Here is a 46834-nt window from a genome sequence, read left to right on the forward strand (position 1 = left end):
GCCTCGACGTGCGCCTCGCGGTGGCCCGCCCGGCAGGCGCGGAAGGCGCCGGCGCCCTGCCGCGGAACGCCTCGCCGCACGAGCTGCGCATCGCCCCCGACGCGTACGGCTGGTCGTGCGCGGTGACCGTGGACGTGATGTGAGGCTCCGCTCCGGCGGGGGTACTCCGGTCACATGTCCGGCATCGAGCTCCACAGCAAAGCGTTCGACGACCACGCCTTCATCGCACGCCGCTACGCCCTGGAGGGCGAGAACGTCTCCCCGCCGCTGACCTGGAGCGGCGTCCCGGGCGACGCGGCCGAGCTGGTGCTGCTGTGCGAGGACCCCGACGCACCGTCGGGCACCTTCGTGCACTGGATCGTGGTCGGCATCGACCCGCGCAGCGACGGCGTCGCGGAGGGCGAGTGCCCGCCCGGCGGCACCGAACTCGTCAACGGTTTCGACCGGCGGGGCTGGGGCGGGCCGCACCCGCCGCCCGGCGACGAGGCGCACCGCTACTTCTTCCGGCTGTACGCGCTGGCCGAGCCGTGCGACCTGTCCGGCGCCCCCGGCACCGAGGACGTGCACCGGGCCGTCGACAGACACCGGCTCGCCGACGGCACCGTCGTCGCCCTGTACCGACGTTGACGTCGTCGCCCTGTGCCGACTGCTGACGTCGTCGCCCTGTGCCGACTGCTGACGTCGTCGCCCTTGTACCGGCCGCCGACGCCGACCATGCGGCCGACGTTTTCACGCGGGGCGGGCCGGCGGCTGCGGCCTTCGGTTCGTGGGAACGACGGCCACGGGGCAGACGGCGTGGTGCAGGACCGCGTGGACCACCGACCCCAGGTGCAGACCGAGCCGGCCCTCGGCCGGGTGCCGCGGCACCACCACGAGCCCCGCCTGCCGTGACGCCTCCACCAGCGCGCCCGCCGGGGTGTCGACGGTCAGCTCCGTGTCGACGTGCACCTTCGGGTGGTCGGCGACGGGCCGGGCGACGTGGTTCAGCAGCTGGGCGTGGGCCTGCCGTTCCTCGTCGATGCGGTCGACCTGCGGCACCATCAGCCCGGCCTGGCCGAGCGGCGTCCAGGCGTGCACCAGCCGGACACCGGCCCTGCGCAGCTCCGCCTCGGCGAGGGCGAACCGGACGGCCTCATCGTCCCGGTCGTCCCGGACGCCGACCACGATGCCCTCGTGCAGGGGCTGCTGCCGGCCTCCGCGCACGACGACCACGGGGCGGTCCGCGTGGGCGGCCACCTTCAGGCTCACCGAGCCGAGCAGCAGCCCGGCGAAGCCGCCGCGCCCACGGCTGCCGACCACGATCAGGTCGGCGTCCTCGGCGGCGGTGAGGACGGCCTCGGCCGGGGCGTCCTGCGACAGGAAGGTGTCGATCTGCAGGTCCGGGCGGCTGGAGGCGAGACGGTCCCGGGCGTCGTCCAGCAGTCCGGTGGCGCCGTCGAGGACCTGCTCGGTGACCCCCGCCCCCGTCCTGGCACGGCCGAGTTCCGTGCCGGGCCCGGCGGCGTGCACGAGCCTGAGCACGGCGCGGCGCAGCTCCGCCTCGTGGGCCGCCCACTCGGTGGCGAGCCAGGTGTGCGAGGAGTCGTCGACTCCGACGACCACGGTTCCTCGGCGTGCGTCGGTCATGGCAGGCACTCCGTCCGTCCTCCTTGCGGCCGCGTACCCGGGGGCGCTGTCTTCGACACCGGATCCGCCGTATCCGCCGTATCCGCCGGATCCGCTACGCCGCGGTCGGTGGTCCGGCCGGGTGGTGGAGCTACGGGGCCGTGGCGGCGCGGGGGTCGCCGTCCGACAGCAGTGCGGCCAGTTCCCGCTGGTGCGGGAAGGAGCCGGGGACGTAGCCGCACCACGGCTCCTCGGCGTACGGGTCGCCGGTCACGCCGTACGCCCGCGACCGGGAGCCGCCGCACACCTGCCGGAACTCGCACGCTCCGCACCGGCCGCCCAGCCGGCCGGCGTCGCGCAGCCCGGTGAACAGCTCCGACGTGCGGTAGATGTCGGGCAGCGGGGTCTCGCGCACGTTCCCGGCGCCCAGCGGCAGGAAGCCGCTGGGATGCACGGTGCCGGTGTGCGAGACGAAGACGAAGCCGCGGCCGGCGTTGACGTCCAGCGGCGGGCGCCGGGTGCGCCGGGTGGCGGCGGTCAGCCCCAGGGCGGCGGCGCGTTCGCTCAGCTCCCGGTACAACGGCCCCAGCCGCAGCGCCTCGACGTGGTCCTCGCCGAGCGAGGCGAGGATCCGGCGCTGCAGGGCGACGCGGCGGAAGTGGTGGGCCTCGGTGGTCTTGGCGGGGACGGTCAGGCCCATGTCGTGGACGAAGTTGAGGACGTCCTCCACCTCGTCGGCGGTCAGCGCGCCGAGGGTGCGGCCGCGGCCGGTGGGCACCAGGAAGAAGGCGCTCCACAGCATCGCCCCGTGGTCGGCGACCAGACGGACGATGCCGGGCAGGTCGTGCAGGTTGTGCCGGGCCACCGTGGTGTTGATCTGCACCTTCAGGCCGAGCGCGCGGGCCGCGTCCCAGGCGTCGAGGGTCCAGCGGTAGACGCCGTGCACCCCCCGGAAGGCGTCGTGCACCTCGGCGGTGGAGCCGTCGAGGCTGAGCGAGAGGCCGACGGCGCCCGCCGCGTGCAGGGCGCGCAGCCGCTCCTCGGTGAGCGTGGGGGTACCGGAGGGGGAGACCGCGACGCGGACGCCGACGGCGGCGCCGTGCGCGACGAGTTCCGTCAGGTCCGGTCGCTGGAACGGGTCACCGCCCGTGATCACGAACAGCGGGGCGGGCCGCCCGAAGGCGGCCACCTGTTCCAGCAGGTCCTTCGCGGCGGCGGTGTCCAGCTCCCGCGGATCACGGTCCGGCACCGCCTCGGCCCGGCAGTGCCGACAGGCCAGCGGACAGGCCCGGGTGGACTCCCAGATGACGATGAACGGCCGCTCCCCCGCGTCGTGGCGCTGCCGCCGCAGGGCCTGGCCGGCCGCGCTCACCGCGGCACCGCCGGCCGGAGGCCGGGTCCGGCCGCCCCGAGGTCAGGGCAGACGAGGCGGGCGGCCGGACGGCGACCGGACCGGACCGTGCGCGGTGCCCACCGCGAGCGACGGGGGCGGGGGCGGGGGCGGCCGAGCGGGTGCTCGGAATGATCGTGCACGGGACAACCTCCGGTTCGTTCGGCCCCAGCTTCCGCCCTCGCGGAGCGGTCCCGCGGCGGCCGATGTGCCCTGATGCGAGGGCCGACGGTCCCTGCTCGGCGGACCGGGGTCAGCGGCGTCCCGCGCGGTCGGGCGTGAGGGCCCGCGAGGTGGCGAACACAGCCGCTCCCAGGCCGGTGAGCAGGGCGCCCAGGCCGGTGACCAGGGTGGTGAGATGCCATGCCTGGTAGGCGGACATGAGGGACCCGCGCAGCGTCTCGCCCATGAAGGCGGTCTGCCGCAGCCGCGCGAGCTTCTCGTCGTCGCCCCCGCCCGCGTGCAGTTCCTCGGTGATCTCGGCGTAGGTCCGCCCGCCGGTGGCATGAACGACGTGGTCCTTGATCAGCTCCGCGTAGGCGTGCGCCTCGATCCCGGTCTGCACGGGCCGGCCCGCGAAGCAGGCGAGGGAGGCGGGCAGCCCGTGGTCCGGGAAGGTGATCTTCTGGGCGGCCAGTTCGGCCCGGATCTCCTTGCGGCCGAGGCGGCCGCGCACGAGCATCACGGGGCCCGCGGCGGCGACGGCCAGGCCGACCGCTCCGATCAGGGTGCTGCTCCAGCGGTGTGCACCGTCCATGAGATGGCTTCCTTCTCTCTGTGCCGGGTTCCGCGGACTTCGGCTGCGTTCCGCGGGAGGTCGTCGTGGCTCCGGTCGCGCCGCGGGCGCTCGCCCGCGCGGACTCCCGGGTCGTGCCGCTCGGTCCGGGCAGCGGGCGGCGCCGGGTCGTACGGCGCCGTCGGCGCCGTCGGTGCCGTCGGCGCCGGGGCGCGGCCCCACGGTCACGGCGTCCGGTACACCGGACACGGTGGCGCGGCGCAGGCCGGACGGGTCTTGCTCGTGCGCCGGCCGACGGCCCGGGTGGGTGAGCGGCTCGGCGAGGCAGACGTGGGTGCTCCCGGCGAGCGGCGGCGGGCCGGGGCCGTCACCCTCGCCGACGTGCTCCTCGCATACGACGTGCGGCGCACGGGCGTCGGCCGCGCCGGGCGGGGCGAGCGCGGTGGGCGGGGTGGGCGGGGTGGGCGGGGTGGGCGCGGTGTCGAGCGGCTCTGTGACGCGGCCGTCACCGGCGATCAGGCTCTCGACGAGCGGGCGGCCCTCCGGCGGGCGGCGCGCGGCGGCGGGCAGTGGTGCCGGGCGCCCGGCCGGTCCGCCGGCCGGGACGGCGTGCCGGGCCGCGGTGGTCACCAGGGCCTCCGCCTCCTCCGGCACCGGGGCGAGGGAGAGCGTACGCATGCGGTCGGTGTCTCCTGCGGGTCGCGGTCGTCGGCCGTCCGGTGGCGGATGCCGGTCCACCACGTCCCCGGCGCGGCCGGTGAGACCGGCGGCCGGCCCGCACCGGCCGTGTGCGCCGGGACGTGGCGGACGGCTCGTCCGGCCGAGACGGTGGAGCCGGACGGCGACCGGTCCGGAGACGCGCTGTGCCCGCCGCGGCCCTTGGCACGAGAAGACGGGGCCGGACAGACCGGGCGTCTTCCGGCCGGCCGGGACCCAGCATCGTCGTGCCGTGCAGGCCGGCACCTGGGCCGGACAGCCCCTGCCGGTGCGGCCGGCGGTCCCCGGACGACCGCCCGGGGAGGGGCCCAACGGCTCTGGGTACGGGGGCGTTCGGCCCAGGTGCACAGGCCGGGCGGCCCGCTAGCGTCCGGGCGTCTCGCAGAGAGCCCCGGCCGGGCGGACCGGCCGCGGTACCGGACGGCCCCGCCTGCCCGTCATGGGCGCGCGGCTCCCGGCAGGAATCCCGGCAAGAAAGGAGCGCCCGTGCTCGCCGCCGACACGCCCGCCCCACCCCGGTCCGGCAGGCGTACGGGCCTGCTGATGACCGTCACCGGTCTGGTCGGCTGGTTCGCCTCCTTCCAGCTGACCGTCATCGACTGGCGCGTGCTGAAGGACCCGGCCTACCAGCCGCTGTGCGACGTGAGCCCGGTCGTGGGCTGCGGCAGCGCCATGTCCAGCCCGCAGGGCAATCTGTTCGGCTTCCCCAACATGCTGCTGGGGCTGAGCGCGTTCGCCGTGGTCGCCGTGCTGGGCGTGGCCGTGCTGTCGGGAACGCGCCTGAGCCGCTGGCTGTGGCTGGCGCTGAACGCCGGGGCGCTGACCGCGGTGGTGTTCGTGCACTGGCTGATGCAGGTCTCGCTGTTCGAACTGAACCGGATCTGCCCCTACTGCGCCGCGGTGTGGGCGGTGACCATCGCCCTGTTCTGGTACGTCACCCTGCGCAACCTCCGCGACGGCGTGATCCCCGTGCCGCCCCGCGCCCGCGGCGCGCTGCGCCTGGTCCTGGAAACGCACTGGATGCTGCTGGGCGCCTGGTACGGCCTGATCGCAACACTGTTCCTGACCCGCTTCTGGTCCTACTGGAGCAGCCTCCTGTGACCGCCCCCGACCCAGGCCGCCAGACGCCAAGCCGGAAGGCCGCAAGGCCGCAAGGCCACCAGGCCGCAGGCCGCAGGCCGCAGGCCGCAGGCCGCAAGGCCGCAAGGCCACCAGGCCGCAGGCCGCAGGCCGCAGGCCGCAAGGCCGCAAGGCCACCAGGCCGCAGGCCGCAGGCCGCAAGGCCGCAAGGCCACCAGGCCGCAAGGCCGCAAGGCCACCAGGCCGCAGGCCGCAGGCCGCAAGGCCGCAAGGCCGCAGGCCGCAAGGCCGCAGGCCGCAAGGCCGCAAGGCCGCAAGGCCACCAGGCCGCAGGCCGCAAGGCCGCAAGGCCGCAAGGCCACCAGGCCGCAGGCCGCAGGCCGCAAGGCCGCAAGGCCACCAGGCCGCAGGCCGCAAGGCCGCAAGGCCACCAGGCCGCAGGCCGCAAGGCCGCAAGGCCGCAGGCCGCAAGGCCGCAAGGCCACCAGGCCACCAGGCCACCAGGCCACCAGGCCGCAAGGCCACCAGGCCGCAAGGCCACCAGGCCACCAGGCCGCAAGGCCACCAGGCCACCAGGCCGCAGGCCGCAGGCCGCAAGGCCACCAGGCCGCAGGCCGCAAGGCCGCAAGGCCACCAGGCCGCAGGCCGCAAGGCCGCAAGGCCACCAGGCCGCCAGGCCGCAGGCCGCCAGGCCGCAGGCCGCCAGGCCGCCAGGCCACCAGGCCGCAAGGCCGCAAGGCCGCAAGGCCGCATCGGGCCGCAGGTCGCCGGGGCCGGACGGCCCTCGTACGTCGGGCCGGACGGCCCTGTCGGGTACCGGCGTCGTGATGATCTCCTTGAGGGGACGGGGAGGACCCGGACAGACGCGGGGAAGCAGCCCGGGAGCTGCGCACCGCGCAATCAGGAGCCGCGAGAAGCGGTTGAGGTCCTCCCCGTCGACACTGCCCGCACTGCCCGCAAACCGCCCGCCCGGATATCCTCGCGATCACAGTCGAGCTGGCCGAGGTACAGGACAAGGGGTGGGGCATGGCCGGGGAACCCGTGCGGTGGGGCATTCTGGCGACCGGGGGGATCGCGGCGGCGTTCACCGCCGACCTGGCGGACCTGCCGGACGCGGAGGTGGTGGCCGTGGCTTCGCGCAGCGCGGAGTCGGCCCGGATCTTCGCGGAGCGGTTCGGCATCCCGCGCGCCTACGGCGACTGGGACGCGCTCGCCCGGGACGCCGACATCGATGTCGTCTACGTCGCCACCCCGCACTCGGCGCACCGGGCCGCCGCCGGGCTGTGCCTGGAGGCGGGGCGGAACGTGCTGTGCGAGAAGCCGTTCACGCTGAACCTGCGCGAGGCCGAGGAACTGGTCGCGCTGGCGCGGCGGAGCGGAAGCTTCCTGATGGAAGCGATGTGGATGTACTGCAACCCCGTGATCCGCCGCGTCGCGGCGCTGGTGCGGGACGGGGCGATCGGCGAGGTGCGCGCGGTGCAGGCCGACTTCGGCATCAGCGGGCCCTTCTCGCCCTCGCACCGGCTGCGTGACCCGGCGCAGGGCGGCGGCGCGCTGCTCGACCTGGGCGTCTACCCGGTGTCGTTCGCGCAGTTGCTGCTGGGCGAGCCGTCGGACCTGACGGCGCAGGCGGTGCTGTCGGCGGAGGGCGTCGACCTGCAGACGAGCGCCCTGCTGTCGTGGGACACCGGCGCGCAGGCGCTGCTGCACTGCTCGATCGTCGGTGACTCGCCGAGGACCGCGTCGGTGACCGGTTCGCGCGGCAGGATCGAGCTGCCGCACTCCTTCTTCCACGCCGACCGGTTCGTGCTGCACCGCGACGGCCGGGCGCCCGAGGAGTTCACCGCCGACCCGGCCGACGGCCGGGTCGACAGCTTCCGCCACGAGGCCCTGGAGGTCATGCGCGCCGTGCGGGCCGGTGAGACCGAGTCGCCGATGGTCCCGCTGGACGGCACGCTCGCCGTCATGCGGACGCTCGACGCGCTCCGGGAGCGCATCGGCGTCCGCTACCCCGGCGAGACCGGCGAGCCCGCGCTGGCGCCCGCCTGAACCGGCGCCCGCGGCGCGCGCCGCCCCCGGCGCGGGGCACGGCGTTCGTGCGCCGGGCCCCCGGCCGGGCGCGCGGGTGGTCGCCTCGGCGGGACCCGCGCCGGAGCGCGGGTGGCCGGATCCGCGGCACCCTCGCACGGGTCGCGGTCCGGCCGGCTCAGGAATCGTCCGGGCGGCTGCCGGAGTCCCTTCCGGGGTGCCCCTCGGCGGTGCCGGGCGCCGCGGCCGCCCGGTCCCCGTCCGGGGCCGGGCAGCCCCCTGCGCGCCGGACGGGAAGCGGTACGCGGCGTGCCGCGTCGGCGCGCGAGGTGTGCGTGAGGACGGCCGCGGCGAGGAGCGCGGCAAGCGCGGTGAGGGCGGTGCCCCGCCAGCCGACGGCGGCCAGCAGGGGCGCCGCGACGGCGGTGCCGACGGCGCCGATCATGAAGTAGAGCACGAGATAGACGCTGTTGAGGCTGCCGGAGCGGCGCGGATCGAGGCCGATGACGCGGCTCTGGTTGGCGGCCTGGGCGGCGAAGCAGCCGGCGTCGCACAGGGCGAGGCCGGTGGCCGTGACCGGCGGGGCGTTCAGGCCGGTGGCGAGCAGGGCCGCTCCGCACGCCGCCGCCAGCAGCCCGGCGGTGATCACGGCGCGCGGGGCGTGGCGGTCGGCGAGCCGCCCGGTCACCGGGAGCACGGCGAGGCCGAGGAGCCCCGCCAGGCCGTACATGCCGATGGCGGTGGGGCCGAGGGAGTACGGCGGCTGGGCCAGGGCCAGCGCGAGGGCGACCCAGACGAGGTTGAAGGCGAAGTACCACAGCCCGCCGGCGGCGACCGCGTGGCGCAGCGGCGGGTGGCGGCGCAGGAGCGGGGGCAGCGCGGCGAGCGTGCGGCGGTAGCCGTGGTCGGTCCGCGGCCGCTGCCGGGGCAGGAGCGCCGCCGCGGCGACGGCGCCGAGCAGGGCCAGGGCCGCGGAGGCGAGGAGCATCCGCCGCCAGCCGAGGAGTTCGGCGAGCGCGCCGCCGGTCAGGCGGCTGAGCAGGATGCCGGCCGACAGACCTGCCGCGACGGTGGCCACGGCGCCGGCGCGCCGCCCGGGCGGGGCGTACCGGCCCGCGATGGTCCCGGCCTGGGCGGCGACGCTCGCCGCCGCGCCGATGAGCAGGTAGGCGGTCAGCAGCACGGGCGCGCCGGGGGCCGCCGCGGCGACGGCGAGGGCGGCGGCCAGGGCGCTGAGCTGCGCGGGGATCAGGCGCGCCGGGGCGAAGTGGTCGGCGAGGGGCAGCAGCAGGGCGAAGCCGGCCACGCACCCGGCGAGCGCGGCGGTCGGCACGAGGCCGATGACGGACAGCGGGACGCCGAGATCGGCCGCGACCTCGGTGAGGGCGGGCTGCAGGGCGTAATTGTCGGCGATGGCCGTGCCGGCGAGCACGGCGAGCAGCACCGTGCCGCCCCGGGGCAGGGCGCGGGTCACGGCCGGACGTCGCGGGCGAGGACGACGGCGTACCGGCAGGCGGTGCCGGTGGTGTTGGCGAAGACGCGCTCGGCGGGCTCGCCGAGTTCGATGGTGTCGCCGGCGTGGAGTTCGTGGACCGTGTCGCCGTCGTGGAAGGTCAGCCGGCCGTCCAGCACCCAGACGACCTGCCGGACGAACGCGAAGGCCGCGGCCGGGTAGGGCACGCTGGCCCCGGCGGGGAGGCTGATCTCGGCGATCTCGGCGGGGAAGCCGGGGCCCGTGATCTGGCGGCGCCGGTAGCCGGTGGCGGGGTCGCGCCACTCGGCCGCGTCGGCCAGGCGGCGTACGCCCGGCGCGCCGGGCACCTCGTCCGGCGCGGCCTCGGCGAGCGCGAGCAGGGAGGCGACGCTGAGCTGGAAGGCGGCCGACAGCTTGCCGAGGACGACGGCGGTCGGGCTGGACTCGCCGCGCTCGATCCGGCTGATCATCGCCTGGGAGACCCCGGAGGCGTCGGCGAGCTGGGCCAGCGTCCACCGGCGGCGTTCCCGCTCGGCGCGGACGCGGGCGGCGATCCGGTCGACCAGGGGATCTACTATGTTGGACATGAATCCACTATATGAGAGGCGGCGGGCGGTGACCGTGCGCCCCGCCCGGCCGGATGACGCCGAGGCCGTCCGCGCGATCCGCAACCACGCCGTCGAGCACTCGACGGCCCTGTGGACGCTGACCCCGCTCTCCGCCGCCGAGGGCGCCGCCTGGCTCGCCGCCCACCTGGAGCGCGGTTCGGCGTTCGTCGCCGAGGTGGCGGGCGAGGTGGCCGGATTCGCGGTCTTCGGGCCCTGGCGGCAGTTCGACGGCTACCGGCACACCGTGGAGGACTCGGTCTACGTCCGTGAGGACCGCCAGGGACTCGGCATCGGGTCGGCGCTGCTGGGCACGGTCGTCGCCGCGGCCCGCGAGGCCGGTCACCACGTCGTGGTCGCCGGGATCGAGGCCGGTAACACGGCCTCGATCCGGCTGCACGAACGGTTCGGGTTCCGGCACGCCGGCACGGTGCCGGAGGTCGGCACCAAGTTCGGCCGGTGGCTCGACCTGACCCTGATGCACCTGCGACTGGGCTGAGCCGCCGCGGCCCGCTCAGCTCTCGCCCGGGGCGGCCTGAGCCTGCGCCGGGACGTGGGGAGCCCGGCGGGGGCGGCGGAACGCCCGGTCCATCCGGGGTTCCACCGCGAAGCGGAACAGGCGACGCACCGGCGGGGTGCACAGGAGCGTGACGATCGCGGCGGCCGCCAGGGTCACCACGACCGCGCCCACCGGCCGGTGGATCCAGGCCGGCGCGTACCAGCCCCAGGGCTTGGAGCCCTGTACGACGAAGCCGTGCAGCAGGTAGCCGTACAGCGTGCCCGCGCCCAGTGCGGTGAACCACGTCCGGCGACCCGGCACCCAGGACAGGAAGCAGGCGACGAGCACCGTCGAGCAGCCGAAGAGCGCGAGCGTCATCACCGGGCCGTACCAGGCGGGAGCGCCCAGTTCCTCGGCGCTGTCGCGGTGGAACAGCCAGGCGTAGTCCCACCTCGGGGTCATCAGGTACGCCACGGCGAGGGCGCAGGCGAACACCGGGAGGGCGAGCAGGCGCGTACGCCACCGCCGCACCCGGCGGAAGTGCTCCGGCCGCAGGCACAGGCCGAGCACGAAGTACGGCAGGAACTGCAGGGTGCGCTGCGGGTCGAGGTCCTCGCCGATGGACGGCGAGAGGGTGGCCAGCATCGCGACGGCGAGCGCGAGCGGCAGCGGCCACCGCACCGCCTTCCAGACGGGAGTGGTCAGCCGCCAGACGAACAGCGCCGCGAGGAACCAGGTCAGGTACAGGGGCTCCAGCAGGGTGACCGGGCGGTCGGGGACGTGATCGGACCACCGCGTGAAGAGCGTGTAGGCGACCTCGAAGACGACGTACGGGACGGCCACCGAGGTGATCAGACGCCCGATCCGGGCGGGGGACGCGTCGAAGGTGCGCGAGAAGTAGCCGGAGACGACGATGAACGCCGGCATGTGGACGGCGTAGACGACGGTGTAGAGCGCGGTGACGGTCCGGCTGCCGTGCCGCAGCGGCTCCCAGGCGTGCCCGATCGCGACGAGCACGATCGCGAGGTACTTGGCGTTGTCGAAGAAGGCGTCCCGGCGCTGTCCGCTCCCGCCGTCGGCCGCGGGCGGCGCGGCCGGCGATCGCGGGGAGCCGCCCGGCGGCGGCTGCGTTCGACCGGTGGTTTCCTCCCGCACGAACCCGGACAGACCCAACACCCCTCATCTGACGCGCACCGGGGAGACGCCGGCAGGACGCTCCAGGCATCCTGATGACCCCGTTCCGGCCGCGCAAACCCGGGCGCGGACCGGACGGCCGTCCGCCGCCGACGGCGAGGCCGCGGCGGCCGACGGTGTTCCCGTGCGGGCCCGGTCAGGCCCCGACGTAGGCCGCCAGGTGCTCGCCGGTGAGGGTGGAGCGGGCGGCGACGAGATCGGCGGGGGTGCCCTCGAAGACGATCCGGCCGCCGTCGTGACCGGCGCCGGGCCCGAGGTCGACGATCCAGTCGGCGTGCGCCATGACCGCCTGGTGGTGCTCGATCACGATGACCGACTTGCCGGAGTCGACCAGCCGGTCGAGCAGGCCGAGCAACTGCTCGACGTCGGCGAGGTGGAGGCCGGTGGTGGGCTCGTCGAGGACGTAGACGCCGCCCTTGCCGGCCATGTGCACGGCCAGCTTCAGCCGCTGCCGTTCACCGCCGGACAGCGTGGTCAGCGGTTGGCCGAGGGTGAGGTAGCCGAGGCCGACGTCGGCGAGCCGGTCCAGCACGGCGCGGGCGGCCGGGGTGCGCGCCTCGCCGGCGCCGAAGAACTCCCGGGCCTCGGCCACCGGCATCGCCAGCACCTCGCTGATGTCCTTGCCGCCGAGGCGGTACTCCAGCACCGAGGGCTGGAACCGCTTGCCCTCGCAGTCCTCGCACGGGGCGGCGACGCCGGCCATCACGGCCAGGTCCAGGTAGACGACCCCGGCGCCGTTGCAGGTGGGGCAGGCGCCCTCGGAGTTGGCGCTGAACAGGGCGGGCTTGACGCCGTTGGCCTTCGCGAAGGCCTTGCGGACCGGTTCGAGCAGGCCGGTGTACGTCGCGGGGTTGCTGCGCCGCGAGCCCTTGATCGGGCTCTGGTCGACCGACACCACCCCCGCCCCGGCGGGGATCGATCCGTGCACGAGCGAGCTCTTGCCGGAGCCGGCGACGCCGGTGACGACGACCATGACGCCCAGCGGGACGTCCACGTCGACGTCGCGCAGGTTGTTCGCCGACGCACCGCGGATCTCCAGCGTCCCCGTGGGCTTGCGCACCGTGTCCTTCAGCCTCGCCCGGTCGTCGAGGTGGCGTCCGGTGACGGTGGTGCCGGCGCGCAGTTCCTCGACGGTGCCCTCGAAGCAGACGGTGCCGCCGCCCGCGCCGGCCCCCGGTCCGAGGTCGACGACGTGGTCGGCGATCGCGATCGTCTCCGGCTTGTGCTCCACGACCAGCACGGTGTTGCCCTTGTCGCGCAGCCGCAGCAGCAGGTCGTTCATGCGCTGGATGTCGTGCGGGTGCAGGCCGATGGTGGGCTCGTCGAAGACGTAGGTGACGTCGGTGAGCGAGGAGCCGAGGTGGCGGACCATCTTCACCCGCTGCGCCTCGCCGCCCGACAGCGTGCCCGCCGGCCGGTCGAGCGAAAGGTAGCCGAGCCCGATCTCGGTGAAGGAGTCGAGGGTCTGCCGCAGCGCGGTGAGCAGCGGCGCCGCCGACGGATGAGACAGCCCGCCGACCCATTCGGCCAGGTCGCGGATCTCCATGGCGCAGGCGTCGGCGATGCTGATGCCCTTGATCTTCGACGACCTGGCGCCCTCGCCGAGCCGGGTGCCGTCGCACCCCGGGCACGTGGTGAAGGTGACCGCACGCTCCACGAACTCCCGGATGTGCGGCTGCATCGCCTCCTTGTCCTTGGCGAGCATGGACTTCCGGATCCGCGGGATCAGGCCCTCGTAGGTCATGTTGATGCCCGCGATCTTCATGCGGGTCGGCTCGCGGTGCAGGAAGTCGTGCCGCTCCTGCTCGGTGAACTTGCCGATCGGCTTGTCCGGGTCGTAGAAGCCGGACTCGCTGTAGAGCCGGTGGTTCCAGCCGCCCCCCTTGTAGCCGGGGACGGTGATCGCGCCCTCGTTCAGCGACTTGGAGTCGTCGAACAACTGGGTGAGGTCGAGGTCGGTGACCGTGCCCCGGCCCTCGCAGTGCGTGCACATGCCGCCGGTGCGGGTGAAGGTGGCCTTCACGGCCTTGCTGTTGCCGCGCTCCACGGTGATCGCCCCGCTGGCCCGCACCGAGGGGACGTTGAAGGCGAACGCGCTGGGCGGGCCGATGTGCGGCTCGCCGAGCCGGCTGAAGAGGATGCGCAACATGGCGTTGGCGTCGGTGGCGGTGCCGACCGTGGAGCGCGGGTCGGCGCCCATCCGCTGCTGGTCGACGATGATCGCGGTCGTCAGCCCGTCGAGGACGTCGACCTCGGGCCGGCCCGGCGTCGGCATGAAGCCCTGCACGAAGGCGCTGTATGTCTCGTTGATCAGCCGCCGCGACTCGGCGGCGATGGTGTCGAACACCAGCGAGCTCTTGCCCGAACCGGAGACGCCGGTGAAGACCGTCAGCCGGCGCTTGGGGATCTCGACGCTGACGTCCTTGAGGTTGTTCTCACGCGCGCCGTGCACGCGGATCAGGTCGTGGCTGTCGGCGACGTGCGGCGCGGGCGACTGGGCGTCGGTCTTCTCGGCCATGCTGATGCTGTCTCCATCCGTAGCTCGGGACCGCCATGGCCGTCAGGCTAGGCGCGGAGGGGCCGCGCGCGCTTCTCCATTCCTGACCGAAGGCGCCGGTTCGCATTTCGCCACGGTTCGCCACCCCTTCCCCGGCATCGAGTTGTCCACCAGCATGAACGGGCGGGTTACCGGCCGACCCGGCCGGGAACGGCCGGTACCCGTCGGTGCGGGCACACGGATCGCGGAGGAACACCATGCAGACCGCCACGCGGCAGGCCATGGAATGGCTGGCGGCCGCCGCGAACGACCCCCGGGAGTGCAAACGGCAGTGGCACGGCGAGTCGGGCGTCGCGGTGCTGGGCTGCGGACGGTTCTGGGACGTGCTGAGCGTGCCCGATGAACTGGCGCTCCCGGCCCTGGACGCGCTGCTGGGCATCCCCCAGCCGCCCGGGCCCGCGCTCGCCGACACCGTCGCCCGCCGGGTGGCCTTCTTCCTCCCGCCGGATCCGGAGGGCCGTTGGATCGGCTCCGGCGTCCGTTACTCGGGCCGGGGCACCTGGGTCGCGGTGCCCGCGCCGCACCGGACGGTCGGCCGGCTGCGCTGGCTGGTCCCGCCCGACGGCTCGGGCGCGCTGTTCGTGCCGGCCGCGGTGGAACTGGCCCTGCAACTGACCGCCGGCCGCGGCACCGCACCCCGGGCGAGGCCGGACCACCGGTGCCCCACCTGCGGCGGCCCGCTCCTCGACGCCCGCCCGAGAGGCGGCGACGGCCCCGGCTGACGTGCCACGCCGGCCCGGTCACGGCCGGACACGCCACCGCGCGGGCGCGTCACGGCAGACGGGTGATGCTACGCGGGCGCGTCACGGCATCAGACGGGCGGTGCCACCCGGCCACCTCACCGCACAGGCGCGGCACCGGCCGGGCAGCCGGACACCGTGCGGGCACCTCACCGCGCGGCCACGCCCGCCGCACGGCTGCGGAACCGAGCCGGTACGACGACGCCGCGCAGGTGCGGCGCCGAGCCGATGCGGGGCTGCGGGCGCTCGGGGGCGGCGGGCCACGTTCCCGCCCGTCTCAGCGGGCGGTGCCGCCCGCGGGCCGGCGCGGCGCCGGTGGCCGGCCCCGGCCCTTCGTCCGTGGCCGTCCGGCCGTGTGATGTGATCGGCACGCCGGGCTCGCCGCGCACCGAAGGGAAGTTCGACCGTGATCGACATCATGAGGGAATACCGCGTGGCGCTGCCGTCGTGGATCGAGGAGGAGTTGGCGTCGGTGCCCGCCGCCGTCCCGGACCGGACCGAGCGGATGCGTCTGGTGCACCGCCTCGCCGACCGCAACTGGCGGGAGGGCGACGGCGGTCCCTTCGCGGCGCTCGTCGCGGAACGCGGCACCGGCCGGATCGTCTCGGTCGGCGTGAACGTCGTGCTCGCCTCCGGCGTCTCCAGCGCCCACGCGGAGGTCGTCGCGCTCGGCCTGGCGCAGGCCGCCACCGGCGGCTGGGACCTGGGCGGCGACGGCCGGCCGGCGCACGAACTGGTCGTCAACTGGCGCCCCTGCATACAGTGTTACGGCGCGACGATGTGGTCCGGCGTGCGCGGTCTGGTGGTCGCGGGAGAGGGCCCGGACCTGGAGAAGCTCACCACGTTCGACGAGGGCCCGCTCGGCGCGGACTGGGCGGAGCAGTTCGAGGCGCGCGGCATCGAGGTCGTACAGGACGTGCTGCGCGACGAGGCCCTCGCGGTGTTCCGCGCCTACCGGGAGGCGGTCGACGCCGGCGAGGTGACCGTCTACAACGCCCGGGGCGGCGTCGCCTGACGGCGGGCCCCCGGCGCCGGCCGGGCCGGCCGGGCCGCGGCGAAGTGGGCGACGGTCCGGTTGATGCCCTCCTCCCACGGGACGCGGGGGGTCCAGCCCAGTGTCCCGCGGGCCAGCGTGGTGTCCGGGCGGCGCCGCTGCGGGTCGTCGGCGGGCCGCTCGACGTACTCGATACGGGAGGAGGACCCGGTCAGTTCCACGATGCGGGTGGCCAGGTCATGGACGGTGACCTCGTCGGACCCGCCGATGTTGACGGGACGCGCCGACCCGCTGGCGGCGGCCAGCAGGATGCCGTCGACGGTGTCGTCCACGTAGCACAGCGAACGGGTCTGCCGCCCGTCGCCGGCCACCGTCAGCGGTTCGCCGGCCAGGGCCTGGCAGACGAACGTCGGCACGGCGCGGCCGTCGTGGGCGCGCATCCGCGGCCCGTAGGTGTTGAACAGCCGCACGATCCCGGCGTCCGTCCCGCGGGCGCCGGCGTGGGCGGTGACCAGGGCCTCGGCGAACCGCTTCGACTCGTCGTACACGCTGCGCGGCCCGATCGGGTTGACGTTGCCCCAGTAGTCCTCGCGTTGCGGGTGTTCGAGGGGGTCGCCGTACACCTCGGACGTCGAGGCGAGCAGGAAGCGCGCCCTGTCGCGTTCCGCCAGGGCCAGCATGGCGCGGGTGCCCAGGCTCCCGGCGTCCAGCGTCTCCAGCGGCAGCCGGAGGTAGTCGACGGGGGAGGCGGGGCAGGCGAAGTGCAGCACCAGGTCGTACGGGCCGGGCAGCAGGGCCGGCGCCCGGGGGTCGCACACGTCGCAGTCGACGTACCGGAACCCGGGTGCGCCGTCGAGGTGGGCGACGTTCCCGCGTGAACCCGACAGCAGGTTGTCGGCGCAGTCGACTTCGGTGCCCGCACTCAGCAGGCGCTCGCACAGATGGCTGCCGAGGAAGCCGGCGCCTCCGGTCACCAGGGCCCGTCGCCAGGGAAAACACGTCGTCGCAGCAGTCATGGCACGTCCTTTGCCCACGTCCGGCGCGGTAACGGCCGCCGGTTGCCCGGCCGGTGCGACACGGGGTTCCCCGAGCGGCAGGCTTCACACCTCGACCGCCCGGCCGCGGGCGGCTCGCACTTCGGCCGCCGTCGGGCCACGGTCGGCTTCATCCCGTGAACCCTGTCGGGGACCGCTCGGCGGCGGGCAGGTGGTAGACGTGGAAGGCGCGCCCGATGACGGGCTGCGCGACGTTGCGCACCCTCACCCCGGCGCTGGTCATGCCGTGTTCGGTGCCCGCGTGCGCGTGGCCGTGCACGGCGAGGTCGGCGCCGGCGGTGTCGATCGCCTCGGCCAGCAGGTAGCTGCCCAGGAACGGGTGGATCTCCAGGGGCTCCCCGGCGAGGGTGTCCGGCACCGGGGAGTAGTGGGTCAGCGCGATCCGTACGTCGCAGTCCTGCCGCCGCAGTTCCTCCAGGCCCCTGCGCAGCCCGTCGGCACAGCGGCGCGAGTACCGGACGAACTCCTTCATGACCGGCTCGCCGAACTCGCCGGCGCAGCGGCCCACGAAGCCGCCCCCGAACCCCTTGGCGCCGGCCACGCCGATGCGCGCGCCGGGGGTGGACACGACGGTTCCCCGCCCCTCCAGGACCTGGGCGCCCGCCTCCTCCAGGACTGCGGTGACCTCCGCGGGCCGGTCCGCGTGGTGGTCGTGGTTGCCGAGGACGGCGACGACGGGGACCGCCAGGTCCTTGATCTCCCGGGCGACCACCTCCGCCTCCTCCCGGGTTCCGTGGCGGGTGAGGTCGCCTGCCAGCAGCAGGATGTCGGCGCACTCGGGCAGCGTCTCGAACGCGGGGCGGAGCGTGCCCTGGCTCTCGGGCCCCATGTGGATGTCTCCGACGGCCGCGACACGGATCATGCGAGTTCCTCCGCCCGGTCGGGTGCGGACGTCTCCGCGACCACGAGGTCGCAGTGGACCGGGAGGCCGGACAGCTCCTCGCGGGCGATGCGCAGGATCTCGTCGCGGCACCGCGCGGACGGCACCGTGCCGCCGAGCAGGACGGCCTGCCCGTGGGTCTCGACCCGCACGCCGAGTTCGCCGAGGTCCCCGGCGGCCAGGCGGTCGGCGAGGTGGGCCACCCGGTAGTCCAGGTTCTCCGGATGCCGCGCCGCCCCGTTGTCTGCGGCGGGGCGGGCGCCGTGGTGGGTCATGGGGTCTCCTTGCCGGGGGTGATGACGCCGAGGCGTTCGAGCAGGAACAGGAAGGCGGCGGGCATGGGCCGTTCCCCGCAGTCGCCGCGGATGGCCTCCCAGTCGACCTTCTCGCGCAGGGTGCGGGCGACCGGCAGCACCGCCCCGAAGTCGCAGTGGTGTTCGGAGAACGCGGCGATCAGGCTCCACACCCAGGTCGGTGGGCGCCAGCACGGGCATGGTCACCGAGTCGACGGGCAGGTCCTGCGCCCTCGCCAGCAGCTGGGTGGTGACCGGCCGGTGCGCCAGTTCGAAGAGGAGGTCGACGTGCTGGCCGAAACAGGTGGCCTTCAGCAGCCAGTCCTCGGGGGGCGCGTAGACGGTGAGACCGGCTTCGCGCAGCGTGTCGGCGACCGCCTCGGCATCCTCGCGCCGTACGCAGAAGTCGACGTCGTGCTGGAGGTTGCCACTGCCGCCGTGGGCGTAGAACGCCACGCTCCCGGCGAGCGCGAAGGTGTGCCCGGCGCGTTTGAGGGCGGCGCCCACCTGCTTGGCCGCCTCCAGGATCGCCTGGCTGCGGTCGCGGGGCAGTTCCTGCGCGCGCGGTGCGTGGTCCGCCGGCCCGGCCGCCTCCGGCCGGTGTCCGGAGATCTCCGCCCGCCGCGCGAGTGCCGGGTCGTCGCCGTTCTGCCTCATGCCCAATGCCCGCTCCCTTCCCCGGCGGCGCGGCCCGGCGCGGCCCCTCCCCGGGCCGATCGGCCGCGATCCGCCGGACGGGTACCCGGCAGGCCCCCGGCGACACGGCGCGCGGCGGCACGGGTCGGCCCTGCCGCGGACGGTGACGGGGCGTCGGGCAGGATGGGCACATGAGCGTAGTGAAGATCAACGTCCTGACCGTGCCGGCCGAGCAGCGGGAGACGCTGGAGAAGCGGTTCGCCTCCCGCGCCCACGCCGTGGAGGGCTCCGACGGCTTCGAGTGGTTCGAGCTCCTCCGCCCGATGGAGGGCACCGACCGGTACCTGGTCTACACCCGGTGGCGGGACGAGGAGTCGTTCCAGGCCTGGATGGAAGGGCCGATGAAGGCCGCGCACCAGGGTGGCGGCGAGGGCGGGGAGCGGCCCAGGCCGGCCGCCACCGACTCCACGGTGTGGTCCTTCGAGGTGGTGCAGCAGGCCGGGCCGAAGAGCGCGTGAGCCGAGGGCCGGGCGCGGCTGCTCCGCGCCCGGCCGCCGCCCGGAGCGCCCCGGTCCGACCGGCACCCCGGTCCAACCCGACGGCACCCCGGTCCGGCCCGAAATGCCCCGAAGCGCCCGGAGCGCCCCGGTGCGCCCGGTCCGGTCCTTGCCGGGGTCAGCGCGTCACGACGTGGCGCTCGTTCGGCACGCAGTGGGTCATGGTCAGGCCCTCGATGTCGCGGGGCGGGTTCTTGCCCAGGTGGGCGAGGCGTTCGCGGTCCTCGGCGGTGAGGTTCTGGCTCGCCAGGGGTTCGAGGTCGGCGACGTCCTCGGGGGTGATGCCGAGGCCCTCGCCGACCCGGAGGCCGAGGTCGTTCTCGACCAGCAGGAAGTGCCACACCATGCGCTCCCGCACCTCGCGGTCGCACTGGGACAGCAGCGTGACGAGGTTCTTCACCAGGTCGTCGCGTTCCCAGTCCTGCATCAGCAGGTAGCGCTGCCCGGCCTGCCGGTAGTCGTCGGTGCGCGGGATGCGCCTGCGGGTGAGCCGGCCGCGGATCTCGGGGCCCTGCTCGTCGTGCCCGGGATGCTCGGCCTCGCGCAGCCCGCCGGTGATGGACGGCTCGTAGTTGACGGCCGGGTTCTCGCCGCCGCCGTCCACCTGGTACGTCATCGCGCCGTCCCGCTGGTTGGTGCGCACCTGGGCGTTCTTGGCCTGGTTGACGGGCAGTTGCAGGTAGTTCGGGCCGACCCGGTGACGCTGGGTGTCGCTGTAGGAGAAGGTGCGGCCGACGAGCATCTTGTCGTCGGAGAAGTCCAGGCCGTCGACGAGCACGCCGGTGCCGAAGGAGATCTGCTCGTTCTCGGCGAAGTAGTTCCGCGGCATCCGGTCGAGCACCATGCGGCCGACCGGCCTGGGCGGGAAGTCCTGCTCCGGCCAGGTCTTGGTGTCGTCCAGCGGGTCGAAGTCCAGTTCGGGGTGCTCGTCGTCGTCCATCATCTGCACCAGGAGCTCCCACTCCGGGTGCTCGCCGCGGGCGACGGCCTCGTAGAGGTCCTTGGTGGCGTGGCCGAGCGAGTCCGCCTGGACGTTGGCGGCGTCCTCCTCGGTCATGCTGCGCACGCCCTGCCTGGGCATCCAGTGGTACTTGACGAGGACGGTGCGGCCCTCGCCGTTGACCCATTTGTAGGTGTTGACGCCGAACCCCTGCATGTGGCGGTAGTCGGAGGGGATGCCGCGCGGGCTGAAGAGGTTGACCAGCATGTGCATCGACTCCGGCGTCTGCGACATGAAGTCGAAGATCCGGCGCGGCTGCTGCTCGAAGGTGACCGGGTCCGGCTTCAGGGCGTGGATGACGTCCGGGAACTTGATCGCGTCCCGGATGAAGAAGACGGCCAGGTTGTTGCCGACCAGGTCCCAGTTGCCGTCCTCGGTGTAGAACTTCACCGCGAAGCCGCGCGGGTCGCGGGCGGCCTCGGAGGAGTCCCGGCCGCCGATGACGGTGGAGAAGCGGACGGCCACGTCCGTGCGCTTGCCCCGCTCCTGGAACAGCTTGGCCCGTGTGAAACGGCCGATGGGTTCGTCGCCCCAGGCGCCGTACGCCTCGAAGTAGCCGTACGCGGTGACGCCCCGGGCGTGCACCACGCGCTCGGGGACGCGTTCCCGGTCGAAGTGGCTGATCTTCTCCAGGAACTGGTAGTTCTCCAGGGTCGCCGGGCCACGGGCGCCGACGGTCCGCTGGTTCTGGTTGTCGTGGACGGGGTGGCCCTGCCGGTTGGTGAGCACCTTCCGGCCGTCGCCGGGTGCGGGTCCCCTGCTGGATACGTCCGTCATGGCCGTGGCTCCTTGGGCTCGTCTGTCGCGCCGGCGGGAGGCACGGCTGACGGGCAGCCTCCGCCGGGCCGCGGATGGCCCCGGGTACCCGCGACTCCGGGCGGCTCACGCCGGGGCGTTTCGGTCATATCGCCCACGATGGCCCGGCTGTCATGAGGCCGCCACCGGTCGGTCCCGCCCGGCCCACCCCGTCGGCCCGCGCCGCTCACCCGGTCGGCCCGCGCGGCTCACCCGGTCGGGCGCGCCACCGCCGGGTCGGTTCCGCGCCCCGGGTCGGTTCCGCGCCGCTGCCCGGTCAGTCCCGCACCACCACCCGCACGATGCGCACCGTCGGGTCGGCGGCGTCCGCGATCAGGAAGCCGTGCTCGACGCCGCTGCGCAGGTAGTCCAGGACCTCCGCGGTGATCACCTCGCCCGGGGCCACGACCGGGACGCCGGGCGGGTACGGGCTGATCATCTCGGCCGCGATCCGGCCCACGGCGCGTTCGGCGGGCACCTGCTCGGCGGTCCCGAAGAACGCGTCGCGGGGCAGGAGTGCCTGTTCCAGCTCCAGCGCGGCCGGCTCGGGCAGGCGGACCTCCGGCAGGCGTTCGATCCCGGGGGCGCCCTCGGTCAGCGCGTGCAGCGAGTCGATCAGCAGCTTCTCCGTGGCGTCGTCGTCCGCGTGGGTGATCGAGGCGCTGAGCCGGCAGGTGTCCGATCCCCCGACGTCGATGTGGCAGGCGGCACGCAGCCACTCGGCGGCCTGCATCCCGCTCACGCCCAGCCCCCGCACGTCGACCACGATCTTCAGCGGGTCGTAGTCGGCGGCGAGTCCCTCGTCGAGGACGTCCTGGCCCATCACCTCGAGCCCCGGCATCTCCTCGACCGCGGCCCGGATCCGCTTCGCGCGCTGCAGCGCCGCGTCCAGCAGCGCGTGCCCCTGCTCGACCATCTGGCGCCGCCAGCCGTCGAGCGCCGCGTAGACGAGGGAGGAGGCGCTGGTGGTGCCGAGCAGGTCCTCCCGCTGCTTGAGCACCTCGGGCGCCACCCGGTCGTGCTGGAGGTGGAAGACGGAGCTCTGCTCGATGGCGCCGCCCATCTTGTGGACGCTGGTGACCACGAGGTCCGCGTCGGCGTCCATGCCCCAGACCGGCAGGTCGGGGTGGAACGGCAGGTGGGCGCCCCACGCCTCGTCGACGATGAGGGGGACGTCGGCCTCGTGGCACGCCCCGGCGACCCCGGCGATGTCCGCGCAGGTGCCCCAGTCGGTGGGGGTGATCAGGAGCATGCCCTTGGCGTCGGGGTGCTCCCGCAGCCGGCGGCGCACGTCGTCGGGCTCGGGCGGGTGGGCGAGGTGCCGTTCGCCGTCGAACTTCGGGTGGACCCAGATCGGCCGCACTCCGTTGATGATCACCGCCGCGATCACGGACTTGTGGGCGTTGCGCGACAGCAGCAGCTTCTCCCCCGGTCCCGCCACCGAGCACATCGCCGTCCTGACCGACAGGGAGCTGCCGCAGGTGGAGAAGAAGGCCCGCTCGGCGCCGACGGCGTCGGCCATCAGCTCCTGTGCCTTCGACAGCACGCCCTGGGACTGCCGCCGGTCGTCCAGGCCGTTCAGGGTGAGCACGTCGGAGCGGAAGACGTCGATGCCCAGGACCTCCGCCACGCGGGGGTCGGTGCCGCGGCCCTGCTTGTGTCCGGGCGGTCCGTAGGCGACGTCTCCGCGGCGCCTGAACTCCTCCAGTGCCTCCAGCACCGGTACCCGTGAGTGGTCCATCGTGCCTCCCGCCCGCGGTCCGCCGGGTGCGGGCCGCGCTGCCGTGCGGACCCGGTTCTCCGCACAGCCACCGTGTTGCACCGGTCGCCCGCTCCAAACCCCCGGTGTCGGTGGCCGGTTCGGTGGAACCCGGTCGGCGGAACCCTTCCCCGTCCTTGAGGAGGCCGTGTGTCCGTCACGCCCGACGCCCTGCACCGCCGGGTCCGCAAGGAGGTCGCGGACCGGCTCGACCTGGTGTGGCAGGTCGCGTCGACGCTGCACGCCGACCCCGAGTACGCCTTCGCCGAGCGGCGCGCGGCGGCTCTGCTGACCGGCGAGCTGCGCCGGGCCGGGTTCGACGTGCGGCAGGACGTGGCCGGGCTGCCCACGGCGTTCACGGCACGCCGGGGCGAGGGCGGCCCGACGGTGGCGCTGCTGCTGGAGTACGACGCGCTGCCCGGGCTGGGGCACGCCTGCGGGCACAACCTCATCGCCGCCGCCGGTCTGGGCGCGGCGCTGGCGGTCCGCGCGGCGTGGGACGGCGGGCCCGGCACGGTGCTCGCGGTGGGCAGCCCGGCGGAGGAGGGCGGCGGCGGAAAGGCGCTCGAGGCGGAGGCGGGGGTGTTCGACGGCGTCGACGCGGCGCTCATGTTCCACCCGGGCGTGCACGACTGGGTCCGGGCGCCGCTCACCGCCCAGGAACAGTACGTGGTCGGCTTCCACGGCCGGGCCGCGCACCCCACGGGCAACCCGGCCGAGGGCATCGACGCGCTGGCGGCCCTGATCGAGATGTTCAACGTGCTGGCCGCGCTCGGGCGGCGGCTGCCCGAGGCGTCGCACGTGCAGGGCATCGTCACGCACGGCGGCACGGCCACGAACATCGTCCCCGAGTACGCCGAGGGGCGTTTCGGCCTGCGGGCGGCCACCACCGGGGCGCTGGACGACCTCGCCGGGCAGTTGCGCACGTGCGCCGCGGGCGTCGCGCAGGCCACCGGCACCACCGTCGCCGTCGAGCGCGCCACCGTCCGCTACGAGCACTTCCGCGACAGCGAGGCGCTGTCCGAGCGCTTCGCGGCGCATCTCTCCCGCGCCGGTGTCGACCTCACGCCGCCCCGGCCCGGCGTGTACCTGGGCTCCTCCGACATCGGCAACGTCAGCGGGCTGCTCCCGGCCATCCATCCCTTCGTCGCGATCACGGGTGAGGACGGCTCCGACCACACCCCCGAGTTCGCCGCGGCGGCGGCGTCGGACCGGGCCCGCAGGGTGCTCGCCGCGGCCACGGAGGCACTGGCGTGCACGGCGGTCGACGTGCTGCGCGACGAGGCGCTGCGCGCCGCCGCCTGGCGGGCGCACCGTGCGGAGACGGCCGGACCGGCCCGCTGACCTGGCGGTACGCATCCACGGCAGGGATGCGGCGGATACGGGCTTCGGATCGCGCGGAGGACGGCGGGCGGCGCCGCCGGTCGCCGGGAGACGGCGCCGGCCGTCACCCTGACGGTGGAGGGCATCGGCGCGGTCAGCGACACCCGTGTCCCCGGCGTCGAGCCGGTACCGCTGCCCGCCGGCCGGCGCCGCTCGCGGGAGCGGCCGTGAGCGGGCGGCCTGGTCACCGCGGGGAAGGCGCCGTCACCGTGCTCCGGCGCGTCCTTCTTCGGCTCCGCCCTCTCCTTCGCCGTGATCCGCGGCGGCCACATCGGCACCGCCGTCCTGGGCGTCGTGCAGGGCCCGCGCGGGGGCCGGCCGGCTCCCCGCGCGGGCGCGTGGCTCAGGCGTCGTCGACCGGGCCGGTGCCGAGGCGGACGTTGTCGATCGCCCAGAACCAGTTGTTCCCCGCGTTGTACAACCGGAAGTTCACCTTGACCGAGGTGGCTCCGGACGGGACCGCGAAGGAGAGGTCGACCAGCCGGTTCTGCTGGTCCTGGCCGTTGTTGGTGTTCCCCGAGGCCGCGCTGGAGTAGTGCAGCACGCGGATCGCCTGGCCGGAGTCGAACTCGACCGTGACCTCGGCCTCCTGCGGGCTCTCCTGACGGTAGTGGGAGTCGAAGCCCAGGTGGAGCGTCGAGGTGCCCGGCGGGACGGCGACCGCGGGAGTGGTCAGCGTCGAGTCGAACCGCCCGCGGCTCGCCGGGCTGCCGGTGTCGTCCCAGTCGTCGGCGTCGGCGACCGCGACGATCCCGAGGCTCCGGCTGAAGCCCGGCCGGTCCTGCCCCGCCGGGAACCAGAACTGCTTGGAGAGGAAGGACCAGCCCTGCAGTTCCCTGGTGCCCTGCGGCATCGTCGGCGCGTCGGTGACCGTCCAGCCCTCGGGCGCGGTCCTCGTCCAGCCGGTGAGACCGGGGCGGCTGAGGTCGACGGCCGGTGCCAGGGACGGGGCGACGGACTCGAAGTCCTCGGCGAGCAGGTAACCGGTCATGACCGGGCCCACCCCGGCGGTCAGGGACGCCGTGCGCTCCTTGGTCCGCCCGCCCAGGCTCGCGGTGACGGTGGCCTTGACCGTGGCGGACGTACGGGCGGCCGAGACCGGCGCGACGACGTTCCACCTCAGCGCGACGGACGAGCGGGCCGGCACCGTGGCCGGCACGGGGGCCGACGGGGTGGCGGTCCAGCCGTCCGGCAGGGTGAGCGTGCCCGCCAGGCCGGTGAGCGGGGCGCCGCCGGCGTTGGTGACGGTCGCGGTCACGGTGCGCGGTGCACCCGGGGAGAGGACGGTGCCGTCGGTCTTCGGCGAGGCCGACGGACCGGTCAGGGCCACGGTCATCGCTTCGGCGACCGCGGTGCGCACGCGCGCGTCGGCGATCTTCAGCAGACCGTCGCCGTCGGCGTACGCGGCCACGATCAGGCTCCCGACGGTGGCGTCGGCGGCCGGTGTGACGGTGAAGCGGACGTCGGCGGACTTCCCGGCGGCCAGTGACCGCGGCGCGGACCCGGACCGTTCGACCGTCCAGCCGGCGGGGGCGAGCAGGGTGGCCGTGAGGCGGGCCAGCCCGGCCGCGCTCCGGTTCGTCAGGGTGACGACGACCTCGGCCGGGCTGCCCTGGGCGAGCGGGGTGTCCAGGGACGGCAGCGGCTCGGGGAGGGCGATCGAAGCGGCCAGCGCCGGGAGCGTGCCGGTGGCCGGGTCGGTGACCCCCCGCTTGCCGTCGGCCGGGCGGCCGGTCATACGGCGCAGGAAGCCCGGGTCGCCTTTGTCGACCACGACGATGTCGTACCAGCCGTGGCGGGCGAGGCGGACCGGCACGATCTGCTTCTGTCCGGGCGCGAGGGTGACGGTGCGTACGTGGTCGCCGGCGTCGCGCGGGTAGACCGACTCGCCGACCAGGAGCGTCCGGGTCGTCGAGGAGGGATTGGCGCAGTGGACCATGACCTGGCCCGCTCCGGCCTGCTCGGCCAGGTACGCCTCGGCTCCGGCGCCGGTGCCGCGCAGTTCCCACGTCGACCAGCCGGGGCCGCGCACCTGGAGGTCGTAACCGTCGGGCCCGTGGGCGAGCGTGCCCACGGTGGATCCGCCCGCGGCGACCGTCCAGGTCCGCGGCTCGCCGGCGTCGCCGGGGTACGCGGTGACGGTGGCGGCCGCGGTGCCGGTGTTGCCGAGCCGCAGCCGGACCCGGCCGTCGGTGACCTCCGCGCGCAACGACAGGCGGTACGGCAGGGGACGGGTGGGGCGGGTGCCCGCCTCCTGTTCCGGGAGCGCCTGCTCCTTCGGCGGAACGGGGTTCCACCGGCCGACCGGCGCCGGTACCGGGCCGGGCTGCTCCACGTCGGGCTGCGGGTGGGTGCGGTGGAAGTCGAAGACGGAGGTGAGGTCGCCGAAGACGCTGCGGCGCCAGGCGCTGATGTTGGGCTCCCGGACCCCGGTCCACCGCTCCATGAAACGGATGACGGAGGTGTGGTCGAACGCCTCGGAGGAGACGAAGCCGCCCACCGTCCACGGCGAGACGACCGTCATCGGCACCCGCGGACCGGGGCCGACCGGGCGGCCGTTGAACCAGTCGTCGTCGTTGCCGGAGTCGGGCTTCGGCGCGACCGGGGCGGGCACGTGGTCGAAGTAGCCGTCGTTCTCGTCGAAGTTGATGAACAGCACCGTCTTCGACCAGGTCTCGGGGTCGCTCGCGAGGGCGTCGAGCAGGTCGTAGACCAGGTTGGCGCTGCCGACCGGGGTGGAGGAGCCGGGGTGTTCGGAGAGCGCCGCCGTGGGTACCACCCAACTCACCCTGGGGAGCGTGCCGTTCTTGATGTCCGCCGTCAGCCGGGGGATCAGGGTGTCCGGCTCGGAGCGGTAGGCGCCGCGCAGGAAGAGCCGGCGCTCGGCCTCGGTCAGGGAGTCGACGCCCTGCTGGAACTGGGCGAGGGCCTCCTTGCGCTGCGCGGAGGTCTTGCCCCAGAGGCTGTCGTAGAACTGCTCGGTGGTGGAGTACTGCCCGCTGACCTTGGCGAGGATCTTCCGGCCGATCCGCTTCCACGGCCGGAAGTATTCGACCGCGTTGTCGGTGAAGTTGTCCCACTCCTGGTAGATCTGCCACGAGACCCCGGCCGCCTCCAGGCGCTCGGGGTAGGTGGTCCAGTCGTATCCGGCGTGCGTGTAGGAGTAGGCGGCGTTGGTGACGGCTCGGTTCACGCCGTCCGGCTCGAAGCCCGTGGTGCCGGTCCACAGGTAGTTGCGGTTGGGGTTGGTCGAGCCGTACACGGAGCAGAAGTAGGAGTCGCAGATGGTGAACCGGTCGGCCAGTTCGTACTGCAGGGGTATGTCCCGCCGGTCGTAGAAGGCCATGGTGCTCTGGCCCTTGGCGGCGATCCAGTCGTCCCACCAGCCGTTCGAGCGTGCCTGGATGCCGTCCGGGAAGCCGTGCGGGAGCGAGCCCAGGTACTGGATGTCGCTCTCCGGGCGGCCGGCCTCGACCGCCGCCTGGCGCGCCGAGAAGGGAAGGACGTCGCCGCCGGACCGGGGCTGCCTGAAGACGTCGGCGCCGCCGGGCAGGCGCAGGGGGGTGCGGTCGCCGAAGCCGCGCACGCCCTTGAGGGTGCCGAAGTAGTTGTCGAAGGAGCGGTTCTCTTGCATCAGCACGATGACGTGCTCGATCGCGTCCATGCCGCCGCGCGGCATCGGCGCGGCCATGGCCTTGAGGAGCGACGGGGGCAGGAGGGACAGCGCGGTTCCACCGGCGAGAGCACCGAGGATCCTGCGGCGGGAGGTGTCGGACATGGTGCGGAGACTATGGCTCCGGAACGGGGCCCAAGAAGCCTCCGCGACAGGGCTTCGCCCACTGTTCACGCGGAGGCATCCGGCGTTCGTACTGGTCACACGGTGGGGTTCGGCGGACGGCGCGCGGGACGGCGGTCACGCGGCCGTGGCAGTCCGGCCGCGGCGGGCGGCGTCAGCCGCTGCCCCGCGGCGCCTCGCGCAGACTCGGGCGGACGTCCAGCAGCCGCTCCACACCCGCGATCCGCATCACCTGGTGGGCCAGCCGGTGACGCACCACGACCCGCAGGGCCTTGCCGCGGAAGACCGCCTCGGCTCGGACCAGTTCCAGCATGCTCACGCCGGCGGCGGTGACGATGGGCGTCCGCACGTCGACGACGACACACGGTTCGGGGCACCCACGGACCAGCTCCGTCAGCTCACGGCCCACCTCGGCAGCGTTGGCTATGTCGACGACCACGTCGAGCGTGATCACCTGCCGGCCGGACGCGCGCCGCGTCGTCAACATGTATGGCTCCCATGCCGCCTTGGTCCTGGGGCGGGCGCCGCATGCAGCGGCCCGCCGCCGGCGGCGGTCGTGCCGCGCGCGCCGCCGTGTTGTCAGGCGGGTACCCAGGCGGAAGGAGCCGTACTCCTCCGTTTCCGGCCGAAAGCACGGCGGCGGTCGCGGCCCGGCCGGAAACGGCCGGACGGTGCGCGGGCGGGGCGCGATGCGCCGTCCGCGGGTCACGCGGCGTTCCCCGTCTCCACCGGCAGGTCGGCCAGCCGCCACTCCAGCATCCCGTCCACCAGACGGACCGCTCGGCGGCCTCGTGCGGTCAACAGGCGTACGGCGTCGTGGGCGAGCACGCAGTAGGCGCCCCGGCAGTAGGCCACCACCTCTGTCTCCTCGGGCAACTCGGCGACGCGGGCGGCGAGTTCGTCGACCGGGATGGAGAGGGCGCCGGGGATGTGGCCCGCCGCGTACTCCTCGGCGGGCCGCACGTCCAGCACGACCACGTCGCCGGCCGCCGCGCGGGCGAGCAGTTCCGCACGGCCGACCTCCTCGCCGTCGGCGGGACCGAGGTAGGCGGTCCGGGCGGGCTCGACCGCGTCCTGGTGGGCCTGCGCGACCTGGCGCAGCAGCGCGTACAGGGCGGCGACGTCGTCCCCGGCGAGCCGGTAGTGGATGCGCACGCCTTCCCGCCGGGTGGCGACGAGTCCGGCCTGCTTGAGGGTCTGCAGGTGGGCGGAGGCGGTGGTCAGGTTCAGGTCGGCGGCTCGGGCCAGGGCGTCGACGGTGCGCTCGCCCTGGGCCAGCAGATCGAGCAGTTCCAGGCGCTTTCCGCTGCTCAACGCCTTACCGGTGCGGGCGAAGGCGTCGTAGAGCGCGGCCTTGCGAGTGAGGTCTCCCATAGCGTCGACTCCCCTTTCTCCAATAATCCATGGAATAGTGTAGACGAGTAGGGGCGGCCGTGTGCGCACGCGGCGGCCCCGGCGTCCCGCCCGTCGTCCCGGCACCTGGAGGAACCCGATGCGCTTCACCGCCCCGGCCCGCGCGGCCGTACACCGCCGTCCGCAGGAGGAGGCGTGAGCGCCACGACGGCCGCCCGCGGCGAGGGCGTGCGCCTCGGGCTGCGCGCCAATATGGCCCAGTTCTCGCTGCTGGTCGCGGTCAACGCGCTGGTCGGCGGCATGCTCGGCCAGGAGCGCACCGTGCTGCCGCTGCTCGCCCGCGAGGTCTTCCACCTGTCCGCCTACACCGCCGCGCTGACCTACATCGTGGCGTTCGGCGCCACCAAGGCGGTCACGAACTTCTTCGCCGGCACCCTCTCCGACCGGTACGGCCGCAAGCCCGTACTGGTCGCCGGCTGGCTCGTGGCGCTGCCGGTGCCCGCGCTGCTGATCTGGGGGCCGAGCTGGGGCTGGATCGTCCTCGCCAACGTCCTGCTCGGCGTCAACCAGGGCCTGACCTGGTCCACCACGGTCATCATGAAGATCGACCTGGTCGGTCCCGAACGCCGGGGCCTGGCCATGGGCTTCAACGAGGCCTCCGGCTACGTCGCCCTCGCCGCCACCGCCATGGCCACGGGCTCGCTCGCCGCCCACTGGGGGCTGCGCCCCGCCCCGTTCCTGCTCGGCGCCGCCTACGCCGCGCTCGCCCTCGGCCTGTCCACCCTCGCCGTCCGCGAGACCCGGGACCACGCCCGCGCCGAGGCCGCCCTCCCCCGGCCTCCCGCCCGGGTCAACCCGGACCACCACGGCGAGCTGACCACCGGCCAGGTCGCCCGCATCACCAGCTTCGGCGACAAGGCACTGTCCGCCGCCAGCCAGGCCGGCCTGGTCAACAACCTCAACGACGCCCTCGCCTGGGGCCTCTTCCCGCTGCTGTTCGCGGCCCACGGACTGTCCGTCGCCCGGATCGGCGTCCTCGCCGCGCTGTATCCCGCGGTGTGGGGATTCGGGCAACTGCTCACCGGCTGGTGGTCCGACCGGATCGGCCGCAAGCACCTCATCACCGCGGGCATGCTGGTCCAGGCCGCGGCCCTCGCCCTGGTGGCGGCCGGCACCACGTTCCCCGTCTGGGCCGCGGCCCAGGTGCTCCTGGGCGCCGGGACCGCGCTGGTCTACCCGACCCTGCTCGCCGCCATCGGCGACGTCGCCCACCCCGCCTGGCGGGCCCGCTCCGTGGGCGTCTACCGGCTGTGGCGCGACGGCGGTTTCGCCGTGGGCGCCCTGCTGGCCGGCGTGCTCGCCGACGCCTACGGCCTGGCCGCGGCGACCTGGGCCGTCGCCGTGCTCACCGCGGTGTCCGGGCTCGTCGTGGCGGTGCGCATGTACGAGACCAGTCCGCGCACGAGGTCATGACCCGGCGGGTGCCTCCCCACCTCGACGGGAGGTGACCGGCCGACGGGAGATGACCGGCCGACGGGAGGTGACCGGCCGACGGGAGGTGACCCGTCGACGGAGGTCACCGGTCGACGGCAGGTCACCGGCTCGACGGCAGGTCACCGGCTCGGCGCGCGCGGCGTCTGTCCCGGGGCCGGGCGAGTGGGGGTGCGCAGGGCCAGCAGGGCGACGTCGTCGTCGTTGTTCGCCGGGCGGACCCGGCGCAGCAGCAGGTCGGTGAAGGACGCGAGGGGGCGGTGGGCGAGGGCCGCGGCGTGCCGGCGCAGCCGGTTCAGGCCCTCGTCCAGGGTGTGGCCGGGGGCCTCGACGAGGCCGTCGGTGTAGAGCAGCAGGGTCGAGCCGGGCGGGAGGAGGGCCGTGGCGTCGGGGCGGGGGGTGCGCACTCCGGTGCCCAGCAGGATGCCGTGCCCGGCGTCGAGGTACTGGGCCAGGCCGTCGCGGCTGATCAACAGGGGCGGCGGATGGCCGGCGTTGGTCCAGAACAGCTGCCACGGTCCGTCGTCGGACGCCTCGATCCGGCCGAAGATCATGGTGGCCATGGTGACGTCGGTGATGTGCTGGATCGCTTCGTCGAGCCGTCCGACGATCCGGCTCGGCGGTTCCTGCTGCGACCAGGCGTAGGCACGCAGCATGTTGCGCACCTGCGCCATGCCCGCCGCGGCCTCCAGGTCGTGCCCGACGACGTCCCCGATCGCCAGGGCGGTGGCGCCGTCGGACAGGGGGAAGGCGTCGTACCAGTCGCCGCCGACCTGCGAGGCGTCCGGCGCGGGCAGGTAGCGGACGGTCATCTGCAGCCGCGGCACTCTCGGCATCTGCGGCAGCAGGTGGTTCTGCATGGTCTCGGCGACCCTGCGCTGGCGCTGGTAGAGGCGGGCGTTGTCCAGGGAGAGGCCGGCGCGGCGCGCGACGTCCTCGATCAGCGGGAGGTCGGCGGCGGTGAAGGCCACCGGGTTCTCGGCGCGGCCCAGCGTGAGGGCGCCCACCACCTCGCGGCTGCTCCGGATGGGCGCGATGGCCGCGGAGTGCATGCCGGTGGCCTCGAACAGGCGGCGCTGTTCGACGGCGATGCCGGAGTCCGGTTCACCCCGGTAGGTCTGCGGCCCGGCCAGGGCGGCGGCGACCCCGCGCAGGGCTCTGGACAGCGGCAGCGGAGACTCCTCCGACACCGGCGGCATCGGACCCTGCAACTCCTCGTGGTGCACCAGGGCCTCGCCTTCGGCGTGCACGACGACGGCGCGCTGCACCTCGTCGCTGTCGGCGATCAGATCGACGACCGCCCAGTCCGCCAGCCGCGGCACGACCAGCGCGACCAGCCGGCGCAGCGCCTCCTCGACGTCGAGCGTCGACGACAGCTGTGTGGTGGTCTCGGCCAGCAGGGCCAGCCTGGCCAGTTCCGTCATCGGCTGGACGCCCTGCCCGAACCGCTCACCGGGCTTGCCCAGCGGATCGGAGCTGTGGAAGATCACGATCATGCCGCGCCGCCCGCCGCCGATCTCGTACGGGGTGAGCAGCCAGGAGATGGGCAGCACGGAGCCGTCGCCCCGCGCGAAGTAGTCCACGTCGGACTGGGCGGTGTGTCCGGCGTGGAACGCCTGCCGCATGCCGCACTGGGTCCGGGGCAGCGACCGGCCGTGCGGCCCGCGGTGCAGCAGGTCGTGCGCGTCCTGGCCGAGGAGGTCCTCGGCGGACCGGCCCAGCAGCTGTTCGGCGCGGGCGTTGACGGCCAGGATGCAGCCCTGGTCGTCCACCAGGTAGGCGCCGGTCCCGATGGCTTCCAGCGCCCGGCCGTGCGCGTCGGGACCGGTCGGCCGGGACGGCTCCTCGACGGTCTCCGCATGCTGGGGCCGCGCCATCTCCACGCCTCCCTCGGTGATCGGGCTCCGAGCGCTGTCGGGCTCCGAGCGCTTTCCGGCTCCGGATGTCTTCGGGTTCTCGGTGTTCGGGCTCCGGGTGCTGTCCGGCTCCGGGTGTTTTCGGTCTCTGGGTGCTTTCGTATGCCCCGGCCCGGGGACATCACCCGCTCCGGGTGGCGACCGGGGCGTCTCACCCCATGTTCACCCACCGGCCGTTCCTTCTGCGACCGCCGGGCGGGAGCCGTTCGCCCGGCACTCGCCGGAGGTGGATTGCCCGGCGGGCCGGGTACCGGGAGAGCGGGCACCGCAGCCGGTGCCCCGCACGGCACGTACGACAGCGGAGGTGACGATGAGGCGTGACGAGTTCCTCGCCCGTGCCCGCGAGCCCGGCGGACACGACGAGCCCGGCGGAGACGACGAGCCCGGCGGAGACGACGGCCGGGACGGGGCCGCGGCCCGCCTCGCGGGCTGACACACGGCGCGGGAGGCCGGCCGGCTGCGGCCGCGCGGCGGCTTCCCGCCCGACGGGGCCCGCACCTCCCGGTGCGGGCCGGCATGGCCACGGGGGCCGTGGGAGTCCGGCCGGTGCAGGCCGGAGCCTGGGCCGCGACGTCGCGGTTCCTTCCTCCCCGCGGCGGCCGGCCGGCACGTCCGGCCGCCGGTGGCCGGAGCGGCGAGCGAGACGGGTGGTGTGCCGGTGGAATGGCGGGAGTACGCGGAGCAGATGGCCCGGCTGGCACGGGATCTGCTGGCGCAGGATTCGGTCCAGGGAACGCTGGACGCCATCGCGGCGGCGGCGGTGCGGCTGGTCGACGGCTGCGACGCGGCCGGGATCCTCGCGGTGCGCAAGGGCCGGGCGGTCACCCTGGCCGCGTGCGGGGACGTGGTCCGGGACTGCGACCGGCTGCAGGGGGAGCTGGGCGAGGGACCCTGCTTCGACCTCGCCCGCGGCGCCGCCGGTGAGCGTGCGTACCGCATCGAGGACCTCAGCCGGCCCCAGGCGTCCTGGCGGCGGTTCGCCGCGGGAGCCCGCGAGCTGGGCGTGGGCAGCATGAGCGGGGTGCTGCTCTACGCCGAGGACGAGGACTTCGGGGCGCTCGACCTGTACGCGCGCCGTCCCGGAGCCTTCGGCGAGGACGTCGAGACGGCGGTCTGGCTGCTGGCCTCGCACGCCGCCGTCGCCCTGTCCAGCGCCCGCACCATCGACCAGCTCGAGCACGCCATGGACAGCCGGCACGCCATCGGCGAGGCCATGGGCATGCTGATGGAGCGTCACCGCTTCAGCGAGGAGGAGGCGTTCGACGTGCTGCGCCGCATCTCCCAGCACCACAACCTCAAGCTGCGCGACGTCGCCCGGCGGATCAGCGGCGCGGGCGCCGACGGGGGCTGACGGGCGCTGACGGGCGGGTGCCGTGCCAAACGGTCGGTGTGCCGCGGTACTTGCGGCGCGGAGGCCGCCCGCATGGCATGATCAGGTGCAAATGGCCACCAGAGAACCGGACGACGGCACGGCAGCGGGCGACGGACACCACGCGGAGCCCGTGCCCGAGGACGTCTGGCGACGGTTCGCGGCCGACAGCGAACGGGCCATCCGCCGCTCCGCTCCCCGGGAACCCTCGGCGCACGAGCGACTGTCGGGGGCGTCCGTGCGCTTCGCGCCCGGCGGGGCGAACCGGGAACGCGGCGCCGGCCACGCGTCGTCGGACGCGGTCGGTGAACTGTGGCAGCCGCAGGAGCTGTCGGCCGGCCCGGCCTGGCGCGACCTGGACGGTCCCGGCCGGCGCCGCCGGGTGTGCCGGGTGCTGGGAACCGTGGCGGCGGTCGTGCTGCTGCTGTCCGCGGCGTCCCATCTGTCCACCGGTCCCCGCCAGGGCCGCGGGGTGCCCGGCGGCACCACCCTCCAGCAGTCGGAGGACGTCCCGGCCGGCTCCCCGGCCGGCGCCACGTCCCGCCCCGAGCCGGACGACACGGCGCCCACCCTGCGCGCGGGCTGACCCGCGCCCCGAGCCGCCGGACCGCCGCACGGCGCGACCGGCGCGGCGGTGGGACGACGCCGCCGGGAAACCCGGGCGCCCGTACGGCCGGGGATCGAGAACACCTGCTTCAGCGGACGACCAGCGTGTGCTCCCCGCGGGGCGTCAGACGGCCGATGACGGGGGCGCCCGGGACCTCGCCGGCCACCAGCAGGCCGCCGGAGGTCTGGGCGTCGGCCAGCAGCAGCCGGGTGTCCTCGTCGGCCGTGCCGAAGTCGGTGTGCGGGGCGACCCAGGCGAGGTTGCGCCGGGTGCCGCCGCTGACGTAGCCGTCCCGTACGGCCTCGCGGGCGCCGTCCAGGTACGGCACCGCGGCGGAGTCGATCACCGCGGTGACGCCGGAGGCCCTGGCGAGCTTGTGGAGGTGGCCGAGCAGCCCGAACCCGGTCACGTCGGTCGCGCAGACCGCGCCCGCCGCCAGCGCCGCGGCCGCCGCGTCCCGGTTGAGGCGGGTCATCGTCTCCACCGCCTGCGGGAACTCCTCGCCGGTGGCCTTGTGCCGGTTGTTGAGCACCCCGACGCCCAGCGGCTTGGTCAGCGACAGCGGCAGCCCGGCGCGGCCGGTGTCGTTGCGCAGCAGCCGACCGGGGTCGGCGAGTCCGGTGACGGCCATGCCGTACTTGGGCTCGACGTCGTCGACGCTGTGTCCGCCTCCGACGTGGCAGCCCGCCTCGGCCGCGACGTCCAGCCCGCCCCGCAGCACCTCGCGGGCCAGGTCGAACGGCAGCCGGTCGCGGGGCCAGGCGAGGAGGTTGACGGCGAGGACGGGCCGGCCGCCCATCGCGTACACGTCGGACAGGGCGTTGGCGGCGGCGACGCGCCCCCAGTCGTAGGGGTCGTCGACGACGGGTGTGAAGAAGTCCGCGGTGGACACCACGGCCGTGTCCTGCCGTCCGGGGAGGGCGACGACGGCGGCGTCGTCGCCGGTTGCCAGGCCGACCAGCAGCGGCGCGGCGCCCCCGGCCGGCGGCGGCGCGGTCAGGCCGGCGACGACCTCCTCCAGCTCACCGGGCGGGATCTTGCAGGCGCAGCCGCCGCCGTGCGCGAACTGCGTGAGGCGGACGGTCGCTTGGCGGGTCGGTGTCATACCGGTCTCCTGGGGCACTAGCCTGACGGATGCGGTGGAGGCGTGTGGGTGCCTGGTGGCCCTCCCGGTCTTCAAAACCGAGGTGTCCGAGGATCTCGGGCAGGCGGGTTCGATTCCCGTCCGCCTCCGCTCCCCCGCCCCCCGGCCCTGACCCGGCGCCGGCCGGCGTCGTCCACACGTTCGGTGCGGCCGGTCGCGTCGAGGTGTTCCAGGAGCGGTACGACGACCCGGCGGCTGCTGCCGAGGGCGCGGCGCGCCTCGCTGACCGTGAACGGCTGCTCCAGCCCCGCCAGCAGGTGTGCGGCCCGGTCGTCGGCGCCGGGCAGCAGCACCACCCCGTCCGCGACGCGCAGCAGGTCACCGGCGCCCTGCGCGGCGGCCAGCAGCCGGGCGTCCAGGCCGAGGGCGGCGAGCCGGCCCGCGTCGGGGGCGTGGAAGGGCCGTTCGGCCAGCTCGCGCCGGAGGGTGTCGACGGCGTGGCGGGCCCGGGCGGGCAGCTCCGGGCGGGCCCTGCTGCCGTAGACGCGCCCCGCCCGGTGGGTGAGGCCGGGCGCGGCCGTCAGCAGGGCGGTGACCAGGGCCCGGTCGGGCAGGCCGAGGAGCCTGCGGGCCGCCTCCAGCGGCAGGCCGGGGTCGGCGGGGTGCGCGGTGGCGTGTTCCTCGACCGCGGTCTCCAGTCGCCGCCGCAGCCGCGCCCAGTGGCCGGGGTCGGCGAGCCAGTCACCGGCGACCGCTTCCCCGGCGGGCGGGACGCCCATGGCGCGCAGGTCGGCGGCGCGGGCCAGGCCGCGGCGGGCCAGCTCCGAGGCGGCGTCCGGCTCACCGGTGAGGTCCTGGAGGATCTTCCCGCGGTTCCTGGCCGCGCCGCGCCGGATCAGGGCGGGCGGCCGGACGTCGAGCACGGTCACGCCCGCGGGCACGGCGTGCCGGCCCGGGTCGCGCAGCAGCCCGGTGTCGCCGACGTGCAGCGGCAGCGGCCGGTCCGCGGTCAGCCGGGCGGTGTCGTGGCCGAGGGGCCGTACGGTGACCGGGCGGGCGGCCGTGCCGACGTGCAGGACGAGGTGGCGGGGCAGGTCGGCGGCGGCGCCGTGCAGGCGCACGTCGACGCGGTCGGCGGCGCTCCAGCGGGCGGGGGTGAGCAGTGCGTCCCCGCGCCGGACGCGGTCCGCGCCGGCGCCGTGGACGTTGACGGCGACGCGGGCCACGGCGGACACCGCGTCCCGGTCCCGCTTCAGCGTCTGCAGACCGCGCACCCGCAACGGGGCGCCGCCGGCGGACAGTTCGAGCCGGTCGCCGACCCGGAGGGTGCCCGCCCGCAGGGTCCCGGTGACCACCGTGCCCCGCCCGCGGACGGTGAAGACGCGGTCCGCCCACAGCCGTACCGGCGCCTCGGTGTCCGGCGGGGGCAGGGACCGGGCGAGGCCGCCCAGGGCGGCCCGCAACTCGTCCAGGCCGCGGCCGTCGACGGCGCTGACGGCCACGGCCGGCGCGCCGCGCAGGGTGGTCGCGCCGAGGCGGTCCAGCGCGGCGCGGCGCACCGGTTCGGGGTCGGCGAGGTCGCTGCGGGTGACCGCGAGGACGGCGTGCCGTACGCGCAGGGCGTCGAGGATCGCCAGGTGCTCCTCGGACTGGGCCTGCCAGCCCTGGTCGGCGGCGACGACGAACAGGGCCGCGGGCGCCGGGCCGACACCGGCGAGCATGTTGCCGACCAGCCGTTCGTGGCCGGGGACGTCGACGAACGCCATCTCCCCCGCCCCGGGCATGCGGGTCCACACGAATCCCAGGTCGAGGGTGAGGCCGCGGCGGCGTTCCTCCTCCCAGCGGTCGGGCTCCATCCCGGTCAGGGCGCGGACGAGGGCGGACTTGCCGTGGTCGACGTGCCCGGCGGTGGAGACGACGTGCACGGCGGTCACCCGATCGGGGCGGCGGCGGTGACGGCGTCCAGCAGGACGGGGTCCAGGGTGCCGGGCACGGTCCGCAGGTCCAGCAGGCAGCGGCCGTGGTCCACGCGGCCGACGACCGGGGGCCGGCCCCGGCGCAGGCGGGGCGCGAACGCCTCCGGCAGGGACACCGCGGCGCTGGGCAGGCCGACGCCGGGGGCCCCACCACCGCCGACGGTGGCGGTGGTGTCCACCGGGCGGGCGTCGACACCGGCGTCCCGCAGGCGGGCGGCGAGGCGCGCGGCCCGCTCGCGCAGCGTGTCCGGGTCGGCGTGCAGGGCCTGGTGGGTGGGGGTGGGCGGTCCGGCGAGGGTGGCCTCCAGCGCGGCGAGGGTGAGTTTGTCGACGCGCAGGGCGCGGGCGAGGGGATGGCGGCGCAGCCGTTCGACGAGGTCGGCGCGGCCGAGGACGAGACCGCACTGGGGTCCGCCGAGGAGTTTGTCGCCGCTGGCCGTGACGAGGGCGGCGCCGGAGCGCAGCATGCTCGTGGCGTCGGGTTCGTCGGGGAGCAGGCGGTCGGGGACGAGCAGGCCGGATCCGATGTCGGCCACGACGGGCACGCCGAGGCCCGCCAGGGCGGACACGGGCGCGGCGCGGGTGAAGCCGGTGACGCGGAAGTTGGAGGGGTGGACCTTCAGCAGGAAGCCGGTGTCGGGGCCGAGGGCGCGGGCGTAGTCGTCGGGGGTGGTCCGGTTGGTGGTGCCGACCTCGCGCAGCCGTGCGCCGGTGGAGACCAGGATGTCGGGGATGCGGAAGCCGTCCCCGATCTCGACCATCTCGCCGCGGCTGATGACGATCTCCCGTTCCGCCGCGAGGGCGCTCGCGGCCAGGACGAGGGCGGCGGCGCCGTTGTTGACGATCAGCGCCGACCCGGCGGCGGGCACCGCGGCCAGCAGCGCTGCCCGCGCGCTCTCGCCGCGCCGGGCCCGGCCGCCGCCGGTGAGGTCGAACTCCACGTCGGTGGTGCCGGCGGCGGCCAGCACCGCCGCCCGCGCCGCCTCGGAGAGGGGGGCGCGGCCCAGGTTGGTGTGCAGCAGGACGCCGGTGGCGTTCAGGACGCGGCGCAGCGCGCTCGCGCTCTCCGGCAGGCCGGCGACGGCCTCGTCCAGGACGTCCGCGGGCCGGATCCCGCCCGTCCGGGCGCGGTCCTGCGCGGCCACGACGGCGGACTTCACCACCCGGGCGCCCAGCCGGGCGACGGCCTCCTGGAGCCGGGGGTCGGCCAGGAGCGCGTCGGTGCGCGGGATGTCCCGCAGCGGTCCCGCTCCGCTCCCCGGGCCCGGGCCGTCCCGCACGACGGCCACGCTCCCGCCCCGGCCGGCCCCGCGGGCACCAGCTGGCTTCATGTCTCCTCCTGTTCCAGGCACAGGAGTAGCCAGGAAGGTCCACCGCCAAACCGGGCGTCACACAGCCGCTACGGGATCGGGCCCCCGGCGCCGACGGCCACCGCCACGCCACACAGCCACGCGGCCTCCCGGACCCGGCCCGATCGGGACGGCCCCGGACCCGGCGGACACGGCCTCGCGGACCCGGCAGACGCCGCACCGGGCAGGCCGGCCGGCACCTGACACGGCCCAGCCTCCTCCGGTCCGCGACCACCGGCTCCCCCGCCCGACCCCCACCGCAATGCCGGGGGGTCAGGCCGGTGTCGGCGGTCAGACCGGTGTCGGCGCAGACCGGTGTCGGCGGGTCAGGCCGTGTCCGGCAGGAGGTGCGGCGCGTGGGCTGCGACGGCCCGCAGCACCTGCCTCTTCGACGGGTTCACCATCGCCCTCCCGGCCACGGTCACCGTCGGCACGGTCTCGTTGCCGTCCGCGACCGAGCGGACGAACGCCGCCGCCCGGGGGTCGCGCCGGATGTCGACCTCGGTGTACCGCAGTCGCGTCAGCCGCAGGCGCAGGCGCAGCTTCATGCAGAACACGCAGCCGGGCCGCCAGTGGACGACGACGCCCTCGCGGTCCTCGTTCACGGCTGTCCCCCTCGGTCTCGGCGGCGGTGCTGCAAGCGTAGGGGAGTCCGGGGTGCGGGCGGGGGCGGGGACGGGGGCGGGGACGTCATCTGCCCGTGGTCTGCGGCTCGTAGGTGGCGAGCGCCCAGATCACGAACACGTCGATCGCCATCATGATGACGGACCACACCGGCGCGTAGGGCAGGAACAGGAACTGGGCCATCAGGCTCAGTGACGCCAGCACGATGCCGACCCCACGCGCCCACCCGGCGCCGGAGAGGATGCCCGCGCCGGCGATGACGGCTATGACGCCGAGAACGAGCAGGATCCATCCCCAGCCGGTCAGGTTGATCTTGTAGACGTAGTTGCCGATGCGGGCGTAGACGTCATCCTTGGAGATCGCCGCGACGCCCTGGAAGACGGCCAGGAAGCCGTTGACGATCATCAGGACGCCCCCGAAGACGGCGCCGCCGTTGGCCCAGGCGCTGCCGCCGGCGGGGGCGGATCGGTAGTCACCGGACGGGGCGCCCGAGTGGGACGGTGCGGTCATGGTCGCACTCCGTTTCTCGTGGGGCGGCGGCAGCGGGCACCGGTCGCCCGGCCGCCTGCTTCGACAGTCGGCCCGGAGTGCGGGGTCGGCCAGAGGATGTGAGCCGATCGGGTGATGGACGGGTCAGGGAACGTGTGACGGACGGGTCAGGGAACGTGTGACGGACGGGTGCGCGTCGGGCACGTGCCCGCACGGCCGGCCCGGGGTGACGGCCCGGGGTGTCACTCGGGCTCGCCGTCGTCGACGCGGTAGGTCCTCGTCCAGCTGGCGCCGCAGCGGCAGCGGGAGAGCTCCACCAGATCGCCTTCCTCGGACACGGCCAGACCGTCGCGGAGGCGGACGTGCACGTGCTGACTCATGGGATGCGCCTTCTCTCGCGTGTGCCGGGAGTACCCACTGTCATCACATGTCCGCCTCCGTCCGCAATGACGCGGACCACAGGGCGGCCGGCTGCCCGGTCGGCTACTCGTCGGCGATCGAGCGCTCGAACGCCGACAGGTGCCGCTCCGAGGCGGTGCGGAGGTGGGTGTACACCTGGCGCGCGTCCGGGGCGGTGAGGCCGGACAGCGCCTTCGTCAGCGCGGCGACGTCGTCGGTCTCGACGGTGCGGCCGGCCTTCAGCGCCGCGTCCAGGCCGCCCTCGCCCTGCTTCAGCAGCCGGTCGTAGGTGGCCTGGACGGCCGGGTCGGCGAACTCGCCGGCCGGCTGTCCGGTGGTCGGGTCGCCGACGTCGTAGCGGTCCAGCAGGGTCCGTACGGCGGTCAGGTGCTGTGTCTCGGCCGCCGCGATCCGGTCGAAGATCCGTACGTCGTAGCGCTCGGCGAACGCCGTGTAGAGGTCGTGCGCCAGCATCTCCTCCTCGGCCATGCCGGCCAGGGTGTCCTTCCGGGCGGCCGTGAGGGTTCCCTGCCCGGCGGGGGCGGTCCGCGTGCAGGGCGCGTCGTCGCCGTGGCCGCCGTGCCGGTGGGCGGGCTCCGACGTGCGGTGCATGCCCTGGGCGGCCGCCGGCGCGGGGGTGCCGCCGGAGTCCGCGATCACCGGTCCTGCCGTCGCGACCCCGCCGACGGCGAGGACGCCCACGGTGAGGATCGTCGCGATTCTGCGGTTGCGTGTCATGTCCGGCCTCCTCGGATCCGCGGGGACGTGGCTTGGTCCCCGCACGGTCACCCTCGCGCCGGGCCCTGCAGTCGGCGTGCCGGGGATGTGGAGACGGGATGGAGGCGGCGGGGAAGGTTGGGCTGTTCGGCCCTCGCCGGGACGTGTCCGGGACGCGTAGGAGTGGGGCATGTCCACCACGGTGCTCGTCGTCGAGGACGAGAAGGAGATCCGGGAGCTGCTGCGCCGCTACCTGGAGCGCGCCGGTCACGGGGTGCTGACGACCGGCTCGGGCGCGGAGGCCGTACGGCTGCTCGGCGAGCGGCGGGTCGACCTGGCGCTGCTCGACCTGGGGCTGCCGGACGTGGACGGTGACGAGGTGCTGCGCGAGGCCCGGGAGCAGGGGCGGGTGCCGGTGGTGGTGCTGACCGCCCGTACCGCCGTCGAGGACCGCATCCACGGGCTGCGGCTGGGCGCCGACGACTACGTGACCAAGCCCTTCAGCCCCACCGAGGTGGTGCTCAGGGTCGGTGCGGTGCTGCAGCGGGCCCGGGGCGCGGGCACGGCGGACGCGCCGGTCCCGTCGTACGGCGGGGGCCGGCTGCGGATCGACGAGGCCCGGCACGAGGCGGTGCTGGACGGCGTCGCCGTCGAGCTGACGCCCACCGAGTGGGGTCTGCTGACCACGCTGGCGTCGGTGCCCGGACGGGTGTACTCCCGCTACGAGCTGGTCAACCGGGTGCGCGGCTACGAGTTCGCCGGCTACGAGCGGACCGTGGACTCGCATGTGAAGAACCTGCGGCGCAAGCTCGGACCGGCCGGCCCCGCTCTCGTGGAGACGGTGCTGGGGGTCGGCTACCGGCTGGGGTGGCCCCGTGATCCGTGACCGCTCCTCGACGCGGCCGGCGACCGCTCCGGCCGGGCCGCCGCGGCGGCCGGGTGGGCTCGGCCCGCTGGGCCGGCGGCTGTTCGCGGCGTTCGTCGTGGTCGCGCTGGCGTCCGTGGCCCTGCTGACGGCCGCGGCGCTGGTCGGCGCCGACCGCGGGCTCAGCAGTGCCCGGCAGGCCGACCGCCTCGAAACCGCCTCCCGGGTGGCCGCGGCCGCCGCCGACGCCTACCGGGCCGCGGACGGCTGGCCGGCGGCCGACCTGTCCGCCGCGCGGTCCCTGGCCGCCGGGGCCGGGGCGGAGCTGACCGCGCGGGACGCGGACGGCCGTGCGGTCCCCGGCGGATCCGGCCCCGGCGCGGGCGCCGGGCACGGCGTGTCCGGGCAGGAGCACGGCTCGTACGGGCACGGCGGCTCGTCCGGACCGACCGCGACCGCGTCCGTCCTCGTGGACTCCGCCGCGGTCGGCTCGGTCCTGCTCCGCTTCCCGCCCGGCGCCGCGTCCGGCGGGCTGTCCGTGGCCTGGGGCTGGGTGACCGTCGCCGCTGTCGGCGCCCTCGTCCTCGCGCTGGCCGTCAGCTGGTTCGTCACCCGGCGCCTGACCGCTCCCGTCGTGCGGGTCGCGGCGACCGCCCGAGCGCTGGCCGCCGGGGACCGCGAGGCCCGCGCCCGGATCGACGCTCCGGGTGAACTGGGCGACCTGGCCCGCGCGTTCGACGCGATGGCCGACGAGGTCACCCGCGCCGAGCAGGCCCGCCACCGGCTCGCCGCCGACATCGCGCACGAACTGCGCACCCCGCTGGCGGCGCTGCAGGCGGGGCTGGAGGAGCTGCGCGACGGCTACGCCGACCCGTCCGCGGACCGGCTGGCCGCCCTGCACGACCAGACCCTGCGGCTGGGCCGGGTCGTCGGCGACCTCGGCGAGCTGGCGGACGCCGAGTCGGCCCGGCTGTCCCTGCGGCGCGCCGAGGTGGATCTGGTGGCGGTGGTCCGTGCGGCCGTGGCGGACCGCGAGGCCGAGCTGCGCACCGCGGGGCTGACCGTGCGCACCCGCACGGGGTCCGCCCCGCTCATGGTGTACGCCGACGCCGACCGGCTGCACCAGGCCCTGGGCAACCTCCTGTCGAACGCGGCCCGGTACTGCCGTCCGGGCGACACCGTCACCGTCGGCGCCTCCTGCCGCGCCGGGGAGGCGGTCGTCGAGGTGGCCGACACGGGACCGGGGATCCCCGCCGAGGAACTCCCGCACGTCTTCGACCGGCTCTGGCGGGGCACGCACGCCCGTGCGACCGGCGGCAGCGGTATCGGCCTGGCCGTGGTCAGGGAACTCGTCACCGCGCACGGCGGCGCCGTCGGCGCCGCGTCCGGCCCGGACGGCGGCACCACCATCACGCTGCGCCTGCCGACCGCCGCGACCCGCGTCGCCACTCCCGGGCGCGACGTGCCTGGTCAGAGACCTGGCGTTGCCTGACGGTCAAATACCCCTAGGGGTATTTGACGCTTCCCCCGAGAGGGTCGTACTCTCGCTTACAAGAAACCCCCGGGGGTATTTGAGGAGGCAACCACATGGCTCGCGAAGTCACCCAGGAGGAGTTCTCCGCCGCATGGGCGGACGGCGCGCTCACCGTCGACGTCCGGGAACCCGCCGAGTACGTGGCCGGCCACGTGCCGGGCGCGCGGCTCATGCCGCTGCGCAGCGTGCTCGACCGGTGCGGCGAACTGCCCGGCGACCGGCCGGTCTACGTGATCTGCGCCAGCGGCAACCGCAGCAAGACCGCCGCCGACTGGATGAACTCCCGTGGTGTCGACGCCTTCTCGGTGGCCGGCGGCACCAGTGGCTGGGCCCGAGCGGGCCGCCCGACAGCGGCCGGTGCCCCCGAGCACGCGGCCTGACCCACCCCACCGACACCCGCACCCAGGCCTGCTGACGAGAAGGAGTTCCGCCTTGGCCGCCACCCCCTCCCCCGCGAACGAGCCGCTCACCGGCCGTCACCGCGTCGTCGTCATCGGCGGCGGCAGCGCCGGCATCAGCGTCGCGGCCCGCCTGCGCCGCGCCGGCGTCACCGACATCACCCTGATCGAACCGTCCGACACCCACTGGTACCAGCCCCTGTGGACGCTGGTCGGCGGCGGCCAGGCCCCCCTCGGCGCCTCCCGCCGTCCCGAGGGCTCCGTCATCCCCGACGGGGTGCGCTGGGTCCGGCGCCGCGCCGAGTCCGTCGACCCCGAGGCCCGGACGGTCACCCTGTCCGGCGGCGAGCAGCTCACCTACGAGTACCTGGTGGTGGCCCCGGGCCTCCAGCTCGACTGGGACGGCGTGCCCGGCCTCGCGGAGGCCGTCGGCCACGACCGGGTGAGCAGCAACTACGCTCCCCAGTACGCCCCGCGCACCTGGGAGCTGGTCAAGCAGCTGAAGTCGGGCACGGCCGTGTTCACCCACCCGGCCACCCCGCTGAAGTGCGGCGGCGCCCCGCAGAAGATCGCCTACCTGGCCGCCGACTACTGGCGCAAGCACAAGGTCCTGGACCAGATCCGCGTCATCATGGTCATCCCGGACCCGGTGATGTTCAAGGTGCCGGCCTGGGCGCAGGTACTGGAGAAGGTCGCCGCCCGGTACGGCATCGAGGTCCGGCTCAGCTCGGAGATGACGGCCGTCGACGGCGACGCCCGCACGCTCGTCATCACCGACCACGCGAAGGGCACCAAGGAGACCATCGGCTACGACCTCCTGCACGCCGTGCCGCCGCAGAGCGCCCCCGACTGGATCAAGACCGGTCCGCTGGCCGACCCGGCGAGCCCGCTGGGGTTCGTCGCCGCCGACAAGCACACCCTGCGGCACCCGGTCTACGGCAACGTCTTCGCGCTCGGCGACGTGGCGAACCTGCCGACGTCGAAGACCGGCGCGGCCGTGCGCAAGCAGGCGCCGGTCGTGGCGGCCAACCTGCTCGACGTGATGAACGGCCGCTCCCCGTCCCGCCGGTACGACGGCTACACGTCCTGCCCGCTGGTGACCGCCCGCGACAAGATGCTGCTCGCCGAGTTCGACTACGACCTGAAGCCGCAGCCCTCCTTCCCGCTCATCGACACGTTCAAGGAGCGGCGGGACATGTGGGTGTTCAAGCGGTACCTGCTGCCGCCGGTGTACTGGCACGGCATGCTCACCGGCCGGCTCTGACCGGCAGGCCGGGCCCGGGCCTTCCCCGCCCGGACCGGCCACCCGCCCCTGCCCCCTGTACCCCGCCCCCGCCAAGGGCGGACCAGACCCTTATACATACCCCCCTGGGTATTAATTCCGAACCGATACGGAGGTCGACCGACCATGTTCTTCGCCCAGTACTACCTCGACTGCCTCTCCCACGCCTCGTACATGATCGCCGACGAGACCACCGGCAAGGCCGTCGTCGTCGACCCGCGCCGTGACGTCTCCGAGTACCTCACCGACGCCGAGGCGCACGGCTTCACCATCGAGGCCGTGCTGAACACCCACTTCCACGCCGACTTCCTCGCCGGTCACCTGGAGCTCCGGGACCGCGCCGGCGCCTGGATCGGCTACGGGCAGCGTGCCGAGGCCGAGTACCCCATCCGCAAGCTGACCGACGGCGAGCGCATCAGCCTCGGCGACGTCCAGCTGCAGATCATCGAGACCCCCGGCCACACCCCGGAGTCGATCAGCATCCTGGTGTACGAGCACGCGGACGACGCCGTGCCCTACGGCGTTCTCACCGGCGACGCGCTGTTCATCGGCGACGTCGGCCGTCCCGACCTGCTCGCCTCGATCGGCGTCACCGCCGACGAGCTCGGCTCGATGCTCTACGACAGCATCCAGAACAAGCTGATGGCCCTGCCCGACGCGGTGCGGGTGTTCCCCGCGCACGGCGCCGGGTCCGCCTGCGGCAAGAACCTCTCCACCCAGCGTCAGTCGACCATCGGCGAGCAGCGCGCCACCAACTACGCGTGCCGCCCGATGAGCGAGGAGAAGTTCGTCGAGCTGGTGACCGAGGGACAGCCCTCCGCCCCCGCCTACTTCGTCTACGACGCCATCCTCAACCGCAAGGAGCACGGCCTGTTCGACGCGACCGCGGCGCCGCGTCCGCTGTCGGTCGAGGACTTCATGGAGCGGCGCGCCGCCGGGGCGGTCGTCCTCGACGCCCGCTCGCCGCAGGACTTCGCCACCGGGCACCTGCGCGGCTCGGTCAACGTGCCCGCCGACGGCCGCTTCGCCGAGCAGGCCGGCATGGTCGTCGGCCCGGAGGAGGACGTCATCGTGGTCGCGCCGCAGGACCGCGAGGAGGAGATCGTCACCCGGCTCGCCCGCATCGGCTTCGACAAGGTCGGCGGCTACCTGCGGGAGCCCGAGGGCGCCTTCCCCGCCCTGGCGGACGAGATGGCGCAGGCCAGCCGCCTGACCGTGGACGAGCTGCGCAAGGCCCTGGACGGCGACCAGCCGCCGCTGGTGATCGACGTCCGCAACGGCTCCGAGCGCGAGGAGGGCTTCATCGAGGGCTCGCTGCACATCCCGCTGGCCGAACTGGCCCGCCGCATCGACGAGGTCCCCACCGACCGGCCCCTGGTCGTGCACTGCGCGGGCGGCCACCGCTCCTCCATCGGCTCCAGCCTGCTGCGGCACAAGGGCCGCGCCGATGTCTCCGACCTGCTCGGCGGCTACGGCGCCTGGCTCGCCGAGCCGGCCACGAGCTGCGCCTGACCCACCCCGCGGGCGGCGGTTGCTGATCGCTATGTCCGATGGGCGACACTGGGGACGGCCCGTAGTCGTGGCCGGATGATGCACTTAGCATCAGCC

At 74.9% G+C, this 46834-nt stretch carries 40 protein-coding genes, 1 tRNA gene and 3 pseudogenes (1 of these 44 cut by a window edge); 20 read left to right on the forward strand and 24 right to left on the reverse strand.

Features of this window, described 5'->3' with window-relative positions; all coding sequences use genetic code 11:
• Positions 1 to 143, forward strand: the end of a protein-coding gene (locus tag VKA29_RS20145; RefSeq protein ID WP_324787264.1) for an archease. Its footprint begins 316 nt before the window's first position; 143 of the gene's 459 nt are visible here — the last part of the coding sequence; its start codon lies beyond the left edge, outside the window; the stop codon is at positions 141 to 143.
• Positions 144 to 174: 31 nt separating this feature from the next.
• Complete coding sequence (locus VKA29_RS20150; RefSeq protein WP_324787265.1) at positions 175 to 627, forward strand: YbhB/YbcL family Raf kinase inhibitor-like protein; 453 nt, start codon at positions 175 to 177, stop codon at positions 625 to 627.
• 102 nt (positions 628 to 729) lie between these two features.
• Here VKA29_RS20150 and VKA29_RS20155 read toward each other — a convergent pair whose 3' ends face one another.
• From VKA29_RS20155 to VKA29_RS20165, 3 genes are all read right to left on the reverse strand, one after another.
• Complete coding sequence (locus VKA29_RS20155; protein WP_324787266.1) at positions 730 to 1626, reverse strand: universal stress protein; 897 nt, start codon at positions 1624 to 1626, stop codon at positions 730 to 732.
• Positions 1627 to 1756: 130 nt separating this feature from the next.
• Entirely contained in the window at positions 1757 to 2977 is a 1221-nt protein-coding gene (locus VKA29_RS20160; RefSeq protein ID WP_324787267.1) for a TIGR04053 family radical SAM/SPASM domain-containing protein, read from the reverse strand.
• A 271-nt stretch (positions 2978 to 3248) separates the two neighbouring features.
• Complete coding sequence (locus VKA29_RS20165; RefSeq protein ID WP_324787268.1) at positions 3249 to 4409, reverse strand: hypothetical protein; 1161 nt, start codon at positions 4407 to 4409, stop codon at positions 3249 to 3251.
• Between the two features lie 525 nt (positions 4410 to 4934).
• Between VKA29_RS20165 and VKA29_RS20170 the strand changes: the two genes are divergently transcribed.
• Positions 4935 to 5549, forward strand: a complete 615-nt coding sequence (locus VKA29_RS20170; RefSeq protein WP_324787269.1) for a vitamin K epoxide reductase family protein — start codon at positions 4935 to 4937, stop codon at positions 5547 to 5549.
• 1005 nt (positions 5550 to 6554) lie between these two features.
• Entirely contained in the window at positions 6555 to 7577 is a 1023-nt protein-coding gene (locus VKA29_RS20175; RefSeq protein WP_324787270.1) for a Gfo/Idh/MocA family oxidoreductase, read from the forward strand.
• A gap of 157 nt (positions 7578 to 7734) precedes the next feature.
• Here VKA29_RS20175 and VKA29_RS20180 read toward each other — a convergent pair whose 3' ends face one another.
• Positions 7735 to 9030: an MFS transporter gene (locus tag VKA29_RS20180; protein ID WP_324787271.1), complete on the reverse strand. Its 1296-nt coding sequence runs from the start codon at positions 9028 to 9030 to the stop codon at positions 7735 to 7737.
• Positions 9027 to 9617 (reverse strand): helix-turn-helix domain-containing protein, encoded by a 591-nt coding sequence (locus tag VKA29_RS20185; protein WP_324787272.1) that lies wholly within the window; start codon positions 9615 to 9617, stop codon positions 9027 to 9029. Before VKA29_RS20185 ends, VKA29_RS20180 begins: the two co-directional genes overlap by 4 nt.
• Between VKA29_RS20185 and VKA29_RS20190 the strand changes: the two genes are divergently transcribed.
• Positions 9616 to 10134: a GNAT family N-acetyltransferase gene (locus VKA29_RS20190; RefSeq protein ID WP_324787273.1), complete on the forward strand. Its 519-nt coding sequence runs from the start codon at positions 9616 to 9618 to the stop codon at positions 10132 to 10134. The genes VKA29_RS20185 and VKA29_RS20190 overlap by 2 nt on opposite strands.
• A 15-nt stretch (positions 10135 to 10149) precedes the next feature.
• Here the strand turns inward: VKA29_RS20190 and VKA29_RS20195 are convergent, their stop codons facing one another.
• Positions 10150 to 11307, reverse strand: coding sequence for an acyltransferase family protein (locus VKA29_RS20195; protein ID WP_420718531.1), 1158 nt, complete (start codon positions 11305 to 11307; stop codon positions 10150 to 10152).
• 157 nt (positions 11308 to 11464) lie between these two features.
• The gene (locus tag VKA29_RS20200; RefSeq protein WP_324787274.1) at positions 11465 to 13846 is read right to left on the reverse strand and encodes an excinuclease ABC subunit UvrA; all 2382 of its coding nucleotides are present in this window, start codon (positions 13844 to 13846) and stop codon (positions 11465 to 11467) included.
• A 236-nt stretch (positions 13847 to 14082) separates the two neighbouring features.
• Here VKA29_RS20200 and VKA29_RS20205 point away from each other — a divergent pair, with 236 nt between their 5' ends.
• Both VKA29_RS20205 and VKA29_RS20210 read left to right on the forward strand, forming a co-directional pair.
• Positions 14083 to 14607 carry a hypothetical protein gene (locus VKA29_RS20205; protein ID WP_324787275.1) on the forward strand — a complete coding sequence of 175 codons (525 nt, stop codon included), beginning with the start codon at positions 14083 to 14085 and terminating at the stop codon, positions 14605 to 14607.
• Between the two features lie 424 nt (positions 14608 to 15031).
• Positions 15032 to 15640, forward strand: a complete 609-nt coding sequence (locus VKA29_RS20210; RefSeq protein WP_324787276.1) for a nucleoside deaminase — start codon at positions 15032 to 15034, stop codon at positions 15638 to 15640.
• Here the strand turns inward: VKA29_RS20210 and VKA29_RS20215 are convergent.
• The 4 genes and pseudogenes from VKA29_RS20215 to VKA29_RS20230 all read right to left on the reverse strand — a co-directional run bounded on the left by VKA29_RS20215 (position 15613) and on the right by VKA29_RS20230 (position 18504).
• Positions 15613 to 16635, reverse strand: coding sequence for an NAD-dependent epimerase/dehydratase family protein (locus VKA29_RS20215; protein WP_324787277.1), 1023 nt, complete (start codon positions 16633 to 16635; stop codon positions 15613 to 15615). The two genes, VKA29_RS20210 and VKA29_RS20215, sit on opposite strands and share 28 nt — an antisense overlap.
• Before the next feature lie 148 nt (positions 16636 to 16783).
• Entirely contained in the window at positions 16784 to 17536 is a 753-nt protein-coding gene (locus VKA29_RS20220; protein ID WP_324787278.1) for a metallophosphoesterase family protein, read from the reverse strand.
• Positions 17533 to 17829, reverse strand: a complete 297-nt coding sequence (locus tag VKA29_RS20225) for a BON domain-containing protein (protein ID WP_324787279.1) — start codon at positions 17827 to 17829, stop codon at positions 17533 to 17535. The genes VKA29_RS20220 and VKA29_RS20225 overlap by 4 nt, the downstream gene beginning before the upstream one ends.
• Positions 17826 to 18504 (reverse strand): annotated as a pseudogene (locus VKA29_RS20230) (nucleotidyltransferase family protein). Before VKA29_RS20230 ends, VKA29_RS20225 begins: the two are co-directional and overlap by 4 nt.
• A gap of 170 nt (positions 18505 to 18674) precedes the next feature.
• On the opposite strand from VKA29_RS20230, the gene VKA29_RS20235 reads away from it, so the two are divergent.
• Complete coding sequence (locus tag VKA29_RS20235) at positions 18675 to 19001, forward strand: antibiotic biosynthesis monooxygenase (RefSeq protein ID WP_324787280.1); 327 nt, start codon at positions 18675 to 18677, stop codon at positions 18999 to 19001.
• 157 nt (positions 19002 to 19158) lie between these two features.
• Here the strand turns inward: VKA29_RS20235 and VKA29_RS20240 are convergent, their stop codons facing one another.
• Both VKA29_RS20240 and VKA29_RS20245 read right to left on the reverse strand, forming a co-directional pair.
• Positions 19159 to 20817 carry a catalase gene (locus VKA29_RS20240; RefSeq protein ID WP_324787281.1) on the reverse strand — a complete coding sequence of 553 codons (1659 nt, stop codon included), beginning with the start codon at positions 20815 to 20817 and terminating at the stop codon, positions 19159 to 19161.
• A gap of 295 nt (positions 20818 to 21112) precedes the next feature.
• Positions 21113 to 22576 (reverse strand): ornithine decarboxylase, encoded by a 1464-nt coding sequence (locus VKA29_RS20245; RefSeq protein ID WP_324787282.1) that lies wholly within the window; start codon positions 22574 to 22576, stop codon positions 21113 to 21115.
• Between the two features lie 168 nt (positions 22577 to 22744).
• On the opposite strand from VKA29_RS20245, the gene VKA29_RS20250 reads away from it, so the two are divergent.
• Both VKA29_RS20250 and VKA29_RS20255 read left to right on the forward strand, forming a co-directional pair.
• Positions 22745 to 23938 carry an amidohydrolase gene (locus tag VKA29_RS20250; RefSeq protein ID WP_324787283.1) on the forward strand — a complete coding sequence of 398 codons (1194 nt, stop codon included), beginning with the start codon at positions 22745 to 22747 and terminating at the stop codon, positions 23936 to 23938.
• 99 nt (positions 23939 to 24037) lie between these two features.
• Positions 24038 to 24148: pseudogene (locus tag VKA29_RS20255) on the forward strand (hydroxylase); the annotation flags it as partial.
• A gap of 172 nt (positions 24149 to 24320) precedes the next feature.
• On the opposite strand, the gene VKA29_RS20265 reads toward VKA29_RS20255, so the two are convergent.
• The 3 genes from VKA29_RS20265 to VKA29_RS20275 form a co-directional block, all read right to left on the reverse strand.
• Complete coding sequence (locus tag VKA29_RS20265; protein ID WP_324787284.1) at positions 24321 to 27755, reverse strand: phosphocholine-specific phospholipase C; 3435 nt, start codon at positions 27753 to 27755, stop codon at positions 24321 to 24323.
• 172 nt (positions 27756 to 27927) lie between these two features.
• Positions 27928 to 28260, reverse strand: coding sequence for a hypothetical protein (locus VKA29_RS20270; protein WP_324787285.1), 333 nt, complete (start codon positions 28258 to 28260; stop codon positions 27928 to 27930).
• Between the two features lie 218 nt (positions 28261 to 28478).
• Positions 28479 to 29147, reverse strand: coding sequence for a metalloregulator ArsR/SmtB family transcription factor (locus VKA29_RS20275; RefSeq protein ID WP_324787286.1), 669 nt, complete (start codon positions 29145 to 29147; stop codon positions 28479 to 28481).
• Positions 29148 to 29321: 174 nt separating this feature from the next.
• Here VKA29_RS20275 and VKA29_RS20280 point away from each other — a divergent pair, with 174 nt between their 5' ends.
• Complete coding sequence (locus VKA29_RS20280) at positions 29322 to 30599, forward strand: MFS transporter (RefSeq protein WP_324787287.1); 1278 nt, start codon at positions 29322 to 29324, stop codon at positions 30597 to 30599.
• Positions 30600 to 30739: 140 nt separating this feature from the next.
• On the opposite strand, the gene VKA29_RS20285 is transcribed toward VKA29_RS20280, so the two are convergent.
• Complete coding sequence (locus VKA29_RS20285) at positions 30740 to 32494, reverse strand: SpoIIE family protein phosphatase (protein ID WP_324787288.1); 1755 nt, start codon at positions 32492 to 32494, stop codon at positions 30740 to 30742.
• Between the two features lie 343 nt (positions 32495 to 32837).
• On the opposite strand from VKA29_RS20285, the gene VKA29_RS20290 reads away from it, so the two are divergent.
• From VKA29_RS20290 to VKA29_RS20300, 3 genes are all read left to right on the forward strand, one after another.
• Complete coding sequence (locus VKA29_RS20290) at positions 32838 to 32966, forward strand: hypothetical protein (protein ID WP_324787289.1); 129 nt, start codon at positions 32838 to 32840, stop codon at positions 32964 to 32966.
• A gap of 252 nt (positions 32967 to 33218) precedes the next feature.
• Complete coding sequence (locus VKA29_RS20295) at positions 33219 to 33884, forward strand: ANTAR domain-containing protein (protein ID WP_420718533.1); 666 nt, start codon at positions 33219 to 33221, stop codon at positions 33882 to 33884.
• 91 nt (positions 33885 to 33975) lie between these two features.
• Positions 33976 to 34488 (forward strand): hypothetical protein, encoded by a 513-nt coding sequence (locus VKA29_RS20300; RefSeq protein ID WP_324787291.1) that lies wholly within the window; start codon positions 33976 to 33978, stop codon positions 34486 to 34488.
• A 109-nt stretch (positions 34489 to 34597) separates the two neighbouring features.
• On the opposite strand, the gene selD is transcribed toward VKA29_RS20300, so the two are convergent.
• The gene (gene selD, locus VKA29_RS20305) at positions 34598 to 35614 is read right to left on the reverse strand and encodes a selenide, water dikinase SelD (protein WP_324787292.1); all 1017 of its coding nucleotides are present in this window, start codon (positions 35612 to 35614) and stop codon (positions 34598 to 34600) included.
• A 36-nt stretch (positions 35615 to 35650) separates the two neighbouring features.
• Between selD and VKA29_RS20310 the strand changes: the two genes are divergently transcribed.
• A tRNA-Sec gene (locus VKA29_RS20310) sits at positions 35651 to 35743 on the forward strand.
• A gap of 50 nt (positions 35744 to 35793) precedes the next feature.
• Here the strand turns inward: VKA29_RS20310 and selB are convergent.
• The 6 genes and pseudogenes from selB to VKA29_RS20340 all read right to left on the reverse strand — a co-directional run.
• A pseudogene (selB, locus tag VKA29_RS20315) lies at positions 35794 to 37527 on the reverse strand (selenocysteine-specific translation elongation factor); the annotation flags it as partial.
• A complete protein-coding gene (gene selA / locus VKA29_RS20320; RefSeq protein WP_324787293.1) occupies positions 37524 to 38900 on the reverse strand; it encodes an L-seryl-tRNA(Sec) selenium transferase in 1377 nt (458 codons plus the stop codon). The pseudogene selB and the gene selA, both read right to left, overlap by 4 nt.
• A gap of 344 nt (positions 38901 to 39244) precedes the next feature.
• Positions 39245 to 39523, reverse strand: coding sequence for a glutaredoxin domain-containing protein (locus VKA29_RS20325; protein ID WP_324787294.1), 279 nt, complete (start codon positions 39521 to 39523; stop codon positions 39245 to 39247).
• An 85-nt stretch (positions 39524 to 39608) separates the two neighbouring features.
• On the reverse strand, positions 39609 to 40052 hold the full coding sequence (locus VKA29_RS20330) for a DUF7144 family membrane protein (RefSeq protein WP_324787295.1): 444 nt from the start codon (positions 40050 to 40052) through the stop codon (positions 39609 to 39611).
• 221 nt (positions 40053 to 40273) lie between these two features.
• On the reverse strand, positions 40274 to 40411 hold the full coding sequence (locus VKA29_RS20335) for a hypothetical protein (RefSeq protein ID WP_324787296.1): 138 nt from the start codon (positions 40409 to 40411) through the stop codon (positions 40274 to 40276).
• 103 nt (positions 40412 to 40514) lie between these two features.
• Complete coding sequence (locus tag VKA29_RS20340) at positions 40515 to 41168, reverse strand: DUF2202 domain-containing protein (RefSeq protein WP_324787297.1); 654 nt, start codon at positions 41166 to 41168, stop codon at positions 40515 to 40517.
• A 169-nt stretch (positions 41169 to 41337) separates the two neighbouring features.
• Here VKA29_RS20340 and VKA29_RS20345 point away from each other — a divergent pair, with 169 nt between their 5' ends.
• The 5 genes from VKA29_RS20345 to VKA29_RS20365 all read left to right on the forward strand — a co-directional run bounded on the left by VKA29_RS20345 (position 41338) and on the right by VKA29_RS20365 (position 46738).
• On the forward strand, positions 41338 to 42033 hold the full coding sequence (locus VKA29_RS20345) for a response regulator transcription factor (protein WP_324787298.1): 696 nt from the start codon (positions 41338 to 41340) through the stop codon (positions 42031 to 42033).
• Positions 42023 to 43504, forward strand: coding sequence for a HAMP domain-containing sensor histidine kinase (locus VKA29_RS20350; protein ID WP_324787299.1), 1482 nt, complete (start codon positions 42023 to 42025; stop codon positions 43502 to 43504). The genes VKA29_RS20345 and VKA29_RS20350 overlap by 11 nt, the downstream gene beginning before the upstream one ends.
• A 95-nt stretch (positions 43505 to 43599) precedes the next feature.
• Entirely contained in the window at positions 43600 to 43926 is a 327-nt protein-coding gene (locus VKA29_RS20355; protein ID WP_324787300.1) for a rhodanese-like domain-containing protein, read from the forward strand.
• A 52-nt stretch (positions 43927 to 43978) separates the two neighbouring features.
• A complete protein-coding gene (locus VKA29_RS20360; RefSeq protein ID WP_324787301.1) occupies positions 43979 to 45208 on the forward strand; it encodes an FAD/NAD(P)-binding oxidoreductase in 1230 nt (409 codons plus the stop codon).
• Between the two features lie 144 nt (positions 45209 to 45352).
• Positions 45353 to 46738, forward strand: a complete 1386-nt coding sequence (locus VKA29_RS20365) for an MBL fold metallo-hydrolase (protein ID WP_324787302.1) — start codon at positions 45353 to 45355, stop codon at positions 46736 to 46738.
• The last annotated feature ends 96 nt before the right edge of the window (positions 46739 to 46834 follow it).

Source organism: Streptomyces sp. H51 (genome assembly GCF_035656535.1).
In the GTDB taxonomy this organism is placed as follows: domain Bacteria; phylum Actinomycetota; class Actinomycetes; order Streptomycetales; family Streptomycetaceae; genus Streptomyces.

What these genes read in the sequence shown, in the direction of transcription:
- VKA29_RS20175 (WP_324787270.1), top strand. Translation starts at nt 6,555, where the DNA reads ATGGCCGGGGAACCCGTGCGGTGGGGCATTCTGGCGACCGGGGGGATC.
- VKA29_RS20150 (WP_324787265.1), top strand. Translation starts at nt 175, where the DNA reads ATGTCCGGCATCGAGCTCCACAGCAAAGCGTTCGACGACCACGCCTTC.
- VKA29_RS20275 (WP_324787286.1), bottom strand. Translation starts at nt 29,147, where the DNA reads ATGGGAGACCTCACTCGCAAGGCCGCGCTCTACGACGCCTTCGCCCGC.
- VKA29_RS20165 (WP_324787268.1), bottom strand. Translation starts at nt 4,409, where the DNA reads ATGCGTACGCTCTCCCTCGCCCCGGTGCCGGAGGAGGCGGAGGCCCTG.
- VKA29_RS20240 (WP_324787281.1), bottom strand. Translation starts at nt 20,817, where the DNA reads ATGACGGACGTATCCAGCAGGGGACCCGCACCCGGCGACGGCCGGAAG.
- VKA29_RS20245 (WP_324787282.1), bottom strand. Translation starts at nt 22,576, where the DNA reads ATGGACCACTCACGGGTACCGGTGCTGGAGGCACTGGAGGAGTTCAGG.
- VKA29_RS20265 (WP_324787284.1), bottom strand. Translation starts at nt 27,755, where the DNA reads ATGTCCGACACCTCCCGCCGCAGGATCCTCGGTGCTCTCGCCGGTGGA.
- selD (WP_324787292.1), bottom strand. Translation starts at nt 35,614, where the DNA reads ATGACACCGACCCGCCAAGCGACCGTCCGCCTCACGCAGTTCGCGCAC.
- VKA29_RS20285 (WP_324787288.1), bottom strand. Translation starts at nt 32,494, where the DNA reads ATGGCGCGGCCCCAGCATGCGGAGACCGTCGAGGAGCCGTCCCGGCCG.
- VKA29_RS20200 (WP_324787274.1), bottom strand. Translation starts at nt 13,846, where the DNA reads ATGGCCGAGAAGACCGACGCCCAGTCGCCCGCGCCGCACGTCGCCGAC.
- VKA29_RS20185 (WP_324787272.1), bottom strand. Translation starts at nt 9,617, where the DNA reads ATGTCCAACATAGTAGATCCCCTGGTCGACCGGATCGCCGCCCGCGTC.
- VKA29_RS20235 (WP_324787280.1), top strand. Translation starts at nt 18,675, where the DNA reads ATGAGCGTAGTGAAGATCAACGTCCTGACCGTGCCGGCCGAGCAGCGG.
- VKA29_RS20335 (WP_324787296.1), bottom strand. Translation starts at nt 40,411, where the DNA reads ATGAGTCAGCACGTGCACGTCCGCCTCCGCGACGGTCTGGCCGTGTCC.
- VKA29_RS20330 (WP_324787295.1), bottom strand. Translation starts at nt 40,052, where the DNA reads ATGACCGCACCGTCCCACTCGGGCGCCCCGTCCGGTGACTACCGATCC.
- VKA29_RS20225 (WP_324787279.1), bottom strand. Translation starts at nt 17,829, where the DNA reads ATGACCCACCACGGCGCCCGCCCCGCCGCAGACAACGGGGCGGCGCGG.
- VKA29_RS20190 (WP_324787273.1), top strand. Translation starts at nt 9,616, where the DNA reads ATGAATCCACTATATGAGAGGCGGCGGGCGGTGACCGTGCGCCCCGCC.
- VKA29_RS20355 (WP_324787300.1), top strand. Translation starts at nt 43,600, where the DNA reads ATGGCTCGCGAAGTCACCCAGGAGGAGTTCTCCGCCGCATGGGCGGAC.
- VKA29_RS20295 (WP_420718533.1), top strand. Translation starts at nt 33,219, where the DNA reads ATGGCCCGGCTGGCACGGGATCTGCTGGCGCAGGATTCGGTCCAGGGA.
- VKA29_RS20220 (WP_324787278.1), bottom strand. Translation starts at nt 17,536, where the DNA reads ATGATCCGTGTCGCGGCCGTCGGAGACATCCACATGGGGCCCGAGAGC.
- VKA29_RS20340 (WP_324787297.1), bottom strand. Translation starts at nt 41,168, where the DNA reads ATGACACGCAACCGCAGAATCGCGACGATCCTCACCGTGGGCGTCCTC.
- VKA29_RS20270 (WP_324787285.1), bottom strand. Translation starts at nt 28,260, where the DNA reads ATGTTGACGACGCGGCGCGCGTCCGGCCGGCAGGTGATCACGCTCGAC.
- selA (WP_324787293.1), bottom strand. Translation starts at nt 38,900, where the DNA reads ATGAAGCCAGCTGGTGCCCGCGGGGCCGGCCGGGGCGGGAGCGTGGCC.
- VKA29_RS20365 (WP_324787302.1), top strand. Translation starts at nt 45,353, where the DNA reads ATGTTCTTCGCCCAGTACTACCTCGACTGCCTCTCCCACGCCTCGTAC.
- VKA29_RS20345 (WP_324787298.1), top strand. Translation starts at nt 41,338, where the DNA reads ATGTCCACCACGGTGCTCGTCGTCGAGGACGAGAAGGAGATCCGGGAG.
- VKA29_RS20300 (WP_324787291.1), top strand. Translation starts at nt 33,976, where the DNA reads ATGGCCACCAGAGAACCGGACGACGGCACGGCAGCGGGCGACGGACAC.
- VKA29_RS20205 (WP_324787275.1), top strand. Translation starts at nt 14,083, where the DNA reads ATGCAGACCGCCACGCGGCAGGCCATGGAATGGCTGGCGGCCGCCGCG.
- VKA29_RS20215 (WP_324787277.1), bottom strand. Translation starts at nt 16,635, where the DNA reads ATGACTGCTGCGACGACGTGTTTTCCCTGGCGACGGGCCCTGGTGACC.
- VKA29_RS20155 (WP_324787266.1), bottom strand. Translation starts at nt 1,626, where the DNA reads ATGACCGACGCACGCCGAGGAACCGTGGTCGTCGGAGTCGACGACTCC.